Annotated in this window: 52 protein-coding genes, 6 tRNA genes and 1 other RNA gene; 36 read left to right on the top strand and 23 right to left on the bottom strand. The window is 40.6% G+C overall.

Going from position 1 to position 55,599, the window contains the following annotated elements; genetic code table 11:
• Positions 1 to 262 precede the first annotated feature (262 nt).
• A complete protein-coding gene (locus KSO91_RS07250; protein WP_238742292.1) occupies positions 263 to 1,162 on the top strand; it encodes a Dyp-type peroxidase in 900 nt (299 codons plus the stop codon).
• 42 nt (positions 1,163 to 1,204) lie between these two features.
• On the opposite strand, the gene KSO91_RS07245 is transcribed toward KSO91_RS07250, so the two are convergent.
• A complete protein-coding gene (locus tag KSO91_RS07245) occupies positions 1,205 to 2,107 on the bottom strand; it encodes a LysR family transcriptional regulator (RefSeq protein WP_238742291.1) in 903 nt (300 codons plus the stop codon).
• A gap of 138 nt (positions 2,108 to 2,245) precedes the next feature.
• Here KSO91_RS07245 and KSO91_RS07240 point away from each other — a divergent pair, with 138 nt between their 5' ends.
• The 3 genes from KSO91_RS07240 (at position 2,246) to KSO91_RS07230 (ending at position 3,753) form a co-directional block, all read left to right on the top strand.
• Positions 2,246 to 2,767 (top strand): NADPH-dependent FMN reductase, encoded by a 522-nt coding sequence (locus KSO91_RS07240; protein WP_238742290.1) that lies wholly within the window; start codon positions 2,246 to 2,248, stop codon positions 2,765 to 2,767.
• Positions 2,768 to 2,907: 140 nt separating this feature from the next.
• On the top strand, positions 2,908 to 3,303 hold the full coding sequence (locus KSO91_RS07235; RefSeq protein ID WP_238742289.1) for a VOC family protein: 396 nt from the start codon (positions 2,908 to 2,910) through the stop codon (positions 3,301 to 3,303).
• A gap of 114 nt (positions 3,304 to 3,417) precedes the next feature.
• Entirely contained in the window at positions 3,418 to 3,753 is a 336-nt protein-coding gene (locus KSO91_RS07230) for a hypothetical protein (RefSeq protein WP_238742288.1), read from the top strand.
• Between the two features lie 23 nt (positions 3,754 to 3,776).
• On the opposite strand, the gene KSO91_RS07225 is transcribed toward KSO91_RS07230, so the two are convergent.
• Complete coding sequence (locus tag KSO91_RS07225; RefSeq protein ID WP_238742287.1) at positions 3,777 to 4,856, bottom strand: MBL fold metallo-hydrolase; 1,080 nt, start codon at positions 4,854 to 4,856, stop codon at positions 3,777 to 3,779.
• Between the two features lie 664 nt (positions 4,857 to 5,520).
• Between KSO91_RS07225 and ftnA the strand changes: the two genes are divergently transcribed.
• The 3 genes from ftnA (at position 5,521) to KSO91_RS07210 (ending at position 8,357) form a co-directional block, all read left to right on the top strand.
• Positions 5,521 to 6,048 carry a non-heme ferritin gene (gene ftnA, locus KSO91_RS07220; RefSeq protein ID WP_238742286.1) on the top strand — a complete coding sequence of 176 codons (528 nt, stop codon included), beginning with the start codon at positions 5,521 to 5,523 and terminating at the stop codon, positions 6,046 to 6,048.
• Positions 6,049 to 6,266: 218 nt separating this feature from the next.
• Positions 6,267 to 6,719 carry a DUF302 domain-containing protein gene (locus KSO91_RS07215; RefSeq protein ID WP_238742285.1) on the top strand — a complete coding sequence of 151 codons (453 nt, stop codon included), beginning with the start codon at positions 6,267 to 6,269 and terminating at the stop codon, positions 6,717 to 6,719.
• Between the two features lie 294 nt (positions 6,720 to 7,013).
• Positions 7,014 to 8,357, top strand: coding sequence for a sigma-54 interaction domain-containing protein (locus KSO91_RS07210; RefSeq protein WP_238742284.1), 1,344 nt, complete (start codon positions 7,014 to 7,016; stop codon positions 8,355 to 8,357).
• A 62-nt stretch (positions 8,358 to 8,419) separates the two neighbouring features.
• Here KSO91_RS07210 and KSO91_RS07205 read toward each other — a convergent pair whose 3' ends face one another.
• Positions 8,420 to 8,719: a hypothetical protein gene (locus KSO91_RS07205; protein WP_238742283.1), complete on the bottom strand. Its 300-nt coding sequence runs from the start codon at positions 8,717 to 8,719 to the stop codon at positions 8,420 to 8,422.
• Positions 8,720 to 8,955: 236 nt separating this feature from the next.
• Here KSO91_RS07205 and hpt point away from each other — a divergent pair, with 236 nt between their 5' ends.
• Genes hpt through trmB form a run of 4 tightly spaced genes read left to right on the top strand, consistent with a single transcriptional unit; the run spans position 8,956 to position 11,845 of the window.
• A complete protein-coding gene (gene hpt / locus KSO91_RS07200) occupies positions 8,956 to 9,480 on the top strand; it encodes a hypoxanthine phosphoribosyltransferase (RefSeq protein WP_238742282.1) in 525 nt (174 codons plus the stop codon).
• A 16-nt stretch (positions 9,481 to 9,496) separates the two neighbouring features.
• On the top strand, positions 9,497 to 10,420 hold the full coding sequence (locus KSO91_RS07195) for an ABC transporter ATP-binding protein (RefSeq protein WP_238742281.1): 924 nt from the start codon (positions 9,497 to 9,499) through the stop codon (positions 10,418 to 10,420).
• On the top strand, positions 10,410 to 11,183 hold the full coding sequence (locus KSO91_RS07190) for an ABC transporter permease (protein WP_238742280.1): 774 nt from the start codon (positions 10,410 to 10,412) through the stop codon (positions 11,181 to 11,183). The genes KSO91_RS07195 and KSO91_RS07190 overlap by 11 nt, the downstream gene beginning before the upstream one ends.
• Positions 11,180 to 11,845 (top strand): tRNA (guanine(46)-N(7))-methyltransferase TrmB, encoded by a 666-nt coding sequence (trmB, locus tag KSO91_RS07185; RefSeq protein WP_238742279.1) that lies wholly within the window; start codon positions 11,180 to 11,182, stop codon positions 11,843 to 11,845. Before KSO91_RS07190 ends, trmB begins: the two co-directional genes overlap by 4 nt.
• Before the next feature lie 97 nt (positions 11,846 to 11,942).
• On the opposite strand, the gene panD is transcribed toward trmB, so the two are convergent.
• From panD to dksA, 7 genes are all read right to left on the bottom strand, one after another.
• On the bottom strand, positions 11,943 to 12,323 hold the full coding sequence (panD, locus tag KSO91_RS07180; RefSeq protein WP_238742278.1) for an aspartate 1-decarboxylase: 381 nt from the start codon (positions 12,321 to 12,323) through the stop codon (positions 11,943 to 11,945).
• 59 nt (positions 12,324 to 12,382) lie between these two features.
• Complete coding sequence (gene panC / locus KSO91_RS07175) at positions 12,383 to 13,237, bottom strand: pantoate--beta-alanine ligase (RefSeq protein ID WP_238742277.1); 855 nt, start codon at positions 13,235 to 13,237, stop codon at positions 12,383 to 12,385.
• A 17-nt stretch (positions 13,238 to 13,254) separates the two neighbouring features.
• On the bottom strand, positions 13,255 to 14,049 hold the full coding sequence (gene panB / locus KSO91_RS07170) for a 3-methyl-2-oxobutanoate hydroxymethyltransferase (RefSeq protein WP_238742276.1): 795 nt from the start codon (positions 14,047 to 14,049) through the stop codon (positions 13,255 to 13,257).
• A gap of 48 nt (positions 14,050 to 14,097) precedes the next feature.
• Entirely contained in the window at positions 14,098 to 14,580 is a 483-nt protein-coding gene (gene folK / locus KSO91_RS07165; protein ID WP_238742275.1) for a 2-amino-4-hydroxy-6-hydroxymethyldihydropteridine diphosphokinase, read from the bottom strand.
• A complete protein-coding gene (gene pcnB, locus KSO91_RS07160; RefSeq protein WP_420830944.1) occupies positions 14,573 to 15,955 on the bottom strand; it encodes a polynucleotide adenylyltransferase PcnB in 1,383 nt (460 codons plus the stop codon). The genes folK and pcnB overlap by 8 nt, the downstream gene beginning before the upstream one ends.
• Before the next feature lie 122 nt (positions 15,956 to 16,077).
• The gene (gluQRS, locus tag KSO91_RS07155) at positions 16,078 to 16,977 is read right to left on the bottom strand and encodes a tRNA glutamyl-Q(34) synthetase GluQRS (protein ID WP_238742273.1); all 900 of its coding nucleotides are present in this window, start codon (positions 16,975 to 16,977) and stop codon (positions 16,078 to 16,080) included.
• Between the two features lie 67 nt (positions 16,978 to 17,044).
• Positions 17,045 to 17,494: an RNA polymerase-binding protein DksA gene (gene dksA, locus KSO91_RS07150; RefSeq protein ID WP_238742272.1), complete on the bottom strand. Its 450-nt coding sequence runs from the start codon at positions 17,492 to 17,494 to the stop codon at positions 17,045 to 17,047.
• 377 nt (positions 17,495 to 17,871) lie between these two features.
• Here dksA and hrpB point away from each other — a divergent pair, with 377 nt between their 5' ends.
• The 6 genes from hrpB to KSO91_RS07120 all read left to right on the top strand — a co-directional run bounded on the left by hrpB (position 17,872) and on the right by KSO91_RS07120 (position 25,642).
• Positions 17,872 to 20,376 (top strand): ATP-dependent helicase HrpB, encoded by a 2,505-nt coding sequence (gene hrpB, locus KSO91_RS07145; RefSeq protein ID WP_238742271.1) that lies wholly within the window; start codon positions 17,872 to 17,874, stop codon positions 20,374 to 20,376.
• 178 nt (positions 20,377 to 20,554) lie between these two features.
• Positions 20,555 to 22,696: a penicillin-binding protein 1B gene (gene mrcB / locus KSO91_RS07140; protein ID WP_238742270.1), complete on the top strand. Its 2,142-nt coding sequence runs from the start codon at positions 20,555 to 20,557 to the stop codon at positions 22,694 to 22,696.
• A 1-nt stretch (position 22,697) separates the two neighbouring features.
• Positions 22,698 to 23,099, top strand: a complete 402-nt coding sequence (locus tag KSO91_RS07135; RefSeq protein ID WP_238742269.1) for a SufE family protein — start codon at positions 22,698 to 22,700, stop codon at positions 23,097 to 23,099.
• On the top strand, positions 23,092 to 23,832 hold the full coding sequence (locus KSO91_RS07130; RefSeq protein WP_238742268.1) for a DUF3108 domain-containing protein: 741 nt from the start codon (positions 23,092 to 23,094) through the stop codon (positions 23,830 to 23,832). Before KSO91_RS07135 ends, KSO91_RS07130 begins: the two co-directional genes overlap by 8 nt.
• 30 nt (positions 23,833 to 23,862) lie before the next feature.
• Entirely contained in the window at positions 23,863 to 24,801 is a 939-nt protein-coding gene (gene rlmF / locus KSO91_RS07125; RefSeq protein WP_238742267.1) for a 23S rRNA (adenine(1618)-N(6))-methyltransferase RlmF, read from the top strand.
• 106 nt (positions 24,802 to 24,907) lie between these two features.
• On the top strand, positions 24,908 to 25,642 hold the full coding sequence (locus tag KSO91_RS07120; protein WP_238742266.1) for a GGDEF domain-containing protein: 735 nt from the start codon (positions 24,908 to 24,910) through the stop codon (positions 25,640 to 25,642).
• 60 nt (positions 25,643 to 25,702) lie between these two features.
• Here KSO91_RS07120 and serA read toward each other — a convergent pair whose 3' ends face one another.
• From serA to KSO91_RS07095, 5 genes are all read right to left on the bottom strand, one after another.
• On the bottom strand, positions 25,703 to 26,932 hold the full coding sequence (serA, locus tag KSO91_RS07115; RefSeq protein ID WP_238742265.1) for a phosphoglycerate dehydrogenase: 1,230 nt from the start codon (positions 26,930 to 26,932) through the stop codon (positions 25,703 to 25,705).
• A gap of 187 nt (positions 26,933 to 27,119) precedes the next feature.
• On the bottom strand, positions 27,120 to 27,776 hold the full coding sequence (gene rpiA / locus KSO91_RS07110) for a ribose-5-phosphate isomerase RpiA (protein WP_238742264.1): 657 nt from the start codon (positions 27,774 to 27,776) through the stop codon (positions 27,120 to 27,122).
• A gap of 102 nt (positions 27,777 to 27,878) precedes the next feature.
• A complete protein-coding gene (locus tag KSO91_RS07105) occupies positions 27,879 to 28,496 on the bottom strand; it encodes a 5-formyltetrahydrofolate cyclo-ligase (RefSeq protein ID WP_238742263.1) in 618 nt (205 codons plus the stop codon).
• 463 nt (positions 28,497 to 28,959) lie between these two features.
• Positions 28,960 to 29,144, bottom strand: a non-coding RNA gene (gene ssrS, locus KSO91_RS07100) — 6S RNA.
• Between the two features lie 127 nt (positions 29,145 to 29,271).
• Positions 29,272 to 29,577, bottom strand: a complete 306-nt coding sequence (locus KSO91_RS07095) for a cell division protein ZapA (RefSeq protein ID WP_238742262.1) — start codon at positions 29,575 to 29,577, stop codon at positions 29,272 to 29,274.
• A gap of 221 nt (positions 29,578 to 29,798) precedes the next feature.
• On the opposite strand from KSO91_RS07095, the gene KSO91_RS07090 reads away from it, so the two are divergent.
• The 12 genes from KSO91_RS07090 to KSO91_RS07035 all read left to right on the top strand — a co-directional run bounded on the left by KSO91_RS07090 (position 29,799) and on the right by KSO91_RS07035 (position 42,918).
• On the top strand, positions 29,799 to 30,368 hold the full coding sequence (locus KSO91_RS07090) for a UPF0149 family protein (protein ID WP_238742261.1): 570 nt from the start codon (positions 29,799 to 29,801) through the stop codon (positions 30,366 to 30,368).
• Between the two features lie 22 nt (positions 30,369 to 30,390).
• Positions 30,391 to 31,695: a Xaa-Pro aminopeptidase gene (gene pepP / locus KSO91_RS07085; protein WP_238742260.1), complete on the top strand. Its 1,305-nt coding sequence runs from the start codon at positions 30,391 to 30,393 to the stop codon at positions 31,693 to 31,695.
• 18 nt (positions 31,696 to 31,713) lie between these two features.
• Positions 31,714 to 32,928: a 2-octaprenyl-6-methoxyphenyl hydroxylase gene (gene ubiH / locus KSO91_RS07080; protein ID WP_238742259.1), complete on the top strand. Its 1,215-nt coding sequence runs from the start codon at positions 31,714 to 31,716 to the stop codon at positions 32,926 to 32,928.
• A 61-nt stretch (positions 32,929 to 32,989) separates the two neighbouring features.
• Complete coding sequence (locus KSO91_RS07075) at positions 32,990 to 34,195, top strand: FAD-dependent monooxygenase (RefSeq protein ID WP_238742258.1); 1,206 nt, start codon at positions 32,990 to 32,992, stop codon at positions 34,193 to 34,195.
• 110 nt (positions 34,196 to 34,305) lie between these two features.
• Positions 34,306 to 35,508: an enoyl-ACP reductase FabV gene (fabV, locus tag KSO91_RS07070; RefSeq protein ID WP_238742257.1), complete on the top strand. Its 1,203-nt coding sequence runs from the start codon at positions 34,306 to 34,308 to the stop codon at positions 35,506 to 35,508.
• A gap of 271 nt (positions 35,509 to 35,779) precedes the next feature.
• Positions 35,780 to 35,856: transfer RNA gene (locus tag KSO91_RS07065), tRNA-Pro, on the top strand.
• Positions 35,857 to 35,910: 54 nt separating this feature from the next.
• On the top strand, positions 35,911 to 36,870 hold the full coding sequence (locus KSO91_RS07060) for a KpsF/GutQ family sugar-phosphate isomerase (protein ID WP_238742256.1): 960 nt from the start codon (positions 35,911 to 35,913) through the stop codon (positions 36,868 to 36,870).
• Positions 36,858 to 38,882 (top strand): intermembrane phospholipid transport YdbH family protein, encoded by a 2,025-nt coding sequence (locus KSO91_RS17755; protein WP_238742255.1) that lies wholly within the window; start codon positions 36,858 to 36,860, stop codon positions 38,880 to 38,882. Before KSO91_RS07060 ends, KSO91_RS17755 begins: the two co-directional genes overlap by 13 nt.
• Before the next feature lie 11 nt (positions 38,883 to 38,893).
• Entirely contained in the window at positions 38,894 to 39,070 is a 177-nt protein-coding gene (locus KSO91_RS07050) for a YnbE family lipoprotein (protein ID WP_238742293.1), read from the top strand.
• Between the two features lie 26 nt (positions 39,071 to 39,096).
• Positions 39,097 to 39,411 carry a YdbL family probable chaperone protein gene (locus tag KSO91_RS07045; protein WP_238742254.1) on the top strand — a complete coding sequence of 105 codons (315 nt, stop codon included), beginning with the start codon at positions 39,097 to 39,099 and terminating at the stop codon, positions 39,409 to 39,411.
• Positions 39,412 to 39,843: 432 nt separating this feature from the next.
• A complete protein-coding gene (gene glnS, locus KSO91_RS07040) occupies positions 39,844 to 41,505 on the top strand; it encodes a glutamine--tRNA ligase (RefSeq protein WP_238742253.1) in 1,662 nt (553 codons plus the stop codon).
• Positions 41,506 to 41,760: 255 nt separating this feature from the next.
• The gene (locus tag KSO91_RS07035; RefSeq protein WP_238742252.1) at positions 41,761 to 42,918 is read left to right on the top strand and encodes a PilT/PilU family type 4a pilus ATPase; all 1,158 of its coding nucleotides are present in this window, start codon (positions 41,761 to 41,763) and stop codon (positions 42,916 to 42,918) included.
• A gap of 300 nt (positions 42,919 to 43,218) precedes the next feature.
• On the opposite strand, the gene KSO91_RS07030 is transcribed toward KSO91_RS07035, so the two are convergent.
• The 7 genes from KSO91_RS07030 to dnaQ all read right to left on the bottom strand — a co-directional run bounded on the left by KSO91_RS07030 (position 43,219) and on the right by dnaQ (position 46,139).
• Positions 43,219 to 43,295: transfer RNA gene (locus KSO91_RS07030), tRNA-Asp, on the bottom strand.
• Between the two features lie 79 nt (positions 43,296 to 43,374).
• Positions 43,375 to 43,451, bottom strand: a tRNA-Asp gene (locus tag KSO91_RS07025).
• Between the two features lie 71 nt (positions 43,452 to 43,522).
• Positions 43,523 to 43,599 (bottom strand) — tRNA-Asp (locus KSO91_RS07020).
• A gap of 184 nt (positions 43,600 to 43,783) precedes the next feature.
• Positions 43,784 to 43,860 (bottom strand) — tRNA-Asp (locus tag KSO91_RS07015).
• Between the two features lie 64 nt (positions 43,861 to 43,924).
• A tRNA-Asp gene (locus tag KSO91_RS07010) sits at positions 43,925 to 44,001 on the bottom strand.
• A 201-nt stretch (positions 44,002 to 44,202) separates the two neighbouring features.
• The gene (locus KSO91_RS07005) at positions 44,203 to 45,420 is read right to left on the bottom strand and encodes a hypothetical protein (protein ID WP_238742251.1); all 1,218 of its coding nucleotides are present in this window, start codon (positions 45,418 to 45,420) and stop codon (positions 44,203 to 44,205) included.
• Positions 45,417 to 46,139: a DNA polymerase III subunit epsilon gene (gene dnaQ, locus KSO91_RS07000; protein WP_238742250.1), complete on the bottom strand. Its 723-nt coding sequence runs from the start codon at positions 46,137 to 46,139 to the stop codon at positions 45,417 to 45,419. The genes KSO91_RS07005 and dnaQ overlap by 4 nt, the downstream gene beginning before the upstream one ends.
• Positions 46,140 to 46,253: 114 nt before the next feature.
• On the opposite strand from dnaQ, the gene rnhA reads away from it, so the two are divergent.
• Complete coding sequence (rnhA, locus tag KSO91_RS06995) at positions 46,254 to 46,715, top strand: ribonuclease HI (protein WP_238742249.1); 462 nt, start codon at positions 46,254 to 46,256, stop codon at positions 46,713 to 46,715.
• On the opposite strand, the gene KSO91_RS06990 is transcribed toward rnhA, so the two are convergent.
• Positions 46,703 to 47,428, bottom strand: a complete 726-nt coding sequence (locus KSO91_RS06990; protein WP_238742248.1) for a class I SAM-dependent methyltransferase — start codon at positions 47,426 to 47,428, stop codon at positions 46,703 to 46,705. The two genes, rnhA and KSO91_RS06990, sit on opposite strands and share 13 nt — an antisense overlap.
• A gap of 39 nt (positions 47,429 to 47,467) precedes the next feature.
• Here KSO91_RS06990 and gloB point away from each other — a divergent pair, with 39 nt between their 5' ends.
• From gloB to KSO91_RS06960, 6 genes are all read left to right on the top strand, one after another.
• Positions 47,468 to 48,238 (top strand): hydroxyacylglutathione hydrolase, encoded by a 771-nt coding sequence (gene gloB, locus KSO91_RS06985; RefSeq protein WP_238742247.1) that lies wholly within the window; start codon positions 47,468 to 47,470, stop codon positions 48,236 to 48,238.
• 61 nt (positions 48,239 to 48,299) lie between these two features.
• Complete coding sequence (locus KSO91_RS06980; RefSeq protein WP_238742246.1) at positions 48,300 to 49,907, top strand: lytic transglycosylase; 1,608 nt, start codon at positions 48,300 to 48,302, stop codon at positions 49,905 to 49,907.
• A gap of 253 nt (positions 49,908 to 50,160) precedes the next feature.
• Positions 50,161 to 50,931 (top strand): DeoR/GlpR family DNA-binding transcription regulator, encoded by a 771-nt coding sequence (locus tag KSO91_RS06975; RefSeq protein WP_238742245.1) that lies wholly within the window; start codon positions 50,161 to 50,163, stop codon positions 50,929 to 50,931.
• A gap of 27 nt (positions 50,932 to 50,958) precedes the next feature.
• Entirely contained in the window at positions 50,959 to 52,791 is a 1,833-nt protein-coding gene (gene glmS / locus KSO91_RS06970) for a glutamine--fructose-6-phosphate transaminase (isomerizing) (protein ID WP_238742244.1), read from the top strand.
• Between the two features lie 373 nt (positions 52,792 to 53,164).
• Entirely contained in the window at positions 53,165 to 54,850 is a 1,686-nt protein-coding gene (locus KSO91_RS06965; protein WP_238742243.1) for a type I restriction-modification system subunit M, read from the top strand.
• Positions 54,840 to 55,493, top strand: a complete 654-nt coding sequence (locus tag KSO91_RS06960; RefSeq protein ID WP_238742242.1) for a restriction endonuclease subunit S — start codon at positions 54,840 to 54,842, stop codon at positions 55,491 to 55,493. The genes KSO91_RS06965 and KSO91_RS06960 overlap by 11 nt, the downstream gene beginning before the upstream one ends.
• Positions 55,494 to 55,599 lie beyond the last annotated feature (106 nt).

The following is a 55,599-nucleotide window of genomic DNA, read 5'->3' as shown; positions in this document are numbered from 1 at the left end:
AGCAAAACGATACAATACCGTTATTTACGCGGATTTCAGCGTTAAATAATCTACCAATAACCAGTTATTGCTACAATGATTCGCCTTGAACTACGCAAAACTAACGATACTGTATATTGTAAAATTTTAACTAATTGATATTTATGTCAATTGCGTTTCCATTATCCCGAGTTGAGGTTAAGTAAACTTATTTCATGATAACAATCAATGACAATAAATAATTTGAGGTTAAGATATTTAAATGAAAATTGGAGAAAGTATTATGTCATCATATCAATCTGCTATCGTTCCAGAAGCTGGACCTTTTGCGCTTTTTACTCAACTTAAAATAAAATCTGAACCTCAAAAAGTGATCCAACAATTAAAAACCATCCCGGGACTCGTAGCCGAACTTAATCATAGCCAATCAGGTGCTGGCCTCACTTCGTCCATTGCTTTTAGTAAAAGGCTTTGGGCTAAAACCAACCAGCCGATGCCTGATGAATTATCTGAGTTTATTGAACTGGGAGAAGGAAATACCATTGCGCCTGCCAGTGATGTTGATCTATTTATTCATTGTCATTCAAATCGCCATGATTTACATTTTTATTTGTTGCGTAAACTAATGGCAGAAATATCTGATTATGTTGACGTTATTGATGAAACTTATAGCTATCGTTTTATGGACGCTCGCGATATGACTGATTTTATTGACGGTACTGAAAATCCAGAAGGGGTGGCAAGGGAGCTGGTGGCTATTATTCCCGAGGGTGTTTTTGCTGGAGGCAGTTATGTGATGGCACAGCGCTTCGTCCATGATCTTCCTGCGTGGAATAAACTTTCTTTATCGGCACAAGAAAAAGTGATTGGTCGTACCAAACCTGATTCTATTGAACTTGAAAATGTACCTGCAACTTCACACGTGGGCCGTGTTGATATTAAAGAAGAAGGGAAAGGGTTGAAAATTGTACGGCATAGTTTGCCTTACGGTACAGTATCTGGTGATCACGGATTATTTTTTCTTGCCTACTGCAATACCTTACATAATATTAAAGTGATGTTGGAAAGTATGTATGGCCATAATGATGGCAAGGTGGACAGTATGCTTCGTTTTACAAAAGCCGTTACTGGCGCGTATTTTTTTGCCCCCTCGAGTGAAATGTTACAAGCAATAGAACTTTAACTAAGCAATATCTATTTTAAAGAGAGTGTTCTACTCTCTTTTTTAATCTCCCAATTCTTCTACTACAAAGTCGATAAAACTGCGTACCTTTGCCGACATATGCTTTCTACTCGGGTATACCATATAAATGCCGATTGAAGTCTTAGGCCAATCAGAGAAAAGTTCGACTAATGCCCCGGTTTTAAGTTCATCTTTTAATGCAAAGCGTGGGACTCGAAATATACCTTGCCCGGCAACACCTAAAGCAATCTCTAATGTAGAACTATTGGTAAGTACGTGGCTTTCAACATGCACCTGAATGGCGTTTCCATTATGGTCATTAAATAGCCAGATATTAGGTTGTTTTAAATTACTATAATTGATTATTTTATGTTGAGCTAACTCACTAGGGTGCTGTGGGGCGCCATGTTTGGCTAGGTAACTCGGTGATGCTAAGACTAATGCTTCGGATTGAGTAATTCTCCGGCTGATTAAGCTGGAGTCTTCTAAGTGCTCAGTGGCTCTAATTACGACATCAAATCCATCTGAGATGAGATCTACTTTTCTATCATTAAGATCTAACTCTAGTTGGATTTTTGGGTGCTTTTCAGTAAATTGACTGAGTATCGGGCTGAGATTAGACAGACCATAAGAGATAGGGCAGCTTATTTTAATTCGCCCTTGAGGTTCCCCTTGATTGCCGATAATTGCATTTTCTGCTTGCTCTGCGTCTTCGATTATTTGTTGGCATAATTGAAAATACAGTTCACCTTCTTGCGTTAAGCTGAGCGACCGAGTGGTTCTATGTAACAGACGAATACCTAATCGAGCTTCTAATTTATTTATCTCTTTACTAATGTAAGAGGTTGAATGCCCGCTAATATCTGCCGCTAGTGTAAAACTACCCGACTTTACAATATGAACAAAAATGACCATACCATCAAACAATTTGTTTTTAATCGCCATTGTGACCTCTTTTAAATCAAATTTTCTCTATGATTGCGAGTTGTTTGGAAACAATCAATCCTCAATTAGGTGATTAATAAACAAATGAGAATAATTTAAAGTGTATCCATCTACTAATTTAAAAGATAGGAAATGATTATGAAAGTACTCGCATTTGCTGCAACAAGCAGTAAGAATTCTATTAATAAGCAGTTGGCGAACTATGCTGCAAAACAAATTGAGGGCGCGCTGGTCGAGCTTATCGATCTTAATGATTATGAAATGCCTCTTTTTAGTGAAGATCGTGAAAAAGAGCTAGGCCACCCTGAACTCGCAAAAGCTTTTTATCAAAAGCTAGGAGAAGCGGATGTTATCGTTATCTCTTTTGCTGAGCATAATGGCTCTTATTCTGCAGCATACAAAAACCTTTTTGATTGGACCTCTCGCATAAATACGAAAGTATTCCAAAATAAACCGGTCATTATGTTGGCAACGTCACCGGGGCCTGGTGGAGCTGCGACTGTACTCGCCGCAGCAAAAGGGTCTGCACCTTATTTTGGCGCAGATCTAAAAGGCGCCATTTCAGTACCCAGCTTTTATGATAATTTTGATGTGGAGAATGGCCGTTTAACCAATAAAGAGTTGGTAGACAATATATTAAGTAGCATTGCTCAACTGTAATGGTTTGAGCCTGTATTACAGCGGCTTTACTCGGGTTAATACCTATCGACCGAGACGACGGGTTTATTCGCTCGTACTTTATAAATGATAAGCAATTAATTTTAGTCGCTAATCAGGTATCTATTTAAAGGATAATAATCATGATATCTCTAACTCAAGGCTCACATCATATTGGATTAAGCGTTTCAAAACTTGAGGAAAGTGCTAAATTTTTTACAACTGTACTCGGTTGGAAAGAAGTTAAACGAAATAACGATTATCCCGCAATTTTTGTGAGTGACGGGAAAATAATGATAACTCTGTGGGAAACTAAAGAAGAAGACGTTGAGTTTGATAGAAAAAGAAATGTTGGATTACACCACATTGCTTTTCAGGTTGAGAATGAAGAAACCTTACATTTAATTTACTCACAATTAAAAACTTATAATATGGAAATTGAGTTTGAACCTGAGCTATTACAGCAAGGCCCAGCTAAGCATATGATGTGCTATGAGCCAAGTGGTATTCGCGTTGAGTTTATCTGCTTAGGTCATTAAACAGACTAACTGTTCAACTGGATACCTGAAATAACCCGTATTAGCGCTACGTAGCGCTTTTTTTCGGGCTAAAATCCAGTAGCAATGCGATAAACGCTGATCTTCGTTGTTAGAATGTTTGGGTTTAGAACCATTAGACCATCAATCTTCAGCCAAGAATCGCATCATTTATTGCCATGCTTATTCTTGCTTTTTGAAGTGGATTGGGTCAAGTCTAATGACTCGGTGGTGACTGAGGGGGAAATACCGACGCAAGATTATGCTGTGATTTTTTTCTGGTCTTGTCTGAAAAGTTTAAATGCCACTAAAATGGCTGAATTTTTAACATGCATGGGTATCAAGGGCATTACACCTATTGATAAGCCGCTGCTTTCCCGACACCATCCTACTGGGATATTACCCCTTTTTACGCCACAACGAGGTGATGGTGGTATATTATTGCTCACCTAATTTCCTGTACTCTTTTGCCATGCCTATTTTTTGCCACTCAATTCAAATGACAACGTCTTTCCCAAGGGGGTTGTGATAAATGCGCTTTCGTACAGCGAAGCAGTGGCCTCCTGCAATTTTTCAACTGGTTCATCAATAGGTTCTGCGGTAAGAGGAAAGGTACCCCAATGTACTCCAAGGGAAAGTTTTGCTTGTACGTCATGGTGTATTTTTAGTGCTTCTGCAGGATTAATATGCATATCCTTCATAAACCATCGTGGTGCGTAGCCGCCAATTGGAATGATAGCTAAATCAAATGGCCCTAATCTTTCACCAATCTCTTTAAACTGTTTATCGTTATAACCTGTATCACCGGCGAACCAGAATTTGAAGTCACCGATCTGCACTGACCATGCAGCCCATAACTGCTGATATCTATCGTTCAGTCCTCTTGCCGTCCAGTGCTGTGATGGTGTTGCCGTGACGTGTGCTGCGCTTATTTTTTTCTCATCCCACCAATCAAATTCTTCGACATTTGTGACACCGAGATTTTTAAACCAGCCTTTGTATCCGAGTGGCACTAACCAGGTTGCGGTATTGCCTATCTTTTGCACCGTATATTTATCCAGATGATCATAGTGGTTGTGGGATATCAGCACAAAATCTATCTTGGGTAGTTGAGTAAGAGAAATGGCTGGTTGGGTGACGCGCTTAGGGCCAGCAAAGGCAATGGGGGACGCACGTTGTCCGAAAATTGGATCTGTCAGAATATTGATACCTTGGTATTGCACCAGTACCGTTGAATGGCCTATCCATGTAAACTGAGGGGAATCTGATGGCTTATTTAGCTGCTGAATATCGGCTTCTGTGGTTTCAACTAAGTGGCCCTGACCGTCATATTCCGCCCACTTATCTTCACCAAAATAGCGCATCTTTTGGAAGCCAAAAAAACTACTATCTTTTTTGTCGATGTAGAGATTACGGAAGCCATTATCCTCATGATGCTTAGGCCGAGAACCCCCCTTTTCGGTATAACTGCTGGAGCAGGCGGGTAGAAACATTGCAGTTACAGTAAGCAAAGCTGCTAACGTTATGAGTTTATAATACCAGGCCAATTTAAGCATTGTATGTAATCCTATGATCATCTAAATACGACTATGTGATAATTTTGACTGCGTTTTGTTGTGGGCATAACGCTTAAAATTTTGCTGTTAATGCGCTAAATAGCTCGCTATGAATCGTCTTCATTCATTTTTTTTGTTCCAATTATCAAGCGATTTTATGACGATTGCGCTCTTATGGCGTACTTCAGGCTAGAAAAATTGCCGGAGCACTTCGTACTGAGTTCTTCTATGATCTTGTCCAATATCAGACTATGCTTTTTACGATGGTGGCGGTTTGAATAAAGCGCATATGTTTGTATGTTACGTAACAGATGAAGCAACAGATCACTTTGTTTCTATTTTGCGCCATCTAAAATTTCGAAAATGGGCCACTTATCTACAATGTTGTGAGCAGGGAAATATGTGGGGGTGGTTTATTTGATCCGTTTCCACATTCACTGTAATGTGGTTTCTTATGTATTATTGAATGTTTATTGAATAGCAAAATCACACCAACTCCATTAATTAAATGCTCTATTTAGGCGTATAAAAAATGGTTGGGGACAAGGTATTGATTGCAGAAAATAATTGTTCTAATTGTAAAATCAATAACGAAGTTAACAACCATTTTAGCAAGTTTAAATGAATATAGAATTGTGGGACTTGATATTACAAGGGGATTCTAATGCTAAAATCTGCAATGATAAAACAGTTAAATCAACAAATTAATTTGGAGTTTTATTCTTCAAACCTTTATTTACAAATGAGTGCTTGGTGTGCAGAGCAAGGATTTGAAGGTGCCGCTGAGTTCATGCGTAAACATGCGATGGAAGAAATGGATCATATGACGCGTTTATTTACCTACGTCAGTGAAACTGGTGCGTTACCTATTTTAGGAACAATTGAGGCACCACCATATGAATTTGCATCTTTAGCTGATGTCTTTGAAAAGACCTACCAACATGAATGTGAAATTACTGAGCATATTAACGCATTAGCTCATCAAGCCTTTAGCACTCAAGACTATTCAACCTTTAACTTCCTTCAGTGGTATGTAGCAGAACAACACGAAGAGGAAACGCTATTTAAAAGTGTTTTAGATAAAATTAATTTGGTTGGTCACGATGGCCATGCCCTATTTTTTGTCGACAAAGATTTGTCTGCAATGGCAAAATCGACCTCTCAAAGCATAATAAAAGATAATCCAGCTTAAGTAGATCGTTGTCAGGTGCTAGACCTTAAAGGGAATCCAATGGGTGGAATAGCATTAGTTCACCCGCATGATGATCTGTCCATTATTATTGATGCCTTCACGGCCAAAGTGCTGGCTATTTTATAAAGCTAAGCTAGTAAAAATCTAATCTAACAAGAGATTGAATTAAGTATCAATACCGCTAAAGGACAGGGGTTGAGCGAATACAGGAGAGTAAAATGAAAAAAGCAATTATCGTAGTATGGTCGATTTTGTTGATTGCAATCCCAACTGTAGCAGCTGAGGGAGTGGTTGATATCCAAAGTGCCTTTACAGTAAAAGAAACCACCGATCGGATGGTCGATATATTGAATAAAAAAGGAATGACTATATTCGCTCGAATTAAACATTCCGAAAGCGCTGCCAAGGTGGGTATTAAAATACGAAACACAGAACTTATCATCTTTGGTAATCCAAAAGTGGGAAGTCCTCTGATGGCTTGTGAGCAAAGTGTTGCTATCGATCTACCTCAAAAAGCATTAATTTGGGAAGATGCTAATGACCATGTGTGGATATCTTATAATGACCCTCGATACCTAGAAAAAAAACATAATATAACGGGGTGTGAAGGGGCTATTGTGAAAATAGAAAATGCGCTGAGCAAAATGACAAAAGCAGCAGCCACTGAATAAACAGTCAAATAAATTAAGATAGATCTTGAAAGTAATAGGAATCAGGGTCTATCTTATTGTTATGAAATTCTAAAATGTATGATTTTTTATTTATCAGAAAACATCCGATTCTTTTTTAAGATGGTAATCCCCCTTTAATTTAATCTCTGTCGTCGCACATCAACACTTTTTATAATGATATAATTATGGCCTATTAAGCCGCCTGATTTACTACAATGGATCTATTGTAAAATAATAGTAAGATAGAGGCGGAATAAGCATTTTGAATACACTGTCCTTAATGATGAGCCTGTAATGAGTGAAAATAAGCAATTATTTGATAATAGTACTATTTTGGAAAGCATCTCTGATGGTGTTTTTACTATTAATGATGATTGGAAAATCAGTTCCTTTAATCGTGCAGCCGAGCAAATCACCGGGATTGATCGCAGTGATGCACTCGGGCGTTACTGCTCGGAAGTGTTTCGCTCGAGTCTTTGTGGTGAACATTGTGCATTACGGGAAACCTTGAAAACAGGCAAGCCTATTATCGATAAGGGATGTTATTTTATAAATAGTAAAGGTAAAAAAATATCAGTAACCCTGTCGACTGCCGTACTCAAAGACCAACAAGGTAATATTATCGGCGGGGCTGAAACGTTTCGCGATGTCACTGAAATTGAAGTGTTAAAAAAGCAGCTTTCTAAACAAACAAAATCTGGATCTTTAATTAGTCGCAGTCAATCGATGCAAAGTGTGATTGCCATGGTTGAAGCGGTTGCTGAAACCTCTGCAACGGTGCTTATCACAGGTGAAACGGGGACGGGCAAAGAGGTCACTGCTAAAGCATTACATCAGTTAAGTGAGCGTAACAAACAGCCCTTTATTGCGCTAAATTGTGCTGCATTACCTGAGAATTTATTAGAATCTGCCTTATTTGGCCATGTAAAAGGCGCTTTTACTGGGGCAATTGAGAATAAACTCGGCTATTTTGCTAGGGCTGCCCGTGGCACGCTGTTTTTAGATGAAATTGGTGATATCTCGCCAGCATTGCAAGTGCGCTTACTGCGAGTGTTACAAGAGCGCGAATTTGAGCCTGTGGGGAGCAATAAACCGCAAAAAACCGATGCGAGAATAATTACTGCGACCAATAAAAATTTATCAGATTTGGTGTCGCAAGGAACATTTAGAGAAGATCTTTATTATCGTTTAAACGTCATTAAAATAGTCCTTCCGCCTCTTGCTAAACGGGTTGACGACATCCCCTTTTTAGTCAAACACTTTATCGAACGTTTTAATTTGTTACATAAAAAAGCCATAAAGGGGATCAGTTCGGAAGCACTACAATACCTCCAATCCTATAGCTGGCCGGGCAATATTCGTGAATTGGAAAACAGTATAGAGCGTGCCTGTCTTTTGTCTAAAAACAGTTACATTCAACTAAGCTGCTTTCCTTTTGTTGTGGCCGAAAGTTCATCATCTGAAGTGCGCGAAAGTAATGAGCAAGTTCGCTTAGACAGTAGTCGAGAGGAGATTGAAAAACAATTGATTATTGCGGCATTAAAAAACAATCACAGCAAACTTGCCACTGCAAAGGCATTAGGTATACATAAAACAACGCTATTTCGTAAAATGAAGCGTTATCAAATAGCGTTTTAGAATTTTCACTTTAGCTTATGGCTCTCCGTGATCCTCCCCCTGATGATTATTTATTTTGCCAGTTAATGTTTAGCCAATGCTAAGATCATCTGCTTTTCTGCAAAGTGTAATCCTTTGTTATGTGCATTTTCTGTCAGTTTAGGTAATTGACTGTAAAGCACTGCTGTATGCACTGAATCGACTTTGTGTACGTCATGATAGGTACACCAAAATTGCATACTCATATTTTTGGTTGTGTGCACGCTAGCCTCTTTTGCTGCGTTCGTTGTATAGTAAACTTCATTTTTCCAGCTATTAATACCAGTTATTTTTCGCCAGGTCCCATTTTTACAGAGTAGAACTTGCCCGCGTGAGAAGATCATACTGTCCTCCTTATTTATTTGTAATCATGCTCTCTTGTATTCTAATCATTACGAGAGATTAGTAATAAACACCTACTAATAGTTATAGCTTATCCCTTTATCCTTTATAGTAAATTAATGTAAATATAATCTGTTTTCGTTTTTTATGCACAATTATATCCGCCGCTGTATATTGATTGTTTCGCTATATTCATTTAATGGTACAATTGTCGGTTCTTTAACTATCAGGAGTTTCCATGAGTCATACACTCACAATGATGATCTCTCAGGAAGAGATTGCACAGCGTGTTCAGGCGATCGCTATAGAGATTAATGAACATTATAAGAACAGTGAGGCAGTGATCCTGATCGGCTTACTACGTGGATCTGCTATTTTTTTAGCTGATTTATCACGTTTATTGACTGTTCCCGTTATTTTAGATTTTATGGCTACCTCCAGCTATGGTAAAGGGACTGATGGCGGAGAAGTAAAAATATTGAAAGAGCTTGATGAAGAGATCCATGGTAAGGATGTGCTGATTGTTGAAGATATTGTCGATACGGGCAACACGTTGAATAAAATTAAAAAGATGTTGCTGTTGCGCGATCCCAAATCCTTGGCTATCTGCACCTTACTTAATAAACCCGCGCGGCGTCAGGCTGAGGTTGTGATTGATTGGCAAGGTTTTTCTATTGAAGATAAGTTTGTTGTCGGTTATGGCATGGATTACGCGCAACTTTACCGTAATCTCCCTTATGTCGGCATCGTTAATTTTGATTAATAAGGCTAAAAGCAATATGTATGCAATTGATCTACATAATATCAGGAAGGTTTATAAAGGTGGTGTTGAAGCGTTAAAAGGGATCTCTTTACAAGTACAAGAGGGCGATTTCTATGCCTTACTGGGGCCTAATGGCGCCGGGAAATCGACGACCATTGGTATTATTTCATCCCTAGTGAATAAAAGTGCAGGGCAAGTCAGCGTATTTGGTTATGACTTGGATACACAACTTGAGTTAGCAAAAAGTCAAATCGGTTTGGTGCCGCAGGAGTTTAACTTCAATCAATTTGAAGCACCGCTGCAGATACTCGTCAATCAAGCTGGCTATTATGGTGTTAAAAGAAAAGAGGCTTTTATACGCGCCGAAAAGTACCTTAAACAGCTCGACCTTTGGGATAAAAGAGCGGAACCTTCTCGGGAATTATCGGGTGGGATGAAACGTCGTTTAATGATTGCGCGTGCGCTAATGCATGAACCTAGGCTGTTGATACTCGATGAGCCTACTGCGGGTGTCGATATTGAAATGCGTCGTTCTATGTGGAAATTTCTGCAAAAGCTCAATGCACAGGGGGTGACCATTATTTTAACGACCCATTACCTTGAAGAAGCAGAAATGTTATGTCGTAATATTGGCATCATTGATAAAGGTAATTTGGTTGAAAACACCAGCATGAAAAAGTTATTAGCACGACTTGATAGTGAAATTTTCATTCTCGATATTGATCCGCCTGCGCAGTTACCTAGCAGTGATCGTTTTAAAATTACTCAGCTGGATGAACGTACCTTGGAAGTTGAGGTAAACAAACGACAGTCATTGAATACTGTTTTTGCAGAATTAAGCGCACAAGCTATTCGGGTTAATAGTTTACGAAATAAAGCCAATCGTTTAGAAGAACTCTTTATTGAACTCGTAGAAAAAGGCAATATACATGATAAATAGTGCATACCTGATAGCGTTAAAAAGTATCTGGATTAAAGAGATTAGTCGTTTCTTACGTATTTGGATACAAACACTCGTTCCACCAGTGATAACAATGAGTCTGTATTTTGTTATCTTTGGTAATTTAATTGGTTCGCGTATCGGTGAAATGAGTGGTTTCAGCTATATGTCATTTATTGTGCCCGGTCTAATTATGATGTCGGTGATAACTAACTCTTATTCTAATGTTGCCTCCTCGTTTTTTAGCGCTAAATTTCAACGTAATGTTGAAGAGTTACTGGTCGCGCCGGTGCCCAACTACATTATTATTTGGGGTTATGTTGGCGGCGGTGTCGTACGTGGATTAATGGTGGGTTTTATGGTCACCTGTGTATCGCTTTTTTTTGTTGATTTACAGATATTTAACCTATTTGTGTTGGTACTAAGCGTTATCTGTACTGCTATTTTATTTTCCATCGGCGGTTTATTAAATGCTATTTTTGCGCGTACGTTTGACGATATTAGTATTATTCCAACCTTTGTATTAACGCCGTTAACTTACCTTGGTGGGGTTTTTTATTCGATTAGCCTATTGCCTGACTTTTGGCAAGGCGTCTCACATTTTAATCCCGTATTCTATATGATCAATGCCTTCCGTTATGGGTTTTTAGGGATTGCTGATGTGTCATTAGTTTGGTCTTTTACTGTTATTGGTCTCTTTATTGTGCTGCTTTATGGTCTCGTTTTGCTACTACTGAGAAAAGGCGTGGGGATCCGCACATGAATGAATTAGCAGGTAACTCAAGAGTTATCAGTTCTAACCAAGATGGTTTACATAAGCAGTTGGATGAAGTGGTCTTGAAACATTTAAAGCATCCTTTTCGTAAGCCATACCAACAACATACGTTAGATGCCTTTAAAGCCTGTGAAAAGTGGGTTGAGCAGCAAGACAAGCCAATTATTTTTGATTCCTGTTGTGGTGTGGGAGAGAGTACCTATCATCTTGCTAAAAAGCATCCAGAGGCGATTGTACTTGGTTTGGATAAGTCAGCGGATCGTTTAGCGAAACATCCACAATCTGTTGCTGATAATTACCGCTTATTGCAGGTTAATCTGAATGATTTTTGGCGTCTGGCCGTGGATGCGAATTGGACGCTAGCACACCATTATCTGCTTTATCCTAACCCTTGGCCGAAAGCTGCTCACCTGCAACGGCGTTGGCATGGAAGTGCCGTATTTCCGGCTATTATACAGCTTGGCGGAGAGCTTGAACTACGTAGCAACTGGTTCACCTATATTCATGAATTTGCGCGCGCCTTAGCGCTTGCAGGACAAACTTGTGAACTCACTGAGTTTCAAAGTGCAACGGCGATTACCCCCTTTGAGCGGAAATATTGGGCAAGTGGACAAAGCTCGCTTCGGTTAACGTCGAGCCTGAGGCCATAAATAGAACATTTAATTAATGGGCTTAGTATTACAAGCAAAAAAAAATCCGCTACAGCATGACTGTTAGCGGATTTTTTGTTTTTTCACTCGGTGGCGATTAAGCAACCTGTACTGGCACGTCTTTGCTGGTGCGCACAATATTATTTTGCGCATCTAAATACACTAAACGTGGCTTGTGATTTTCTATTTCTGAGGCATTTAAGCTTGCGTAGGTACAGATAATAACGCTATCACCCACGGCGGCCATGCGAGCGGCGGCGCCATTAACGGAAATGATTTTTGAACCGCGTTCACCTACAATCGCATAGGTTGAAAACCGCACGCCATTGTTGATATTGTAAATCTCAATTTTTTCGTATTCCAGAATACCGGCTTGCTCTAAAAAATTTTGATCAATAGAGCATGAACCTTCATAATTTAATTCAGCATGTGTCACGCGAGCTTGGTGAAGTTTGCTGGTAAGCATTGTTTTTTGCATACAAAAACCTTTATTTTCTAGTGATGAGCCGAGCAAGTTGCGACTATAAAGTAAAATACTTAATGGCGCAAATTTACTGTTTTATTATCAATTAAACGTGTGCCACCTAAAAAAGCGGCCATTAAAATAACTACTTGTTTTGTATTGCTACTGACATTTTGTAATGTACTGCTATCAACGATATTAATCGCATCAGTCCTAAAACCGTGACTATCAAGTTCGCGGCTTGCCTGTTCAGTTAATATTGCATAATCCGTTTGTTGATTGTCTAGTGCTGTCGCTATTTTGTTCATCAGCTGAGCTAAAAAAGGGGCTTTTTCTTTTTCTGCTAGGGTAAGCTTGCCGTTACGTGAACTCATTGCTAAACCACTTTTTTCACGTACTGTTGGCACTGAAATAATCTCAACGGGAATCGCTAAGTCAGCAACCATCTGCTTTACTATTAGCAACTGTTGAAAATCTTTTTCGCCAAAGCAAGCATAATCTGGCTGAACTAAATTAAAAAGCTTATTCACTATGGTACTCATACCACGAAAGTGGCCAGGACGCAGTGCACCTTCCAAGCTATCGGATAACCCCGGTACTTCTACATAACTCTGTTTTTCCAAGCCATTTGGATAAATGACGTCAGCACTAGGGATAAATACAATATCAACCCCTTGCTGTTCGAGTAATTGCGTATCAGCTGCGACTGTTTTAGGGTAATTTTGCAAGTCTTCGCTATTATTAAATTGCATTGGATTGACAAAAATACTGACCACTACAGTCTGCGCTTTTTTCTTTGCTTGATCCACAAGCTGCAAGTGTCCTTTATGCAAATTGCCCATGGTGGGGACAAATGCTATCGCTGATTTTTGTTGTTTTAATTCGCTGATCTTTGCTCGTAATAACTCAGGATCGTTAATAATGTACATTTTGTTCTTCTTACCTGTTAGTAAAAGCTGTGTTCGGACGATGGAAATGAACCGTTTTCCACTTGTTCTTTATAAAGTGCCACTGCGCTACGAATATCGCCCGTCTCGATTAAGAAATTTTTAGAGAATTTAGGGCAGAAACCAGCGGAGATACCAAAGGCATCATGCATGACTAAAATTTGCCCATCTGTTTCACTGCCGGCGCCAATACCAATCACAGGAATTTGCAGTGCTTTGCTGACACGCGCGGCGAGTGGTACGGGTACACATTCGAGCACCAATAACTGGATCCCCGATTTCTCTAACATTAAGGCATCTCTAATAAGCAGATCGGCTTGATCATCTTCCCGTCCTTGTACTTTATAACCACCAAATACATTAACCGATTGGGGAGTTAAACCCAGATGACCACAAACGGGAATACCACGTTCAACGAGTCCTTTAACTGATTCAGCTAGCCAAGCACCGCCTTCTAATTTGACCATATTAGCACCAGCACGCATTAAAATGGCTGCATTTTGGTAGCTTTGCTGAGGAGTCGCGTAACTCATAAAAGGCAGATCCGAAATGATAAGCGCATTGCTTGCCGAGCGAGCTACTGATTGAGTGTGGTACTGGATATCGTCAACGGTTACCGGGAGTGTCGAGTCATGCCCTTGCAAGACCATGCCCAGAGAGTCACCAATTAATAAAACTTGGATTCCTGCTTGGTCAAAAATAGCCGCGAAACTTGCATCGTATGCAGTAATACAGGTTATTTTTTCATTCTCTTGTTTCATTTTAGCCAAGCGAGAAACGCTAATTTTAGTCATGAATACTCCTAAATCAAAAAGATAGATGCTTGTAATGATTGCTTTGAATCATTCACTGATAATGATCAAGCCATTTCTATCACATTGTGCAGTTAATTGCGATAGTACGGTCCCATCAGGCAGCACAAGATTTTCAGCGATCTCAAATAGAGGATAAAGTACAAATTCCCGTACTTTCATTCCATAATGGGGGATAGTTAAGCGTGTATTATTAATTTTCTGATTGCCGTACAAGATAATATCAAGATCTAATGTGCGCGGACCCCAGCGGGTCGCTTTGCGTACTCGCCCTTGGTTGAACTCTATTTTTTGTAGCTCATCTAATAGTGCGAGTGCCGATAGTTGTGTATCCAACTCTACCACTGTATTCACATAATCGGGTTGATCCTGAGGCCCCATCGGTGTGCTGGCGTACAAAGATGCGCACTTTGTTAGCTGGGTGTTAGGCAGTCTTTTAAGCGCCTCTATGGCCATGGTGGCTTGTTGAGCTGGATCCGCTTGATTACTGCCAATCCCAATATAGCTAATCATCTTTTTTAAGCTCTTTTGTTTTACGTTTAGGTCGCGATGATTTATGTTTCTTATATGCAACAGCATTATCAGGTTTATGTTCGGCAGCTTTATTGGTGGTTTTGTAACTGTGGTTATGCTGTGGTAATTGATTATGTTTTTGGTACTCTTGCCACCAATCCGTTAAGTCGGCAAGTTCTTGGCTTTGTTCAACCTTGGCGCGTAACGATAAAAAATCAAAGGCAGCGCGGAATTTTATATGTTGGTGAACACGCTGCGCTCGTTTTCCACCAAAACGCGGTAAGCGGAGCTGTAATATCCAGATATCGCGAATCGACGCGGTAAAACGTTTCGGAATGGCAATTGTCTTCACTTGAATATTCAGTACTTCATTCATTGCCAGTAGAAAAGCATCATGATATTCCATGCCACTTTCAAAACTCATCTCTTGCGCACGCTGTTCAAGAGGATACCACAACATAATCGCGTAGATATAAGCTGGCGTAACCCGTTTACCCTCTGCAATACGGCTATCTGTATCACGCAGAGACTGTTCAATAATTGCATTGGCTTTATCGTCTTCTCCATCTTTAGATAGGATGGGGAATAACACTTGCAGTAGTTTATACTCTTTTAACAAACGGTAAGTTGCTAGGCCTTGCCCTGAAAGGAGTAACTTATTCACCTCATCAAAATGGCGGGCGGCAGGAATATCTTGCAAGAGCGGGGCAAGGCGACGAATCGGCTCTGCACATCGTTCACTAATGAAAAGATTTAACTTAGCGGAAAAACGAATGGCACGAATCATACGCACCGGATCTTCGCGATAACGCACATCAGGTTCACCGATTAAGGTTAATTTTCGTTCGGCGAGATCTTTCATTCCACCACAAAAATCATAAATAGAGAAATCAGCAATATCATAATAGAGCGCATTAACCGTGAAATCGCGGCGTTCAGCATCTTCTTCCAATGAGCCATAAACATTGTCACGCAGCAACATACCTTGTTGCGATTGTTTTACTTTTTGTATGTCTTGCTCGGCGTTGTCATCGTGATGGCCTCGGAATGTGGCCACTTCGATCACTTCCCGCCCAAATAAAATATGCGCTAAGCGAAAGCGACGACCAATTAAACGGCAATTACGAAACAGTGCTTTAACCTCTTCAGGAGTCGCATTGGTGGTGATATCAAAATCTTTAGGTTTAATACCCAGTAACAAATCGCGAACAGCACCGCCTACGAGTAACGCTCTAAATCCTGCGTTATGTAAGCGATACAGTACCTTTAAGGCATTTTCATCAATATCTTTACGAGAGATAGGGTGCTGATCACGTGGTATTTTATAAATATCCAATGTCGCTGCTGGTGCTTTTTTGTTTCGCTTAGTAAACACTTTTTCAACGAATTTTTTTAATCGTTTAATAACCCTATCCTCTGTGGTTGGTGCTGGTAATCAAGCTTGAAAAATTCAAGCGCTTATTTTAGGTGCATGACTCGTTAAAAACAAATTAATTTTCAAATCTGAATTTCGCGTTGTCTCGGGATCTTATCTAAAGACCAGTTTTTAGTTGCCCATTGTAAAATAGTAGCGCAACTGCGAGTGTCAACATCGTTATTAATTTTATGACCGAGAAAATCCAACGCTTTGATTAATGTTGGAATTGGATTGTCTTTATCAATTGCTAACGCATGGTTTTGTTTGGATAACTTCTGCCCGGGAGAGGTAACCGCAACAGGCAGATGAACATAGTGTGGCGGTTGGATGTTTAATAATTGATACAGTGAAATTTGTTTGCCAGTCGTGTCTAATAGATCGGCTCCACGTACCACTTCGGTTATTCCCTGTTCAATATCATCAACGACCACCGCCAGATTATAGGCGTATAAACCGTCTTTGCGTTTGATAATAAAGTCATCTTTGGCTTCAAGGTTATTTAAAAAAACAGTTCCTTGAAGTCGATCTGAAAAATGGTCAACCACTTTGGCTTTTTTCTGTAAATTAATGCGCAGCGCATTCCCTGCTAAATGAAGTTGTTTATCGTGACAACAGTTCAAGGAAACACCACCGCGTTGCTTAATTATTTTGCGAGTGCAGGCGCAGGCATAAGTTAGCCCCTGTGCGTCGAGCCATGCTAGTGTATTTTCATAAGCTGCGTTTCTTTGGCTTTGATAGCTAACTTCTCCATCCCATTTAAGGCCATACGCTTTTAGGGTTTGTAGGATATCTTGTGCGGCGCCCGAGACTTCTCGGGGTGGGTCAATATCATCGATACGGACTTGCCAAAATCCTTGTGAGGATTTCGCTTGCAGATAACTGCCTAAAGCCGCTATTAATGAACCAAAATGCAGCTGTCCTGAAGGCGACGGTGCGAAGCGACCGCGATAAGCTGGTATTGGCAAGCGTGCAGAAGACAATGTTTAAAACTCCCTAAACAAAAACGGTTAGCGCTAGGCTAACCGTCATTTTCAAGAAAAAGATAGATTAACCAATAATCTGTTTTTCTTTAATCTCAGCTAATGTTTTACAATCAATACAGAGATCAGCCGTTGGGCGCGCCTCTAAACGGCGAATACCAATTTCGACACCACAAGATTCACAGAAGCCAAAATCGTCCTCTTCTATTTTCTTTAATGTCTTAGTTATTTTTTTAATTAAGCGGCGTTCACGATCACGGGCGCGTAACTCTAAGCTAAACTCCTCTTCTTGTGTTGCTCTGTCAATCGGATCTGGGAAATTAGCTGCTTCATCTTTCATATGATCAACTGTACGGTCAACTTCTTCACGTAACTGTGTACGCCATGCCCCAAGGATTTGCGTAAAATGTTCACGCTGTGCTTGATCCATATACTCATCGCCGTTGCTTTCTTGATACGGCTCCACTCCAGCAATGGCTAAAATACCCAATGTTTTTTTAGTTTTGTTGGCTTGCATAGAACTTTCCTTTAATTGATGCATGATTGACTGCGCGAATTTTCTTGCATCAATACAGTGACAAAATGATGTTAAACCTTCGTATAAACCAAGCTTAAGGAGGTCGGCTTATTTTCGGCGGCTATCTATAGCAAGGAAATGCGGAACAGTCAAATTGGATTTTTTAATTTATGATATTATCGTCATTTTTTAACAATAATAACAACGAACCTTAATTAGCTATAAGTAAAACAATGCAGTGATAGCAATCTTGCTACATGGCAGGGAAATTTGGGTTAGGTTATTAAAACGTGCTACCTCATATTTTGCGCCTTGAAGTAACATCGGTATAGTATGCTAGATTCACCATCCGCAATCCTACTTAGGCGATTTTATACGTGTTACCCATCGATGATTTTATTCCCCAGATTCAGCAAATACTCAGTCAATCCGCTGCATTAGTGCTACAAGCGGAGCCGGGGGCTGGTAAATCAACTGCAGTACCATTGAGCCTTCTCGATGCACCTTTTTTAAAGGGTAAGAAGATCCTTTTACTCGAGCCAAGGCGTGTTGCCGCTAAATCTATCGCTTTTTATCTGGCTAAGTTGCTTGGTGAAAAAGTGGGTCAACGTATTGGTTATCAAATTCGTAATGATCGCCAAATTTCCAAGGAAACGCGGTTAGAAATCGTTACTGAAGGCGTTTTAACCCGTCGTTTGCAAAATGATCCGGAATTACGGGGTATTGGACTCATCATTTTTGATGAGTTTCATGAACGATCAATTCATGCTGATTTGGCATTAATGCTGACACTGGAAGTGCAAGAGGCTTATCGAGAAGATCTAAAGTTACTGGTCATGTCGGCGACTATCGATACAGAGCTAATCGCCAATTATCTTCACAATGCCCCCGTATTAAAGTGTCCAGGACGAACTTTTTCGGTTGAAATTGGGTATATAAGTAAGCCCGCTGCTTATTTAGATCAGCAAGTGATAAGTGCGCTAAATATGGCATTAAGCGAGAGCAGTACAGGAGATATACTGCTCTTTCTACCTGGGCAGGGCGAGATCAGAAGGTGTATGCGCTTAGCGCAACTTCAATATGGCTCAAGTTTGACTCTGCTGCCGCTATATGGTGCTTTACCACTAGCACAGCAAGAGTTGGTATTAAGTAAAAAAACAGACAGTAAACGCAGGGTGATTTTTTCCACCAATATTGCGGAAACAAGTTTAACCATCGAAGGGATCGCTACGGTTATCGATTGTGGTTTAGAAAAACATTTAAATTTCGATGTTAAAAGTGGCTTGTCGAGATTGGAAACTGTTTCCATCTGCAAAGCGTCGGCTACTCAGAGAACGGGGCGAGCAGGGCGTTTACAGCGTGGCCGTTGTATTCGTTTATGGAGCGAAGCTAAACACAATGGACTCAATGATTTCCAAGCCGAAGAGATAACCAGCACCGATCTAAGCAGTTTAGTTTTGGAGTTGGCTGCTTGGGGGATAACCACATTCGAAGAGGCTAACTGGTTAACCCCACCACCTAAACATCACTTTCAGACGGCTTCTCAGCTTAATTTCGCATTAGGTCTGCTGGATGCCAATAACAACATCACGGAGCAGGGTAATAAGGCATTAAAATTAGGCGTAGAGCCGAGACTTGCGAGTATGTTGGTCAATTGTAAGTCGCTACTGCACCGGAGAATATCGTGTATCTTGGCGGCATTGCTCAGTGAGCGCGATATTCTTCGCAATGCTGATAGCTCTGATATTGTCGAGCGCGTTATTGTGTTTAACGATTATTTACTCGATAGAAAATCAGCACACAGCAATCAGCGAGTCAATCTAGGTGCATTAGAGCAAGTGGTCACTTTAGCAAAATCTTTTGCAACAACGCTTGGCTTGACCACATTAAGCGAGCCTCTCAGTTTATCTGAATTACAAGATAACGTCGGATGTTTATTGCTTAGGGCCTACCCAGATCGATTGGCCAAAATACGCGGCGCCCAAAGTAACCGATATTTACTGGCCAATGGGCGAGGAGTCACACTCAGAGAAATGGATTCTGTTCAGGGGCAGTCTTGGCTGGTTGTCTCGGATTGCGACGGGAAAAATAGAGATGGCAATATTTACAGCTGCGCGGCCATTTCAATAGATCAGATTAAAACTATATTGGCAGGGCAGTTAGAGACGAACAGTTATTACGCGTTGGATAATCAAAAAGAAAAAGTAATGGGTAGGCAGAAATTAACCTACCGTGCTTTAGTGCTAGAAGAGCAGTTACTAAGCGCTATCCCGCAAAAGGAGTTTAGCAAATGCGCCGCAGATATCATTAAGCAAGAGGGGTTGACCTTTATTAATTGGACGAGCAGATGTGCGTCATGGCTGGCGAGAGCTAAATGGTTAGGGTCTGTGTTAGATGATTTTCCGCAGATAAGTGAAACCTACCTTATTAATGAATTAGATAACTGGTTACTGCCTTATATTAGCAATACAAAAACCATAAAACAGCTCAGAAAACTCAATATTATTGATTTATTGATGGCCACGTTAACTTGGCAGGAAAAGCAGATATTAGAATGTCAGGCTCCAGAGTTTTATCTAGCACCGAGCGGGAAATCAATTACCATTCGTTATGATCAAGATCAGGGACCCACGGTGGCGATTGTTTTGCAGGAGATGTTTGGCCAATTAGATTCCCCGCGGTTGGCTGATAATAAAATTCCGATACGCTTTGAACTGCTTTCACCTGCCCGGCGGCCCATTCAAACGACCAGTGATTTAGCTAACTTCTGGCGCACCTCTTATTTTGAGGTCGCCAAAGAGATGCGTGGGCGATATCCAAAGCATCGTTGGCCGGATACGCCATTACTAGAGTCGCCAGGGCGCTCTATTAAAAGGAAGTAATAAATCCGTTGAATGTAGTATTTTTTATGTAAAGAATATTCTGTGGATTGGCAAATTGTGCAATATGCTTGTTACAATCAGCCCATATTATTCGATTTATTGTTGGCGAGCTAATTACCTTCAAGGTGATAGCTGTAAGGCACGACAAAATAGCAAAATTAAAACAGTTGGGAAGTTGATGTCTAAAAAAAGTTCTGATGTTGTTGCAAACAAAAAAAACAGCAATAAAAATTTAAAAATAAAAACGCTGAAGCAGCGTTTTTTAAGTTTTTTATGGTCCTTGTTATGGAAAGGAAGCGTGGCTTTTTGTGCTTTTCTATTTATTGCTGGCATCTATTTTGATCAGAAAATAGAACGTAAATTAGATGGCCCCACATGGGCATTGCCCGCTCAAGTCTATGGGCGACCGCTACTGTTGCAAAGGGGGGAACTATCACAAGCACAATTAGTTGGTGAGTTGAAATTATTAAATTACCGCCCTGTTGAGTCGGTGCAAAGTAGCGGTCAATTTTCGGTTAATCAGCAGCAGGTTATTATTTATCGTCGCGCGTTTGATTTTCCAGACCGGCCTGAAAGTGCATTAAAAATCAGGGTTGATTTTTCACAGGGCAAAATAGCTTCAATAACAGATGAAAGGCGACAAAATAGAGACTCTATTCGCCTCGATCCTTTACTTTTAGCACGGCTTGATTCAGATAAAATAGAAGATCGCGTATTTGTCCCTTTTGAGAAGATCCCCAATCTATTTGTTAATACTTTACTGGTGATGGAAGATAAGAATTATTATCACCACCAAGGGATCTCTCCTTTGGCTATTTTGCGCGCTTTTATTGTTAATTTTCAAGTCGGTAGAAGAGTGCAAGGCGGGAGTACCTTAACTCAGCAGCTGGCTAAAAATCTCTTCCTGACCCCTGATCGTAGTTTATGGCGAAAATTTCAAGAAGCCTATATTGCTGTTTTAATGGATTATAAATACAGTAAAGATGTATTGTTAGAAGCTTACCTTAATGAAGTTTATCTGGCACAAAATGGTGATTCAGCTATTTACGGCATCGGGCTTGCTAGTGATTATTATTTTGCGCGGCCGATTAATGAATTGCGTATTGAGCAGATTGCCTTGCTGGTGGCGATAATTAAAGGCCCTTCTTATTACAATCCCCGCAGGAATCCTGAACGTGCATTATCTCGTCGCGATTTAGTGTTGCGCAAGATGGTTGAAAACAATCTTATCAGTACGGCCGATTATAAATATGCGGTCGCAGACTCACTCAACTTAAGTAAAAAACGGGCATTAAATGAACGTGCTAACCCCGCTTTCATGAGTTTGTTATATCGCGAGTTGGCAGCGCAAGTACCTCGTTCGGTACGTAATAGTAACGGCTTACATATTTTTACTTCAATTGCGCCTCTCGCACAAAAACATGCTGAGTTTGCCGTGCAAAAAGGGGTCGCTCAGGTAAGCAAAGATAAGCAGGACGACTTACAAGCGGCTATGGTTATCAGTGATAGGCAGTATGCTGAAGTGCGTGCCGTTGTTTCTGGGCGAGAAGTTAAGTTTAGTGGTTTTAACCGTGCTTTAGATGCTAATCGTCCGATTGGTTCATTGGTTAAACCGGCTGTCTACTTGACCGCATTAGATGCTGGATATGGTCTAGATTACCACCTAAATGATAAAGCTATTATTCTTAAAAATGGCACCGGTCAACGCTGGCAGCCTAAGAATTATGATAGAAAATTTCGTGGGCAAGTGACCTTAGAAGAGGCATTAATCCATTCGCTGAATGTACCCACAGTCAATTTAGGGATGCAGGTAGGGCTTAATAATGTTATTAGCAGTCTACACAAAATGGGGATACAAGAAAAAATAAAAGCTTACCCATCGCTGGTATTGGGTAGTATCTCTCTTTCACCTTTACAGGTTGCGCAAATGTATCAGCCGATCACGATGAATGGGGGGTATCAGCCACTCACTTTAATTCGTTCTATTATGTCCAATGAGGGTGAACTTTTATATCAAAGAGGGGATAGATCTGAGCAAGTATTTTCACCCCAAGCGGTGAAAGAGTTAACCAATACCTTACATAAAGTAACCAGTGAGGGGACCGCCAGAAGTTTACGCTGGCGCAATCCAGGGCAGTCTTTTGCAGGCAAAACGGGCACCACTAATAATTTAAACGATAGCTGGTTTGTCGGCTTTGATCGTGACGAAGTGGTGACGACTTGGGTGGGCAAGGATAATAATACAAGCGCAGCGTTAACAGGGAGTAGTGGGGCGTTAGTGCTCTTCTCCTATTACATGAAACAGAAAATAGGAAAATAAAGTGAGTGAGTCATTGATAGACATAGAGCAGTTATTGAGTGATTTCCAGGAAAGTAAAAGTTGGGATAAACAGTATCGCCTAATTATTCAGTTGGGTAAAAAATTACCGGCACTGACGCAAAATGACAAAATCGAGTGTAATCTGGTTAATGGCTGTGAAAGCGATGCTTGGTTGGTTCTGCACAAAGAGGGAGATATTTATCATTTGCAAATGGACAGTGATAGCCGTGTAGTAAAAGGGCTAATGATGATTATACTTATTATTTTCCAAGGGAAAAACACACTACAAATTAGAGCGATTGATATCAATTCTATTTTTGTTCAACTAGGTTTATTTAACCATCTCAGTCCTTCGCGTGTAAATGGTTTACACGCCATTGTTAATAAAATCAAAAATGTTTAAATTCTGGCAAGTAGTTCGATTTTTATCACTGGCTTTGTTCTTTTTAGTCGTAACCCCTGCTTCTCTATTGGCCAAGCCGCCGCTGGATTTCGTACCGAGTGTGCAGCGCTATGTCTATGATATCGCCTATAAGAACATAGCGGTTGGTAAAGTTATCAGAGAATTACATTATCAAAAAGCCGATAGGATCACTGTCAATACACGAGCGGATCTCGCCTTTCTTTTTTATCATTTTGGTGGGAATCAATTGACCGATATTTATTGGGATGAGACTTCCCAGTCGTTTCTGAGCAAAAAGTTTGTGCGTAAGAGCATCGGTTTTTCAGGCGGAAGTCTGCAGGCTGAATTTTTTGACGGGGGACATCAGACACGTATCAGAGGTGATGGCGAAGATCAGGAATTTGTCAATAAAGAACAGCCAATAATCGATTTTAATGTGCTTGGATTACAAATGTCAGAGGGGTTAAAGTCGGGAAGAACCGATTTTGAGTTTTATATGCAAACCGAGGATTCCGTTGCCCATTATTTTTTTAAAGTAATGGGCAAAGACGTTATTCAGACAAAATTTGGGCAACTTCATACTTACCGAATAGAACAAACAGGTAAAGATGACCGTCAGCTTATTGTCTGGTTTGCACCTGAAATTAATTTTCAGATAGTGAAGTTCCAGTATAAACGCAAGCTCTTAGATCTTAGTGGTGTAATTAGTGCACGATCAATGATCAATTTATGAGTGTTAAGCACTCACGTTGTTAGGATAAAAATGAAAAATAACAATACAGTGAAAGCAAACTTATTGCACCCAAGAAATTTACATTCTGGTCGCTATGATTTTAAACAGCTATGCGCGGCATCTGCGCAATTAGCCCCCTTTGTGATTAACAATCCCAGTGGTCAGCTAACAATTGACTTTGCTAACCCAGCTGCCGTATTAGCACTTAATCAAGCATTATTAAAGTGCTTCTATAATATCTCTTTTTGGCAAATACCAGCAGGCTATTTGTGCCCACCTATTCCTGGGCGTGCTGATTATATTCATTACTTAGCCGATTTATTAGCACAAAGTGCTAACGGTATTGTACCAACAGGAAAAAAAGTAAAAGTACTTGATATTGGCACAGGCGCCAACTGTATTTATCCTATTATTGGCAGCCAATGTTACGCTTGGTCTTTTGTGGCAACGGACATCGATCCCGTGTCGATTAAGACGGCGCAGTTGATTGTGAAATCAAATCGTCATTTAACGCCTTTTATTAAATTAGTATTACAAAAAAATACGAACGCTATTTTTGCTGGAGTAATAAAAAAACAAGATAAATTTGCCTTAACACTGTGTAATCCTCCTTTCCATGCATCAATGGAGCAAGCAGCTGCAGGCAATGCGCGCAAAGTGAACAATCTAGGCAAAGGGAAAATAATCGCCAATCCCACACTTAATTTTGGCGGACAAGAGAATGAGTTGTGCTGTGCGGGGGGGGAAATCGCTTTTTTAAAAAGGATGGTGTTAGAAAGTCAAGATTATGGGCAGCAAGTTTGCTGGTTCACGAGTCTTGTTTCTAAAGCTGAAAATATCCCCGTGCTAAAAAAATTATTAACCGAGATAGGGGTTAAGCGGATAAAAGTAATTAACATGTCACAGGGACAAAAGGTCAGCCGTTTGCTAGCATGGTGTTTTTTACTCGAAGATGATTTGACTTTTTAATCCAAATAATGAGCTACTCTTATTGATATATAAGCAAATCACTTCAACATGTATCTGAAGTCGTTTGCGTATAAATGCCGCTTTAGTATTGATGATCGAGATAATAATGGACAGACCTAAACGCCAACGTAAAAAAAAATTAGTGTTCGATATCGTGTTAATCTTATTATTAAATGCCTTTTTTTGGATCTTTTTAAGAGAACGAGATCTCCTTGAACAGCTGAATCTATTTGTTCGTAACCATCCACATTACCATCTTGAACAGGCAATCCCGTTAGTCTTTACTGCCCTGCTGAGCTTGCTGTATTTTGTTATACGTCGTTGGCGAGAGGGGATGTCGCTTGCTAATTCTGCTGCACAACGTATTTCAACAGACGCGTTGACTAAGTTATATAATCGTCGCGCGTTAGAATCTAAATTATCAATCGAATGGGAACGTTTTATTCGTTATAAAGCGCCTTTTTGCTTGATGATGCTTGATATTGATGATTTTAAAGTAATCAATACACAGCTGGGAAATCAAGAAGGCGACCGAATTATTATCAATATCGCTGAAATACTGCTCAATAATACGCGTAAAACAGATTTTTGTGCGCGTTGGGGTGGGACTGAATTTTTAATACTTTGCCCTGTGAGCGAGCTGCAGGCTATCAGCGTTTTAGCTGAGCGGTTGCGAGGAGATATCTATCGTCTCTTAAAAGGGGGCGTCGAGCTGAGTGTCAGTTTGGGAGTCGCTCAGGCAGATCCGAAAAAATCACTGGAAGGACTAATTAAATCTACCGATCTAGCGCTTCACAAAGCGAAAAAAACCGGTGGTAATTGTGTGCTAAGCAGTGAATAGCTATGCGCATCTAATAAAAAGCCCAAACAATAAATCTGTTCGGGCTTTTCGCTATTAAGGTTAGTTAAGTAGACGAGCACGGATTGTGCCGCTAATCTCTTTAAGCTTCGTTAACGCCATATCTGCATCTTCACTGTTTACATCAATCACAACATAACCGATATTTGCATTAGTTTGTAGATATTGTGCGGCAATATTTATATTGTTTTCAGCAAATGCCAAGTTGATTTTGGTTAAAATCCCCGGCTGATTTTGATGAATATGTAATAAACGACTTGCGCCATGGTGTAAGGGCAAAGAAACTTCTGGGAAATTCATAGAGGAGAGTGTTGAACCATTATCAGAGTATTTCACTAATTTACCTGCTACTTCATAGCCGATATTCTCTTGCGCTTCCTGTGTACTGCCACCAACATGCGGCGTTAGAATCACGTTATCAAATTGGCGAAGTGGTGATTCAAACTCTTCTTTATTTGATTTTGGCTCCGTAGGGTAGACATCAATTGCTGCACCTGAAAGCTTTTTGCTGGTAAGAGCATCACATAAAGCTGGAATATCAACGACAGTCCCACGTGCTGCATTCATGAAAATAGCACCATCTTTCATTTGAGCAAATTCTCTTGCAGCGATCATATTTTTGGTTGAATCTAGCTCGGGTACATGCAAACTAATCACATCAGATTGAGCAAGCAGTTGCTCCAGTGGTGCAACCTGTGTTGCATTACCTAAGCTTAACTTATTTTCGATATCGTAATACGAAACGTTAAAGCCCAAGTTCTCAGCAAGAATACCAAACTGTGTACCAATATGACCGTAACCGATAATGCCTAATTTTTTACCACGCGCCTCATATGAAGCGGTTGCTGATTTATCCCACTCACCACGATGTGCTTTGGCATTTCTCTCTGGTACGCCACGTAAGAGTAGGAGTGCTTGACCTAGTACCAGCTCTGCGACACTACGTGTATTGGAAAAAGGTGCATTAAAGACGACTATTCCTTTTTTCTGTGCCGCCTGTAGATCAACTTGGTTTGTACCAATACAGAAGCAACCAATACCGATAAGTTTATCTGCGGCTGCTAACACTTTCGCAGTTAGATTGGTGCGTGAGCGGATACCGATAAAATGAGCATCTTTGATTTTCTCCATTAACTCTTCGTCGTTTAACGAAGTTTTAATGTTTTCAATATTGTTGTAACCCGCTTCAGTGAAAGTCGCTACTGCACTTTGGTGTAATCCTTCTAGCAGAAGAATCTTGATTTTATCTTTACTGAGTGAACACTTAGTCATTCTATTTCCTTGGGCTTAATAAATAAGGTAAATGGATAAATAATTGTAAATTTTTGTGATCTTAAAATAGCAAAAACTGCAATAGATGTGAATATTTGTCGCTGCAATCAGACATGAAAACATCAATTAATTTTTTACATTCTAATGATTTAATGAATAACTTTGTTAATCTGCCACGATAAACGTATTATTTAATTGTTTTCACGCCATCTTGCGAACCGATTAAAACAATATCAGCAGCTCGGTTTGCAAACAGGCCGTTAGTAACCACGCCGACAATGGCATTAATTTGGGCTTCAAGTTTAAGTGGCTCGGCAATTTTTAAATTATGTACATCCAGAAGAACATTGCCATTATCAGTAATAACACCTTGGCGGTAAACTGGATCACCACCCAATTTAACCAGTTCACGGGCCACATAACTGCGTGCCATGGGAATCACTTCCACAGGTAATGGGAAGTCCCCTAAAATGTCAACATTTTTGCTGTTGTCGATAATACAGATAAATTTATTTGCTACAGCGGAAACGATTTTTTCGCGGGTAAGTGCTGCGCCGCCACCTTTTATCATATGCTTATAGGGATTGATCTCGTCGGCTCCATCAACATAAATGCTTAGTGTCGAGACTTCATTAAGATCAAACACATCGATGCCATAGCTTTTTAATTTGGCCGTTGAAGCATCTGAGCTGGACACTGCACCTTTAATCTCATTTTTCATTGTCGCTAGTGCATCAATAAAGTGATTTACAGTCGAGCCTGTACCCACGCCTACAATTGAATCTTTCTCTACATATTGTAAGGCTGCGTAAGCCGCGGCTTTTTTCATCTCATCTTGTGTCATCGTCTGTCTCTCCTATTTGCTAAAGCATCGGGTGCGAAAAAGTGTGGAGATTATAACCTGTTAAAAGCAGTTATCCATGAGATATTTACTAATTTTTATTGGCTAAAATACCCATTGGTAATGGTGGTTAGGGGTTATTATTTCAGGCAGTGGTACATCCCACTCTTCAATTGGGAGGTTATTCACCAGTTGGCAATCATGTGCTAAACCGATTGGGTAGGGACCCGTTTTCTCTTTATACCAAGGTGCCAGCATACGATCGTAATAGCCACCCCCCATGCCGATACGGTTTCCCTGTTGATCAAAAGCAACAAGGGGAGTAAAAATTAAGTCTAATGCTTTAATTGGGCTGCTATGAAGTTGCTCTAACTTCGGCTCATAAATGCCATATCTATTTAGCACCATTTCAGAATCTATTGTGTATTGTAAAAACAACAAATGTCCTTGGCTGAAGGGGTGTACGACGGGCAGATAAACTTGCTTTTTATTTGCCCAGCACCAATGGATAAATTCAAAGGTGTCTATCTCCCCATCATGAGCGAGTGAGAGTGCTATCTTTTGTGCTGCTAATATTTTAGGGTGTTTAATCAATCGTTGTACTAATTTGGCGGCGTCTTGCTTTTGCTGCAAGCCTGATAAATTACGCCTGACTGAGCGAACTTGACTGCGTATTTGCGAACGAAGTGGGTCCTTTGTGTGCTTCTCAGTTGAATCTTTCATAAGGTTCTTTAGCAACTCGTTAAAAATAGTCACTAAATAATACCACTGTTTTTATAAGAGAGAGGAAAATTTTATATTGCTATTGATTGTGGATGAGAAACACGAAGGTCTTTAGATGTCAGTTTCTTTTTTTTTGAAGAAGTAACCCAAGATATTGTTATTGGCGGTGAGTTAGTAACCCGAAGGTTGATAGATGCCGGTTTCTTTTTTTTTGAAGAAGTAACCCAAGATATTGTTATTGGTGATGAGTTGGTAACCGAAGGTCGATAGATGCCGGTTTCATATTTTGTGTTTGAAGAAGTAACCCAAGATAGTGTTATTGGTGATGAGTTAGTAACCCGAAGGTCGATAGATGCCGGTTTCATATTTTGTGTTTGAAGAAGTAACTCAAGATAGTGTTATTGGCGGTGAGTTAGTAACCCGAAGGTTGATAGATGCCGGTTTCATATTTTATGTTTGAAAAAGTAACCCAAGGATATCGCTATTGACTGTAGACCTTGAACCCGAAGGTCAAAGTCGGTTTCTTAGTGTTTGCCGTAGGCTTCTCGATACGAGCCGAGCTTGCACAATAGCATTCAAGCCAAGTTACCAGGATAAAGCTTATCGGCTCAGGGACGTAGTCAAGATGAGCGGATATCCGAGGGTTAAAAATACTTTAACCCAGTTTTTTGAATTTGCAAAGCGGTTTTTCAGTGAATTTTTTATCTTGTTTTACTATTGATTTATTTTTTTATATTCTGTGATTAATCGTTTCATAAATAAAGACAAGAGTTGATTATGGCGTTTTTTTCTCATCAGTTTGTAAAACAGCCTCAATTGATTCCTGCAGAATGTGGATCCGTTTACTGAGCTGCTCTGTCTGTTTTGTGTTTTTAGCTTTTTCTGCATTAAGCTCGTGGCAGAAATTTAATGCAGCCATTACAATAAGCTGCTCATTACGTAAAGCTCGGCTGGAGGTTTTAATTTTTTTTAATTTCTCATTAAATTGTTCAACTGTATTTTGTAGCGTCAGTTCCTCACCCTCTGGGCAGGCAATTTTATAAGGTTGTCCTAAAATTGAGATCTCAACATTTGCCATCATTAACCTACGTAGTAAGAGTGGAATAATCGCTAGCTTAAAGGTTAGCGCGCTCAAAAATAAAAATCAATTAAGGACTATAGCTATCTCGCTATCAACTTTCAAGTACTTACTGGTAGCACTATCTACAGGATGCTAGAATGTTTTATCGTTTAGTGAATTGAAGTCTCTTTTTCAACTCGCTGGGGATAGTCAATTAACCGCTAATAAAAAGAGTTATACAAATGAGTAAAGAGCCATTACCAAGTTTCACAAAAATCACGCAGACACTTGAAGCTGCTGAGTTATATACCAATGCATCGGAAACACACGGCATATTATCAGGGTTTGTTTGTGGAGGCATTGAGCTTGATTCACAAAGTTGGCAGTCACATTTTAATAATGTGGTAAATGATGGTATGGGGTTACCTATTAATGCAAAAAAATTGATTGATTCTATTTATAGGCAAGTCGTTCATCAATTTACCGATGATGGTTTGGGGTTTCAGCTACTACTGCCAGATGATAATGTCCCACTTGATGAGCGTGCAGAAGCAATGGCACAATGGACACAAGGGTTTCTAGTCGGATTTGGTATGGTGCAGCAGGCATTGAACCAAGCCCCTGATGAAATTCAAGAATTAATACGTGATATTCGTGATATCTCGCAAGTATCACTTGATTTTGAACAAGAAGATGAAGAGTCTGAAATTGCGTTTGTCGAAATCGTTGAGTATTTACGTGCCGGAGCCATGATCTGCTTTAATACTTTTTCTCGCAAACCGCCAATGACTATTTCAAAAACAATTCATTAAGTTAATAACAAAAAGAGGTTTTATGAGTGTATTTCAATCTCGTCGCGCGCAATTTTTGGCGCAGATGGATGATAATAGTTTAGCTGTTTTCCCTGCTGGCTCAGAAAAAATCCGTAGCAATGATACGGAGTATCCTTTTCGACAAAACAGCGATTTTTACTACTTAACGGGATTTAATGAACCCGATGCTTGTTTACTGCTAATCAATAAAAAGGGTAATCAACAAGCGCTGTTATTTAATCGTAAAAAAGATAAAAGTGCGGAAATTTGGCACGGTTATCGATTAGGGCAGAGCGCTGCTGTGAGTGAACTCGGCTTCGATGCGGCTTATCAGATTGAAGAATTACAAAAACACTTGCCGCAATTACTCGACGGCTTAAGCACGCTTTATTTTCCTATCTTCCAAGATCCCGCTCTGGATAAAATGCTCTCAAATGTTATTAATGAGTTACGCGCAGGTAGACGCAAAGGTCAAACAACGCCAAGCCGATATATCGATAATTTATCCATATTGCATGAGATGCGTTTAATTAAATCAGAAGAGGAAATTGTATTATTATCCGAAGCCGCTGAAATTTCAGCCGCCGGGCATATTCGCGCGATGCAAGAATGTCATGCGGGCATGTGGGAATACCAATTACAAGCGGAATTGGAGCATGAATTTGCTCAACAGGGCGCCCGTCATACAGCTTATAACTCTATTGTGGCAGGTGGCGAAAATGGCTGTATTCTCCATTACACGGAAAATAGAGGAAAATTACGCGATGGTGATTTGGTGCTGATTGATGCGGGTGCTGAATATCAAGGATACGCGGGTGATATTTCCCGTACTTTCCCTGTCAATGGTGTTTTCTCCGCAGCACAAGCAAAGTTATATCAACTCGTATTGGACACTCAAATCAGTGCGATCAGTCAGGTCAAACCGGGCGTGGCATTAATCGATATTAATAAAAATGCGATTAAGCAGCTGGTGGATGGATTGCTTGAATTAGGTATTTTGCAGGGGGAGCGTGAGCAGTTGATAAAAGATGAAGCCTACAAAGATTTCTATATGCACGGAATTGGCCATTATCTGGGATTAGATGTACATGATGTGGGGGATAGTGGCACACCTGAACATCCGCGGTTATTACAAGCTGGTATGGTGGTGACCATTGAGCCTGGTTTGTATATCAGTGCTTCAGCCAATGTAGAGGATCGTTGGAAAAAGATAGGGATCCGTATTGAAGATGATGTGTTAGTGACTGAATTTGGTGCTGAAGTCTTGAGTGCTGATGTACCTAAAAGCATTAACGAGATCGAAGCGTTAATGAGATCAAGTCGTTAATGGGAAATACAAAAAATCATGCCTAAACAGACAGATTTTGATCTGATTATTATCGGAGCAGGTATGTCCGGTAGCCTACTCGCTTATGCTCTGTTAGCTTTATCTCCGAGTTTAAAGCTTGCGTTGCTTGATGATAATCCCGAAGGATTAAAAAAAGGTATTCATCCTGGTTTTGATGCGCGCTGTATTGCATTAAACGCGGGCAGTTGTGCACTATTGGATGAATTGGGGTTGTGGAGTGTATTACAAGACAAGGCACAAGCAATTGATGATATCCATATCTCTGATCGTGGCCATTGGGGGGCGCTAGAATTACCGCGTAGCCCTCTTTTCGTGGATAATAAACCACAAGCGTTTGGTGTCGTCATTGCGCTGCAGGATATCGGCTTAGTCCTGAATAAGCGCTTATCACAATACAAGCAACTGACGCGGCTATACAACTGTGAGTTAACCGCGATAGAGAAACAAGCGGAGCAAGTTGTTTGCCAGTTAGCAGATGGACAAACTTTAACGGCGCGATTATGCGTTGGCGCGGACGGTATAAAAAGTGTCACACGTGAATTATTAGCTATTCCATCACAATTATCTGATTATGGCTGCAGCGCAATTATCGCCAATGTGCGCTGCGCTCAAGCACATCACAATAAAGCCTTTGAACGCTTTACTCAATTTGGTCCCATTGCCCTGCTGCCGTTAAGCGATAATCGTTATTCCTTGGTATGGTCTGTCGACAATAAGGATGCAGGCCGTTTAGCCGCGCTTGATGAAGGAAAATTTTTAGCCGCATTGCAGCAAGCCTTTGGTTATCGTGCCGGCATTTTTAATGAAGTAGGTAAACGTGAAGTTTACCCCTTAAGCCTGATGAAAACCGATAAACCAGTTACCCATCGTGGGCTCTGCTTGGGTAATGCCGCACACGCTTTACATCCGGTCATGGGGCAAGGTTTTAATTTGGGGTTGCGCGATCTTTATGTGTTGGCTATGTTAATTAGCCAAGTCGAAGATAAACAGGAAATTGGTGATTTTAAACTGCTCAATGAATATTGGTTAGCCCGCCGCTCTGATCACCATAATAGTCTTAATTTAACCGACTCAATCGTACGGGTTTTTAGTAATACAAGTTGGCCTGTGGTGGTCGGGCGAAATGTCGCTTTACAAGCGATGCGCCACCTGCCGAGTTTATCTGTGCCTATTGTTAAGCAAGCCAAAGGGCAATTTAATCTGTTTCCTTAACGGCAACTGTTATTTTGTAAAAATATTTAGCACGCCTATTTAAAGAGGATATTAGAAGATAATGCAATCATATGATTTAACTATTATTGGCGGGGGAATGGTCGGTTTAACATTAGCCGCCAGTTTGGCTGATAGTCCATTATCCATTGCGTTGATTGAAAACAGCGATCCCGCTGAACTGACACACAAGCCCGCCAGTCGAATGAGCGCAATAAGTTATGCAAGTCGCGCTATTTTTGAACGTTTAAATATTTGGCAACATCTTGATAGTGATCGCATTACCCCTTATAGCAGTATGCAGGTTTGGGAAAAGGACAGTTTTGGGAAAATCAATTTTAGTGCACAGCAGGTTGACTGCACTGAGCTGGGATATATTATCGAAAATGTGCAGATCCAAGCTGTATTATTACAAGCGGTTCAGAAGCAACACAACGTGACTTTCTATGCCCCTGATCAATTAAGCCAAATCGCGGTTGGCGAAGGCGAAGCCTGGATTACTTTAAAAAGTACTAAAATGCTAACCTCTAAGCTGGTGGTCGGTGCGGACGGTGCCAATTCAGCGCTACGCAATCAGGTTGATATTCCTTTAACACAGTGGGATTACAACCATCACGCTGTAGTTGCGACTGTTACAACTGAACTGGCCCATGATAATTGTGCCAGACAAATATTTACCCCAGATGGCCCATTAGCCTTTTTACCCCTGTTTGAAAAAAATCTCAGCTCAATTGTTTGGTCTGTCTCCCCAGACAAAGCCGAGCAGTTAAAAAAACTATCTAAACTTGAATTTGAGAGGCAATTAACGCGCACCTTTGATAACCGTCTAGGTCACTGTGAATTGCACAGTGAACGTCACAGTTTTCCTTTGAAAATGCGTTATGCGCGAGATTTTGCGAAACATCGTATCGCTTTAATCGGTGATGCCGCACATACGATTCATCCACTCGCAGGGCAGGGGGTCAACCTTGGTTTACTTGATGCGCTTAGCTTAAGCCAAACCATCTTAGAAAATATACAAGCAGATAAAGACATTGGTTTATATACGAATTTGCGTTTTTTTGAACGCTGGAGAAAAACCGAAGCAATGCAGATGATCGCCTCGATGGAGTTGTTAAAGCAGTTATTCCAAGGTGCTAATCCGTTGCAAAAAGGAGTTCGTGATCTCGCTTTATTATTTACAGATAAAGTCAATCCGCTTAAAAAACAGTTTATCAAGCAGGCGATGGGGTTAACTGGTGAGTTGCCAAAACTGCTGCATAAACGTTAACTCGCCCTCACCTCATTTTGAGCAGCTAGAAAAACAGTGTATATTACGGCCCAATAGCAAAATATATTCGACTAACTGATTTGAAATTAATCAAAAAAAGAGCTTACATTATGATAATTAAACCAAAAACTCGTGGCTTTATTTGTACAACCACTCATCCAGTGGGCTGTGAAAAGAACATTCAAGCACAAATTGAATATACTAAAAAACAGGGCAAAATAAAAAATGGCCCCAAACGTGTATTAGTGATTGGCTCTTCTGCAGGTTACGGTATGTCTTCGCGTATCGCTGCGGCATACGGATCCGATGCGGCAACGATTGGCGTGTTTTTTGAAAAACCAGCGACAGATCGTAAACCTGGATCTGCAGGTTGGTACAACAGCGCTGCATTTGAGAAACAAGTAAAGGCAGATGGTTTATACGCAAAAAGCATCAATGCAGATGCTTTTTCACATGAAACTAAAGCCAAAGTCATTGAGTTAATTAAAGAAGATCTTGGTCAAATTGATGCGATTATCTACTCTGTCGCTGCGCCTGTTCGTAAACTGCCTGATACGGGTGAAGTTATTCGCTCAAGCCTGAAACCGATTGGGCAAACTTATGTCTCTACTGCAATTGATACCAATAAAGATTGTATTATTGAAGCCTCTGTTGAGCCTGCAACTGCAGATGAAGTTGCCGATACAGTTACGGTAATGGGCGGACAAGATTGGGAGTTGTGGTTAAGTGCGTTAGGCGAAGCTGGCGTATTAGCGCAAGGTGTTAAAACCGTTGCTTACTCTTATATCGGCACTGAGTTAACTTGGCCAATATACTGGGATGGCGCATTAGGTCAGGCAAAAATCGATCTGGATCGTGCATCAACGGCTATTCAAGCACAACTTGCCCCACTCAATGGTGAAGCTTATGTTTCTGTACAAAAAAGTGTGGTAACACAAGCCAGCGCTGCGATTCCTGTTATGCCCCTGTATATCTCTATGGTATTTAAAATAATGAAAGAGAAAGGCCTTCATGAGAGCTGTATGGCGCAGATTTACCGTCTCTTTACCACGCAGTTATATAAAGAAGATGGCAGCGTCGCGACGACTGATGAAGCGCGACGTCTACGTTTAGATGATTGGGAATTACGTGATGATGTGCAACAAGCTTGTAAAGATCTGTGGCCGACAATTACCACTGAAAACCTATTTGCGTTAACCGATTACAAAGAATATAAAGAAGAGTTTTTACAACTGTTCGGATTTGCTATTGAAGGCATCGATTACGAAGCCGATGTTGATACTTTAGTTGAATTTGATTGTCTTGTTGTTTAATCACTGACCGTTGTATTCTGTAAAATACCCACTTAAGTGGGTATTTTTTTACTGATTGGAAAAAGAAGGGCAATACGCAGAATATGAAAATGTGTTCTGACGGTGGCTGGGGCGTAAGGTACAGGTTGGTTATAAAGTGAGCCCAAAAACGAATGCTCAATCCATAATGGACAAGTATTAAACGATTAAACAGCAAAAAAGTAAATTTTTTCTGTTTTTGATTAATTTTATGTTGCATATCAGTCATAAATTATTAGACTGACACAATAATCGGTATGTAGCGCAGCTTGGTAGCGCACTGCTCTGGGGGAGCAGGGGTCGAAGGTTCAAATCCTTTCATACCGACCACCTTTCTTTTTACCTCTATAAAGCTAATTTTCCCTCTCGTTTTAAGGAACTTTTATGACCCCGTTTTCATTATCTTCTGAGCAATTAATCAAAGAAGTACGCACGGTGTTTGAAGTGCAAAGTGCAGCTATCGTTTCTCACAGTAAACAACTTGGTGATGAGTACCTGCAAGCCTTAGCGTTAATGAAAAACTGCACTGGGCGGGTGATTGTCTGCGGAATGGGGAAATCGGGGCACATAGGTAGAAAAATATCAGCATCACTCGCTTCACTCGGCACGCCCTCTTTTTTTATGCATCCGGGCGAAGCTTTCCATGGCGATTTAGGCATGATCACCAAAGATGATCTGCTGCTGCTCATCTCTTACAGTGGTGAAACCGATGAACTCTTAAAAATCATCCCATCAATTCAGCACTTTGGTAATAAAATAATCTCCATAACCGGTGGACGAAACTCTACGCTGGCACAACACTCAGATGTCGTTTTAGATGCCAGTGTCGAAAAAGAAACCTGCCCAAATAATTTAGCGCCGACCACGTCGACAACTTTAGCCTTAGTCATCGGTGATGCGCTCGCTTCAACGCTAACCCGAGATAATAACTTTAGTCCGATGGATTTTGCGCGCTTCCATCCAGGCGGAAGTTTAGGTAAGCGTTTACTCACTTTTGTGAAAAATGAGATGCGCAGTAATAATCTACCCTTAGTACAGCTGGAGACATCATTAACGGATGCATTAATGGTGATGACCGAAACGCGTACTGGGCTAGCTTTGGTGATGAAAAATGACGAACTTCAAGGTGTTATCACCGACGGTGACGTACGCCGATTTTTGATTTCTGGGAAAAGTATTAATGCTTGTTCTGCCAGTGAACTTATGAATGGATCTCCTTGTTTTATTACGCCTAATGCACGCTTAGCGGAAGCAGAAGAGATTATGCGTGAAAAACATATTAAGTGGTTAATTGTCAGTGAAGATGGCAAAAAATTGGATGGCATTATTGAGTGGGTAAAGTAAACCTACTCGGCAAATTAAACCGCTATCTGGTTATCTTAGCGAGCTGTTTAATGCTGCTGAACAGCGTCACTGTTGCAGCAGCCCAATTGCCAGACAAATCTTTACTGGCTTGGCTTCCTGTTTTAACTTCCAATATCAAATTGCTGCAACCCAACCTAAATTGCCCACAAAACCAGATTACCAATATTCAAGTTAATAAAAAAGAAAACCAGGTTAAAGTTGATATTGCAGCGATAAATTGGGATTTTAATTGCGGAAAAGTGCAAACACTCGAAAATCCGGTTGAAAACAACTTATCTTCAGTTATAAAAAATAAACAGATCGGCTCACAATTTAATGCGTTATTTGATTTTTCGCCTCGTCTTCCAGACACCACCATTACTATAAAATCACTTACCCTGACTTCTGCTTTTATTAAAAATAAATTTATATCTAGTTTATTAATAAAGAAAACCCAGCAAGCACTTATGTTTACACTGAAAAGTGAGGGGGTTAACGCCAAGCTTACTATAAAGCTGTCAGATAAATCATTTATGCTAGAAAGTGCCTTCTCTTTGGCAAAAATAGCACATCTTATCGATCTGCCTATTGAATTGAAAAATAATACTGCGGAGGATCTTTCTTTGCATTATGCCAGCGACTTAAATGCGTGGTGGAAAGGTGTTTTTAGTATAAATTGGCAAGGTGTCTTAGGCGACTTAACAGAGCAAGGTAAGATGAGCGCTGAGGGAGAGATTGATCTATTAAAAAATCAGCTAAAGTTAAATCAGTTGGCGGGTGATTTACAAAATATCACTTATAAAATATCTGCACAGCAACATTGGAAAACGAATAGTGTCAGACTTAAATTAGTTCAACCTGCGATAATTAACTTAGCAACAATGGAAATAAGTTCGTTGCCCTTAACGTTGCATATTGGCAATAGTGCGTTACAAACAAAGGTTTTGCGAGGTAAGGCACAACGTATTCGCGTAGATACACAAAAACTGCCGGCGGTTCTGTTAACTGTGACGGCGAAAGGGAGGCCTCTAGCGTTTTCGCTTGACTGGCGTTTATCTTCTTTAGAGCAAATACTAACAGGCTCCATTGTATCTGCAGGTAAAATAATAAAATTGACGATCCCGAGTTCACCTCTATCGGCACAAACCTTAGTCAGTTCCTTACAGTCTTACCTACCAATACTGGAGCCTCTGCAGGTAGAGGCTGGTAATATTAATCTGCAATTGGCTGTGTTATATGATTCAAGCAATAATAGCGGTCAATTAAAAAGCACTTTGATTATAGATAAGCTCGCAGGTGAATATAATAATGTGCTATTTGATGGTATTACGGGAAATAGTGAACTGGACTATCGGTTTGAAAAAGGTCGAATAACGATCAATCAAGATCAGCAACAGTTGAAAATAGAAAATTTATTTATAGGGATACCTATTCAGGCACTTCAGTTTGATGGTCGGCTTAATGCTTTTAAACCAGTGATTGATCATCTCAAAGCGCGATTATTAGACGGACGAATTGACGTCGATGATTTGAAATTAACACCACCGAGCCAAACAGTTATTAATATATCAGCGATCAGTTTAAGTGAAGTGATTCGATATAGTGCATACCCTGAAATACAAAGTAGTGCGATTATGGATGGTGCTTTGCCTCTTTATCTTAGTGATCAGGGTGCTAGTATTAAAGCCGGAGTGGTTTTTGCTCGCCCCCCTGGTGGGTATATTAAAGTACCAGAGAATACGGTTATTGAAGCGATGGGTAAAGGAAATCCAGCGCTTGCCTATACATTACAACTACTTTCTAATTTCCAGTTTGATACTTTGCAAGGAGATATCGGTTATACTCCAGAAGGTGACGCTAATTTAAAAATAAAAATAAAAGGAATAAGTCCCAATATTAGTGGGATCCATCCGATTAATTTTAACTATTCACATCAAGAAAATATTTTGAAATTACTTAAAAGTCTACGCTTTGATGAACAATTATTAGAGCAGATAAAGGAGAGGTATTAGTGATTAATAAAATGAGTATATTATTGGCGTTATGTTTTATGGTCGCGGCATGTACACCCCGAATAGAGCTTGCTGTACCCAATGAGCCTATTACAATTAATTTAAATGTTAAAATTGATCATGAAATTAGAGTGAAAATCGATAAAGAGTTAGATGACCTCTTTGATCAAGATAGTGGCCTCTTTTAATTCATAATGGAAACCTAGGAGACAACATGAAAAAAATATTTTTAATCTTTACCCTTATGCTCAGTTTTTCTGCTTTTGCATTAGATTTATCGGATGCTAAAGACCAAGGGGTCGTTGGTGAACAAACTAATGGTTTGTTAGGCGTAGTTGAAGCGTCGCCAGCAGTCGCTGAATTAGTCAAAGATATTAACAGCAAGCGCTTAGTCCAATATAAGCAGATTGCGGAAAAAAATGGTATGACATTAGAGCAAGTCTCTATTTTGGCGGGTGCCAAAACGATTCAAAAAACCCCTGCTGGACAATATATCCAAAATGCAGCGGGACAGTGGGTTGTCAAATAACGTATAAGTAACCTCAATTCTGGATAAGCTAAACGATACAGTACCGTTATTTACGCGTATTTCTGCGTTAAATCATCGCAGCAATAACCAGTTATTGCTGCGATGATTCGCCTTGAACTACGCAAAACTAACAGCACTGTATAATATGTTTTTTAACTTTTTGATATTTAATCTAATTTCGCTTCCATTATCCAGAACTGAGGTTAAGTAGCAAAATAAGGCTTTTCTATTGATTGCGGTAATAGGGGGGGCTATTTTGCTTGATAAGTAACCATATTATAGCTTTACTTGCAGCACGAAGACGTGCTGCAATAAATCCTCTTCGAACAACACACTCCCTTTGCTGTTTTCATGTTATTTAGCTTGAGCTTCTGCTGATAATATACGATGATTGTTCCTATTTTTTAGATTTATATAATTCAGAGGTAAGCAATGACTCAGGTGGAAACAGGCCCAAGCAATTTTATTCGTAATATTATTGATAATGATCTTCAGACGGGTAAACATCAGACGATACAGACACGCTTTCCTCCCGAGCCAAATGGCTATTTGCATATCGGTCATGCTAAATCTATCTGTTTGAATTTTGGCATTGCTGAAGATTACCCTAATGCACTTTGTAATTTGCGTTTTGATGATACCAATCCAGTCAAAGAAGATGCAAACTACGTTGCAGCCATTGAAGCAGATGTGCGCTGGTTAGGTTTTCAATGGGCGGGTGATATTCACTATTCTTCTGATTATTTTGAACAGCTTTATGCTTATGCGATTGAGTTAATTGAGCAGGATAAAGCTTACGTTTGTGAACTTAATGCAGAGCAAACACGAGAATACCGCGGCACATTAACCTCGCCCGGTAAAGATAGCCCATTCCGTAACCGACCAATCCAAGAAAGTTTAGATCTATTCACTCGCATGCGAGCGGGGGAGTTTGCCGAAGGCTCTATGATGTTACGCGCAAAAATTGATATGGCTTCAGCGAATATGAAGATGCGCGATCCGGTTATTTATCGTATTCGTTTTGCTCACCACCATCAGACAGGCGACAAGTGGTGTATTTATCCTATGTATGACTTCACGCATTGTATTTCTGATGCGCTTGAAGGTATTACCCATAGTTTGTGTACCCTTGAATTTGAAGATCACCGTCCGCTTTACGATTGGGTACTGGCTAACATTAGTGTTGCGTGTAAACCGCGTCAAATCGAGTTCTCACGTCTCAATTTACAATACACATTAACCTCTAAACGTAAGTTAAATGCGCTGGTGAATGATAATCTTGTGTCGGGGTGGAATGATCCCCGTATGCCGACCATCTCAGGTATGCGTCGTCGTGGTTATCCAGCAGCTGCAATACGTGAGTTCTGTAAACGTATTGGCGTGACCAAGCAAGAAAACACGGTCGAACTTGCTTCTCTTGAAGCTTGTGTGCGTGAAAACCTTGAAAGCAATGCGCCACGTGCGATGGCGGTGATCGACCCGGTTAAAGTTATTATCACTAACTATGAAAATGCCAAAACTGAACAGCTAATCGCACCTGCGCATCCTAAAGATGAAAGCATGGGCACTAGAAGCGTACCTTTTTCAGCAGAACTGTTTATTGATAGAGCCGATTTCAGAGAAGAGGCTAATAAAAAATATAAACGTTTAGTACTTGGTAAAGAGGTTCGTTTACGTAATGCCTATGTGATAAAAGCCGAAACTGTGATTAAAGATGAAGCGGGTACTATCACCGAAATTCATTGCTCATACGACCCCGAAACATTAGGTAAAAATCCAAGTGATGGTCGTAAGGTAAAGGGTGTTATTCATTGGGTTGATGCAAAAACCAATAAACCGGCTGAATTTAGAATTTATGAACGCTTATTTTTAGTTGAAAATCCAGCTGCTGTAGAGAATATTCACGAGGTGTTGAATTCTGACTCCCTTATCGTAAAACAAGGTGTTGTAGAAATAAGCCTTGCAGATAACCAGGTTGAAAAAGCGTATCAATTTGAGCGAGAAGGTTATTTTTGTGCCGATAGCAAAGACTCAACTGCACAACACTTGGTTTTTAACCGTACTGTTGCATTGCGTGATTCTTGGGGCGAGTAAACAGATCTATCTTGTCTTGTGTTTTAAAAGTGGTCAATGTTTGATTGACCACTGACCCCCCAGCTAAAAATACAAATCTCCATTTTATAAATGTGGCTTGCGTCAATTTATTTGCGCAAATCACCTAATCGATTCCATGCTATTCTTAGACTCATTCCATTAATTAAATAAATAGAGAATTGTTGGATTTGGCATTATTTATCACTGACTCTCGCCGTTAATAAAATGCGTAGATGTTTAATTTAGGAGTAAAAAATGGAATTTGAAGAGATGCTCAACATTTTGTCGAGCAAAGATGGCTCTGATCTATATTTATCAACCGGGGCTGCACCTTCAGCTAAATTTCAAGGCGTTTTGAAACCACTTTCCGAAACCCTGTTGCAGCCTGGTGAAGTGGCGCTGATTGCTGATGCCATTATGGATAGCGAGCAAAAAACAGTATTCGAGCAGGAGCTGGAGATGAATCTGGCTATTTCTATTTCAAATGTGGGACGTTTCCGAGTCAATATTTTTAAACAGCGTAATGAAGTGTCGCTTGTTGCCCGAAATATAAAAATAGAAATACCGAAATTTTCCGAGCTAAGGCTGCCGGAAATACTAAAAGATGTGATTATGGCTAAGCGCGGTTTAGTGCTTTTTATTGGTGCGACGGGTTCGGGTAAATCGACATCACTTGCGGCGTTAATTGATCACCGTAATGAAAATGCATCAGGACATATTATTACTATTGAAGATCCCGTTGAATTTGTTCATAAACATAAAAAAAGTATTATTAACCAACGTGAAGTGGGTGTTGATACGCGCAGCTTTCATGCGGCGTTAAAAAACACCCTCCGTCAAGCTCCTGATGTTATTTTGATTGGTGAAATTCGTGATAGAGAAACCATGGAGCATGCGTTAGCATTTGCTGAAACTGGACACTTAGCCATTTCAACATTACATGCAAATAATGCCAACCAAGCATTAGACCGTATTATTAACTTCTTTCCCGAAGAGCGCCGCCCGCAATTGCTGAGTGATTTAGGTAATAACTTAAAATCGTTTATTTCACAACGCTTGATTCCAACGGTTGATGGTAAGCGTTGCGCCGCCATTGAAGTGATGATGGGTACGCTAACTGTGCGTGACATGATCAAACGTGGTGAGTTTGGTTTACTCAAAGACGTGATGGAAAAATCTAAACAATTAGGGATGCAGACCTTTGATTGTGCATTATTTGATTTGGCAGTCGAAGGACGGATTAGCGAAGAGGAAGCGATAAAAAACTCGGATTCTCCAACTAATCTTACGCTTAAATTTAAATTGCATCATGGTGGTATTATGGAGCAAGCAGAAGTAAACGAGCGCAAAAATGGAGGGTTAAGTTTAGAGCCGATGGAAGATTCGTTTTCTGATGATTTAACCTTTTCTTAAGCAGATTATCTTTTATAAAAATAAAAGTGCTATTTAGTGCTTTTATTTTAACTTTATTACCCATATAAAAATTCAATATGGCGCCATTCCCCACGTCTCCAGAGAGATTAGTGTAAGTTCACCTATCATACTAGAAAAAACCAAGAACAGCTTGTGTAACTGATTTAAGAGCATAGAGAGGGGATATAGTCATTCAATAATAATTTCTTTTATATATGCAAATAAATTATTGTAGTATAAAAATTTTTGTTGATAAATGGAGGCTTTTTACTGAAGTAACTGCTGATATATAAAGGAAATTGGCGGAGTGGACGGGACTCGAACCCGCGACCCCCGGCGTGACAGGCCGGTATTCTAACCAACTGAACTACCACTCCGCGAAAATCTCTTATTTTTCTATAACTCACATTATAGATTGACTGTTGTACATCTCGTTCATTCATATAAATATGAAGTTGGCGGAGTGGACGGGACTCGAACCCGCGACCCCCGGCGTGACAGGCCGGTATTCTAACCAACTGAACTACCACTCCACGAGTGTGCTACAGCTTTCTTCACTTTATGTGTTGGTTACACATAAATTTTCTTGATACGTAAATACTGTTGGCGGAGTGGACGGGACTCGAACCCGCGACCCCCGGCGTGACAGGCCGGTATTCTAACCAACTGAACTACCACTCCACGAGTGTATTACAGTATCAATCATCACTATTTATTCGAGCAAAAATTCGAACTCGGCGTGACAGGCCGACTGTGTTAAGCCAAAGCCTAACCAACTGAGCTACTACTCCACGAGTGTATTACAGTTCAAGCTTTTTGATAATTATTCGTTAAAGCTAAACAAATTAATGTTTAACAATAATGTTGGCGGAGTGGACGGGACTCGAACCCGCGACCCCCGGCGTGACAGGCCGGTATTCTAACCAACTGAACTACCACTCCACGTGATAATTATCAGATTCAACATTTGTGCTAACTAACGCCTATTCATACTTGCGTATGATATTGGCGGAGTGGACGGGACTCGAACCCGCGACCCCCGGCGTGACAGGCCGGTATTCTAACCAACTGAACTACCACTCCAATTAGCATCAATCCGTAGTGCATTGCACTGCGTTTGTTGAGGCGCCGATAATACGTAGTTGCATTTGCTGAGTCAATAAGCAAAAAGAAAAAAACAGCAATATTAGCCGTTAACTTTCACAAATGCCTACTTTCTATGCAAATAACTTGGAAATGCAAGATTTTATAATTTTAAGTCGTTTAAATACGTTGTGTAATTGCCTACTTATTACCCTCTTTAATATCGATTGGTGTAGGGGATAGTTCATCGAGTTTTAATTCTGATAGCAATAAGTCGCCGTTTCTTTTCCTTTTACGGCGAACGAGCAAAATAATCGCTAAGAGAATAAAGAAACAGATAGCGCTAACTGTGCCTATAAACCAGATTTTTTTCCATATTGGTAGGGCGATAGTCTCAATTTTAGGCTCACTGGCTATCACTTCATGCATAATAAAGAGTGGCAGTAACTCAAATTGCTGTTTGGGCAGTTGTAATTCAATCTCTCTTCCTGACAGTGTGGTCGCAAAGGCTTTACCAGACAGGGAGAACACACCATAAGCCAGTGTTTTATTAGTAGTGAACTTATTCTCTATGGATAGATTGCCTGCGCTGTGCGCGATTAACTGCTCAATGACTTTATTATTGCTATCTTTAATCACGCCATCAATAGTTACCGAGTCTGGCATGATTTCATCGCTATCTATCTTAAACTCAAACACCATTTCCTTGCTACCATCTTCAATTGTATGCAGTTGATAGCTTATCGGGGTAGGAAAAACAACCACGTCTTTATTAATATTACGGATAAAAATATCATTCTTAGTGCGAATATTGAGTAAGTAACGTCCAGGGGGGAGATCAATATAAACATGTGCGGTTAATTTGCCATCGAATGGTAGGGCGTCATAACCTTTGCCATCGTCTTGGTATAGGGTCAGTTGCTTGTCCGCTCCTTTTATTAATCGCACTGATAATTTCGCATTGTCCAAATAAGCTTGTTCGGTCATTAATTGATTATCGTAATAAAGCGAAGCATTGGTGGTGATATATTCTTGTGAGTACAATTTTAAGGGCAATCTATCGGTTTTTAATTCGACATTGCTGATTAATTTAATGCGGTTATCACCATCTAATTGCGCGACCGCTTGCCAAGGGCCAGCCATCGGTTTATCAATGGTAATAATGTCTGCTGTTTTACTGCTTACCCAGCCGACCGTATCGGGGTGTCTTTCTGCATAAAGTTTGCTGCCGTCAGGACGGACAAGTACCACAAGTTGTGATCCACTGGCGTGATTGAGAATAAAAGTGACTTGCTCTGTGTAGGGATCAATTCGAACTCGGTTATCTAACAAAGGAATATCATTTTGTGCATAAATAGTATGCGCTAAAGAGGCCGATGTAATAATACAAAGTAAAAAGCACGAAATTATTTCCCTCATTGTTGTCGCCACAGGCAACTCCCCGATTTTTCAACAATATCGAGACGCTTTTGATGCGTTTCATTTTCTGCATTCGTTGCGCGAATGATCGTTAATGGCGAGTGTGATTGGCGAAGTTGTCGTCCCATACTGTTTTCCCCCTTTTCTGAGCTAGAAAGATTGAGTTTAGCTTGTCCTCCAGTCATTAACAGATAAACATCTGCTAATATCTCAGCATCGAGTAATGCGCCATGCAGTATGCGGTGCTTGTTATCAATGCCATAACGATCAGATAGCACATCGAGATTATTACGTTTTCCTGGGAATAGCTTTTTCGCCATCACTAAGGTATCGGTAACTGTGGATATTTCTTCAGTATTTTGTGTCTTTTTATTTAAAAAACGAAACTCTTGATCCATAAAACCGACATCAAAGGGCGCATTATGGATAACCAGATCTGCACCTTTAATGAATTCTATAAATTCATCGGCTATCTCACTAAAGGCGGGTTTATCTTGTAAAAATTGGTCGGTTAAACCATGCACCGTGACCGCTTCAGGATCAACTTCTCGATCCGGGTTGATATAAACATGGTAGTGGCGTCCAGTTAATCGTCTATTAATGATTTCAACACAGCCAATTTCAATAATCCGATGACCGAGATAAACCGCACCATCTCTGTTCATCCCGGTGGTTTCCGTATCTAATACGACTTGCCGAATTACTTTGCTTGTGTTCATCTTAATCTCTATTTATAGTTCGTGAAGAATTCAGTTTAGCAAACCTAAACCCATGCGCCTAGATCCGAAGTAAGATGGGCATATAAATACAAAATTAATTAATTTGGTCTCATAATGAAAAAAATCCAACTTTTTACAGACGGCTCTTGTCTTGGGAATCCAGGCCCTGGGGGTTATGGCGCGGTGCTAATCTATAACAACCATCGTCGAGAATTAGCTGATGGGTATTTGCGAACAACCAATAATCGAATGGAGATGTTGGCTTGTATCAAAGGGTTAGAAACCTTAACGGAAACCTGTGAAATCGATCTGACTACCGATAGCCAATATGTTCGTCAAGGGATCACGCAGTGGATCCATAATTGGAAGAAACGCGGTTGGAAGACAGCGGCCAAAGCGCCCGTTAAAAATGTAGATTTATGGAAAGCATTGGATGCTGCGCAAGAAAAGCATAAAATCACTTGGCATTGGGTGAAAGGGCACTCTGGGCATCCCGAAAATGAACGCTGCGATGACTTGGCGCGACAAGCTGCAGAATCGAAGCCAACCCAAGCGGATACCGGTTATGATGGATAATGCTGTCGGGCGACGACGCCTTGTCCTGTTAGTCGTTGCTTTTTAAATTGAAAAGGTGATTTGATTGGCGTGATCGGCGAGCTGTGTTTTTTAGCTACAATAATATAAGCGCTGCAAAAATAAGGGGCATAACGTTGCCCTATCTTTTCAACATAGGATGAAAATAAGCTATTAAATTCACAAGACATAAAATCAAAATGTTGTTTATGTTGGATTTCAAAGCCCAATAAATGTAACCAGTCGAGTATTCTATTGAGCAAAAATAGGCGTGCTGTCTTTGAATCTTTGGATTTCAAGATAGATCGTAATCCAAAAATACTAATGGGGTTGTATCCGCTGATAATCAAAGTACCATCGAGTGTTAAAACACGCTCAACTTCTCGTAATAGTTGGTGAGGATCGCTTGAAAAATCTAATTCATGGGCCAAAATGCAAAGGTCTATGGAAGAGTCTTGTAAGGGCAATTGCTGAATATTAGCCAGCAAATCAATCTTTTTACCACTGCCTGCACAGTTGATCTGATGACGAATTTTGCTGTGTGAAGTATCTAGCTGGCAGCTTAGCTTCCCCAGCTTTAATAGGTGATAGCCGAAGCACAGAGGGAGGTGCTGGTTGACTCTTAGTTGGGTTTGTTTATGCAGTATTTTGCCATTAGGCAATTGTTGCCAATCTTCAATTGGAGTTAGAATACGCGTCGTTTTTGCTGTCTTCATTTTTAGACAAACTCCAAATTAAATAGGTGCAAATCAATTATGGTTCATATTTTAACAATCAAGTCATTTTCTGATAACTATATTTGGCTTATTAAAGATAGTCAAAGCAACCATTGCATAGTTGTAGATCCGGGCGATGCAGACCCGGTTTTACAGGTATTATCTGCACAACAGCTAATACTCGATGCGATAATCTTAACCCACCATCATTATGATCATGTTAATGGCGTTGAGCCATTATTAGCTCATGCAACACAGGAGATAGCTGTGTACAGCAAAAATAAGCTATTTGCGCAGAGTGTATTGGTTAACGAAGGGCAAGTGTTAAGCTTTTTTGACGGACGTTATTCATTGAATGTAATGGAACTACCCGGGCATACCTTGGATCATCTGGCTTATTACAATGAGTCCGAAATTTTTTGTGGTGATACGCTTTTCTCTGGTGGCTGTGGTCGTGTTTTTGAAGGTTCACCTGAACAGATGTTTAAAGCATTGTCTCGATTGGCGTTATTAGCGGATGATACGCAAGTGTATTGCGCACATGAATACACACAGAATAACCTTATTTTTGCATTTCATCTTGAACCTAAAAATGAACCGCTATTAAAATATATCCAACAGGTTAGCAAAAAACGCCAGCAAGGCTTAGCAACTATCCCTACAACTATGGGCTTAGAAAAAATGATTAATCCTTTTTTACGTTGCCACCACTCGTCTCTTGTTAATGCGCTACAAAAACAGTTAGCCATGCAATTAAGTTCGCCATTAGCTTGTTTTACTGCGCTACGTCAGTATAAAGATCTCTTCTAATGAATGTTATGGTTTTTTAGGCTAGAATGCGCCACTTACTTACTGGTAAGTGGCCCTTTTTATGAAACTATTTTTATCGTTATTGTTATTGTTATTGTTAAGTGCTTGTCAAACAACAACAAATACTGAAGTTGTTGAAGAAGTTAATGCGTCGATTATCGAGCCAACAGAAAATGAGATACTGCCTGATGAAGAGCTTCAAGAGAGCGATGAGGGGCTGGCTATTTTGGTCGAAGAGAGCGTTACGATTGAAGATCTCCCCCCTTTTGTGGGTTATGATAATCTATGGTTAAAGCTAGCCGAAGGCTTCGAGTTTGAAGTGCCAGAAAATGCACGTATTGCTAAGCAACGCGCATACTATTTAAGCCATCCTAATTATTTAAAACAAGTTTCAAAACGTGCACAGCCATTTTTATATCTGATTATTGAGCAGATAGAGGCAAAAAAGTTACCGCTTGAATTAGCGTTACTACCTGTCGTCGAGAGTACCTTTGACCCCTTCGCTTATTCACAAAGTAGTGCTTCAGGATTGTGGCAATTTATGCCCGTAACCGGACAACGATTTGGTCTAAAGCAAGACTGGTGGTATGACGGCCGGCGTGATATTTACGCTTCCACTGATGCTGCGCTTCGCTACATGGAAATATTGCAGAAATATTTAGGGGATGATTGGCTGCATGCTTTTGCCGCTTATAACTCCGGTGAAGGCCGAGTGCGCAATGCGCAGCGAAAAAATATAAAGAACAATAAACCCACTGATTACTGGAATCTATCCCTGCCCAAAGAAACACAAGACTATGTGCCTAAACTATTAGCTCTAGTGGATATTTTACGCAACCACGAAAAATATGGTGTTGAGCTTCCATTTATTGCCAATAAACAAGTGCTCAGTTATGTTGATACGGGGTCGCAACTTGATCTTGCTTATGCGGCCACATTAGCAGAATTAACTGTTGCTGAAATTCAGTTACTAAATCCCGCTTTTAATCACTGGGCCACTTCACCAGAGGGCCCGCACAAGTTACTCGTACCGACTCGTATTGCGGCTCAGTTTACGCATAAATTAAGTGCTAGTGATAAAAACCAACGTATTCGCTGGGCACGTTACAAAGTGCGAACCGGTGACAGTTTAAGTGTGATCGCTAAGAAAAATGGCACCACAACCAATGTGTTAAAACAGATCAATGATATTGATGGCTCCTTGATCAAAATTGGTCAGCCGCTCTTAATTCCAATCGCTAGTAAGTCTCAGCAAGGTGAGCTATACAGTCAAGCACAGCGCTTTGAGCGTTCTCAAGCGGAAGATGCAAAAAGTAAACGTCAGATTCAACATACGATCGTCGAAGGTGACACGCTTTGGGATATCAGTCGCCGTTATAAGGTGACAGCGAAAGATATTGCAAAATGGAACCGCATGACGACCAAACAGACGCTGCGCTTAGGGCAACAGTTAACAATTTGGAGAACAGTAAATACGCAGCGCAAAAAACAAGTCGTTCGCAGCGTTATTTATAAAGTAAGGCGCGGAGATTCTCTGGGCGAGATCGCATCACAATTTAATGTCAGTGCGACAGATTTGATACGTTGGAATCAACTTCATAAACAAAAATATATTCAACCTGGGCAGAAACTAAAAGTATATATTGATGTGCGTAAGTCACGCACCTAAGCTTTATAACTAAATAGAGCTAACATAATAAACAGAGATCACTGTCGCCAGCATTATTGCTCGCTGCTGGCTACCATCGCAATCTTGAATAGCACAAGTCGCAACAAACGCTATCGCATTATCGTTATGCATTTATGCTTTAAAACAAATGCGCCTCATCCGTAAATTAGGCTGAATAGAACAACAAAAGTTTTGCTTTTGTTTCGATCATTGCCTACACTTAGGTTTCGATCGAAACATAAGTGAAGCATTCATGCAAAAACGAAACAGCCAGCAACGTCGCCATACTATACTCAGCTTATTAAATGAGTTGGGAGAAGTGAGTGTTGATCAACTGGCGAGTCGTTTTGAAACCTCGGAAGTCACTATTCGCAAAGATTTAACCGCATTGGAAAAAAATGGCCTCTTGCTGCGTCGTTATGGGGGAGCTATTTGTGTGCCTCAGGAGTTAATACAAACACCATCTGACAATATCTCTCGTAATAAGCAAAATATTGCTAAAGCCGCCGCGCAACTGATCCGCGATCATAACCGCATCATTATCGATAGCGGCAGCACTACGTCCGGCATTATTCGCGAGTTGAATGATAAAAATGGCATACTGGTGATGACCAACTCACTGCAATTGGCCAATGCTATCCATGAATTAGAGAATGAGCCGACCTTATTAATGACAGGGGGGACTTGGGATCCGCACTCGGAATCTTTTCAAGGGCTGGTAGCCGAACAAGTGTTACGTTCCTATGATTTTGATCAACTGTTTATCGGTGCGGATGGTATTGATTTGGAACGTGGTACCACAACCTTTAATGAATTGACAGGATTAAGCAGAGTGATGGCCGAGGTGTCACGTGAGGTGATCGTGATGGTGGATGCCGATAAATTTGGACGACGAATCCCTAATTTAGAACTGCCTTGGCAGCAAATATCGGTACTGATAAGTGATGACAGATTATCTGCGCATGACGCAGAGAAAATAACTAATCAAGGTGTTCAGGTTATGCTGATCCCTTATTCAAATTAATATTTATTTAACTATTTAGGAGTTGCTATGTGTGGAATCGTTGGCGCTGTTGCGCAAAGAGATGTGGCTGAAATTTTAGTCGAAGGGTTACGCCGTTTAGAATATCGTGGTTATGATTCAGCGGGTATTTCTGTTGTTGACAGTGATAAGAAGCTAACACGTGTGCGCCGTTTAGGCAAGGTTAACGAATTAGCTGGAGCTGTTGCTCAGCAGAAAGTGATCGGCGGAACGGGCATTGCGCATACACGCTGGGCCACCCACGGCGAACCTTCTGAAGTCAATGCTCACCCGCATGTTTCAGGTGATATTTCTGTTGTTCATAACGGTATTATTGAAAACCATGTTGCGCTACGGGCAATGCTGCAAGCACGCGGTTATCAGTTTGTATCACAAACCGATACCGAAGTTATTGCGCATTTAGTTGAATGGGAACGTCGTACTTCAACAAACTTAGTAGAAGCACTGCAAAAAACAGCACTTCAACTCGAAGGTGCTTACGGCACGGTTGTGCTGGATCGTCGTGATCCTGAGCGTATTGTGGTAGCTCGTTCAGGTAGCCCGATTGTGATTGGTTTAGGCATTGGTGAAAACTTCCTCGCATCGGATCAACTGGCACTATTAAGTGTAACCCGCCGTTTTATGTATCTTGAAGAGGGAGATGTTGCTGAAATTACTCGTCGTGATGTCAATATCTTTGACGCTGCGGGTGCACCGGTTGAACGTGAAGTGATTGAATCAACAGTTGAACATGATGCCGGTGATAAAGGTAAATATCGTCATTTTATGCAAAAAGAAATTTTTGAACAGCCAGCCGCTTTGATTAGTGTAATGGAAGGGCGTATTAGCAAAGACAGAGTGCTGGTTGAAGGCATTGGTAATGGTGCAAAAGAGATTTTAAGTAAAGTTGAACATGTGCAAATTATTGCTTGTGGTACGTCATACAATTCCGGTATGGCTGCGCGTTACTGGTTTGAAGCCTTGGCGGGTGTAAGTTGTGATGTAGAGATTGCATCAGAGTTCCGTTACCGTGATTTTGTAGTGCGTCCAAATAGTTTATTACTGACCCTGTCACAATCTGGTGAAACGGCTGACACACTCGCAGCACTGCGTTTAGCGAAGCAAAAAGGGTATATGTCAGCAATGACTATTTGTAATGTGTCTGGCTCATCATTGGTACGTGAATCAGACCTTGCCTTTATGACACGCGCGGGGACTGAAATAGGTGTCGCATCAACCAAAGCATTTACTACGCAATTGGCCGCGATGTTAATGATGGTAACAGCCTTGGGTAAAGAAAAAGGGGTAATTGACAGTGCTAAAGAAGCGAAAATTGTTCAAGCATTACATTCACTTCCAGCACAAATTGAAAAAGCCTTGGCTTTTGATAAACCCATTAAAGAACTTGCTACCGATTTCGCTGATAAACATCACACCTTGTTTTTAGGACGTGGGGAGTTTTACCCGATCGCAATGGAAGCCGCGCTGAAAGTAAAAGAGATCTCTTATATTCATGCAGAAGCTTATGCCGCCGGTGAATTAAAACATGGTCCATTAGCCTTGATTGATGCCGATATGCCCGTCGTCGTTGTTGCACCCACTAATGATTTACTGGAAAAACTTAAATCAAATATCGAAGAAGTGCGTGCACGTGATGGGCAGCTTTATGTTTTTGCTGATGAAACAGCCGGTTTTGAGGCTTGTGACGGTATGAAAATTATTACCTTACCGCACGTAGATGAAATAATTGCACCAATCTTCTACACCGTGCCAATGCAATTATTGGCTTACCATATCGCCTTAATTAAGGGCACCGATGTGGATCAACCACGCAACCTAGCAAAAGCGGTTACGGTAGAATAACGGCAAAAGTGAACGCTAGTGTAGAAGCGTAATAAAACATACTAAATGGCGGTAATATTTTTATATTATCGCTATTTTTTATCCCTTTCTCCTTCCTCTCCTCGTTCCCTCGCAGCGCATCTCCTCGTTCCCACGCTCCGCGTGGTAATGCCTATTGTTATTGCTAACACATAATGGGCAATATTTACTAAACCAGTCGATTTCTCCTCGTTCCCACGCTCCGCGTGGTAATGCCTATTGTTATTGCTAACACACAATGGGCAATATTTACTAAACCAGTCGATTTAAAACTGAAACACTTGTGAAGAGTTCGGTATCATTGACATCATTAAAGCGTAAAATCTCTTTTTCACAATGGCTTAGGTAAATAATAATGGCAAAATCACCCGCTAAAAAAACAACAACAAAAAAATCACAGGTTGGTTTCGAAGAAGCATTATGGGACAGCGCCAATAAGCTACGTGGCAGTGTTGAATCCTCTGAATATAAACACATTGTATTAAGTCTTATCTTCTTGAAATTTATCAGTGATAAATTTGAAGTGCGCAAAGCTGAAATTGAAGCGGAGCATGGCGTTGAATATATCGATATGGTGGACTTTTACACTATGGAAAATGTGTTTTATCTACCAGAAGAAGCACGTTGGTCGTTTATTCAAGTCAATGCCAAGCAAGATGATGTCGCAGTTAAAATCGACAGTGCGCTGCACAGTGTTGAAAAGAGTAATAAGTCTCTTGCAGGCGCATTGCCGGATAACTATTTTTCTCGTTTGGGGCTCGATACCAGTAAGCTTTCTGCATTAATCGATACCATCAATAATATTGACACTATCGCTAAGAAAGATGAGAAAAGCGAAGAAGATCTGGTTGGGCGTGTGTATGAATATTTCTTGGGTAAGTTTGCTGCGACAGAGGGCAAAGGCGGTGGCGAGTTCTACACGCCAAAGTCCATTGTTAACCTGATTGCCGATATGATTGAGCCGTACAAGGGGAAAATATACGATCCCTGTTGCGGAAGCGGCGGTATGTTTGTGCAATCGGTGAAGTTTATTAACAGCCATCACGGTAGCCAGAAAAATATCTCTATTTATGGGCAGGAATATACCAATACTACCTATAAACTAGCGAAAATGAACCTAGCGATCCGTGGTATTAACGGTAACTTAGGCGATGTGGCTGGCGATAGTTTCTTTAAAGATCAGCATCCTGATTTAAAAGCTGATTACATTATGGCGAACCCGCCTTTCAACCAAAAGCAATGGCGCGCAGATAACGAATTAGTTGATGATCCGCGTTGGGCGGGCTATCCCACACCGCCAACGGGTAATGCCAACTACGCGTGGATCATGCATATGATCTCCAAGCTTAGCGAACATGGCAGCGCCGGTTTTGTGTTGGCGAATGGTTCAATGTCCTCTAATACCAGTGGCGAGGGCGATATTCGCCAGAAGATCATCGAGAACGATTTAGTTGATTGTATGATCGCTTTGCCGGGACAGCTTTTCTACACCACACAAATTCCCGTGTGTTTATGGTTTATCAGTAAAGACAAGAAGAGCGCCTGCGGCGGAGAAAATAGCCATGAAAAAGGCATGCTTAAGCGCCGCGATCGTCAAGGTGAAACCCTATTTATTGATGCCCGAGAAATGGGCTCGATGGTTAACCGTACGCTTAAAGAATTAACCCACGATGATATCGCAGAAATTACCGCAACCTATCATGTTTGGCGTGGTGAAGATGTTGTAAACAACGCGCATCCTCGTTCCCACGCTCCGCGTGGTAATGCAGAGGAGCTGAACAATGCAGACGAAGCTACAACCTCCACCTACCAAGACATCGCCGGCTACTGCAAATCCGCTACACTCGCCGATATCAAAGCCAACGATTATGTATTAACGCCCGGTCGTTATGTTGGTGCAGCAGAAATTGAAGATGATGGCATTCTTTTTGAAACCAAGATGAGCGAGTTAAGCCAAACCCTGTATAGCCAAATGAGCCAAGCCGAAGTATTGGACCAAGCGATTCGCAAAAATTTGGAGGCGTTGGGGTATGGGGAGTGATAAATTATGTGATATTGCTGATGTTATTGATTCGCTTCATAAAACCCCACAATACGCTACCTCTGGTAAGTCAATGGTAAGAGTTACGGATGTTAAATATGGAAATATTAACCTTGGTAAAACTTTTAAAGTAGATGAAGTGGTTTTTGATGAATTCTCAAAGCGTTATCGTCCAAGAAAAGGCGATATAATAATAACAAGGGTTGGAAGTTATGGCATAACGGCTTTAGTTGAAGATACTAATTTTTGTTTAGGGCAAAACACATCTGCAATTGTTCCTAAAATTAATCCTAGATATTTATATTTAGCAATAAACTCTTCTTTTGTTAAAAACCAAATAGAGAGTTTGGTTGGTGGTTCAACACAAAAAACCTTAAGCCTAAAAGTTATCAATAGTTTGGATATCCCACGATTTTCTGTGAAAGTTGAAGATGAAATAGCAAATATTGGTGCAGCAATAGATGATAAAATCGAACTCAACCGCCAAACCAACCAAACCCTTGAACAAATGGCGCAGGCGTTGTTTAAAAGCTGGTTTGTGGAGTTTGATCCGGTCTTTGACAATCTATTAGCCTTGGCTAACTATCAACAGGAAAACCTACCTGCGGATTTCCCCGAGCAACGTGAGCTTACGGCAGCGTAGCTCAACTTCCATTTTTTGTTCTGATTTAATACGGGTAACTCATCCATCAGGACTTAATTATGTCAAATCCAGAGCAACTTAGTAGCGTTATTACTGCATTTGAGCA

Source organism: Psychromonas antarctica, from assembly GCF_022267535.1.
GTDB lineage: Bacteria > Pseudomonadota > Gammaproteobacteria > Enterobacterales > Psychromonadaceae > Psychromonas > Psychromonas antarctica.
Note: the sequence above shows the minus strand (reverse complement) of the source record. Positions and strands in the feature narration are given on the sequence as shown.

Bases quoted from the DNA above. Each gene is read 5' to 3' on its own strand.
- KSO91_RS07250 (WP_238742292.1), top strand. From the start codon at position 263: ATGTCATCATATCAATCTGCTATCGTTCCAGAAGCTGGACCTTTTGCG.
- KSO91_RS07245 (WP_238742291.1), bottom strand. From the start codon at position 2,107: ATGGCGATTAAAAACAAATTGTTTGATGGTATGGTCATTTTTGTTCAT.
- KSO91_RS07240 (WP_238742290.1), top strand. From the start codon at position 2,246: ATGAAAGTACTCGCATTTGCTGCAACAAGCAGTAAGAATTCTATTAAT.
- KSO91_RS07235 (WP_238742289.1), top strand. From the start codon at position 2,908: ATGATATCTCTAACTCAAGGCTCACATCATATTGGATTAAGCGTTTCA.
- KSO91_RS07230 (WP_238742288.1), top strand. From the start codon at position 3,418: ATGTTTGGGTTTAGAACCATTAGACCATCAATCTTCAGCCAAGAATCG.
- KSO91_RS07225 (WP_238742287.1), bottom strand. From the start codon at position 4,856: ATGCTTAAATTGGCCTGGTATTATAAACTCATAACGTTAGCAGCTTTG.
- ftnA (WP_238742286.1), top strand. From the start codon at position 5,521: ATGCTAAAATCTGCAATGATAAAACAGTTAAATCAACAAATTAATTTG.
- KSO91_RS07215 (WP_238742285.1), top strand. From the start codon at position 6,267: ATGAAAAAAGCAATTATCGTAGTATGGTCGATTTTGTTGATTGCAATC.
- KSO91_RS07210 (WP_238742284.1), top strand. From the start codon at position 7,014: ATGAGTGAAAATAAGCAATTATTTGATAATAGTACTATTTTGGAAAGC.
- KSO91_RS07205 (WP_238742283.1), bottom strand. From the start codon at position 8,719: ATGATCTTCTCACGCGGGCAAGTTCTACTCTGTAAAAATGGGACCTGG.
- hpt (WP_238742282.1), top strand. From the start codon at position 8,956: ATGAGTCATACACTCACAATGATGATCTCTCAGGAAGAGATTGCACAG.
- KSO91_RS07195 (WP_238742281.1), top strand. From the start codon at position 9,497: ATGTATGCAATTGATCTACATAATATCAGGAAGGTTTATAAAGGTGGT.
- KSO91_RS07190 (WP_238742280.1), top strand. From the start codon at position 10,410: ATGATAAATAGTGCATACCTGATAGCGTTAAAAAGTATCTGGATTAAA.
- trmB (WP_238742279.1), top strand. From the start codon at position 11,180: ATGAATGAATTAGCAGGTAACTCAAGAGTTATCAGTTCTAACCAAGAT.
- panD (WP_238742278.1), bottom strand. From the start codon at position 12,323: ATGCAAAAAACAATGCTTACCAGCAAACTTCACCAAGCTCGCGTGACA.
- panC (WP_238742277.1), bottom strand. From the start codon at position 13,237: ATGTACATTATTAACGATCCTGAGTTATTACGAGCAAAGATCAGCGAA.
- panB (WP_238742276.1), bottom strand. From the start codon at position 14,049: ATGACTAAAATTAGCGTTTCTCGCTTGGCTAAAATGAAACAAGAGAAT.
- folK (WP_238742275.1), bottom strand. From the start codon at position 14,580: ATGATTAGCTATATTGGGATTGGCAGTAATCAAGCGGATCCAGCTCAA.
- dksA (WP_238742272.1), bottom strand. From the start codon at position 17,494: ATGCAAGCCAACAAAACTAAAAAAACATTGGGTATTTTAGCCATTGCT.
- mrcB (WP_238742270.1), top strand. From the start codon at position 20,555: ATGTCTAAAAAAAGTTCTGATGTTGTTGCAAACAAAAAAAACAGCAAT.
- KSO91_RS07130 (WP_238742268.1), top strand. From the start codon at position 23,092: ATGTTTAAATTCTGGCAAGTAGTTCGATTTTTATCACTGGCTTTGTTC.
- rlmF (WP_238742267.1), top strand. From the start codon at position 23,863: ATGAAAAATAACAATACAGTGAAAGCAAACTTATTGCACCCAAGAAAT.
- KSO91_RS07120 (WP_238742266.1), top strand. From the start codon at position 24,908: ATGGACAGACCTAAACGCCAACGTAAAAAAAAATTAGTGTTCGATATC.
- serA (WP_238742265.1), bottom strand. From the start codon at position 26,932: ATGACTAAGTGTTCACTCAGTAAAGATAAAATCAAGATTCTTCTGCTA.
- rpiA (WP_238742264.1), bottom strand. From the start codon at position 27,776: ATGACACAAGATGAGATGAAAAAAGCCGCGGCTTACGCAGCCTTACAA.
- KSO91_RS07105 (WP_238742263.1), bottom strand. From the start codon at position 28,496: ATGAAAGATTCAACTGAGAAGCACACAAAGGACCCACTTCGTTCGCAA.
- KSO91_RS07095 (WP_238742262.1), bottom strand. From the start codon at position 29,577: ATGATGGCAAATGTTGAGATCTCAATTTTAGGACAACCTTATAAAATT.
- KSO91_RS07090 (WP_238742261.1), top strand. From the start codon at position 29,799: ATGAGTAAAGAGCCATTACCAAGTTTCACAAAAATCACGCAGACACTT.
- pepP (WP_238742260.1), top strand. From the start codon at position 30,391: ATGAGTGTATTTCAATCTCGTCGCGCGCAATTTTTGGCGCAGATGGAT.
- ubiH (WP_238742259.1), top strand. From the start codon at position 31,714: ATGCCTAAACAGACAGATTTTGATCTGATTATTATCGGAGCAGGTATG.
- KSO91_RS07075 (WP_238742258.1), top strand. From the start codon at position 32,990: ATGCAATCATATGATTTAACTATTATTGGCGGGGGAATGGTCGGTTTA.
- fabV (WP_238742257.1), top strand. From the start codon at position 34,306: ATGATAATTAAACCAAAAACTCGTGGCTTTATTTGTACAACCACTCAT.
- KSO91_RS07060 (WP_238742256.1), top strand. From the start codon at position 35,911: ATGACCCCGTTTTCATTATCTTCTGAGCAATTAATCAAAGAAGTACGC.
- KSO91_RS07050 (WP_238742293.1), top strand. From the start codon at position 38,894: ATGAGTATATTATTGGCGTTATGTTTTATGGTCGCGGCATGTACACCC.
- KSO91_RS07045 (WP_238742254.1), top strand. From the start codon at position 39,097: ATGAAAAAAATATTTTTAATCTTTACCCTTATGCTCAGTTTTTCTGCT.
- glnS (WP_238742253.1), top strand. From the start codon at position 39,844: ATGACTCAGGTGGAAACAGGCCCAAGCAATTTTATTCGTAATATTATT.
- KSO91_RS07035 (WP_238742252.1), top strand. From the start codon at position 41,761: ATGGAATTTGAAGAGATGCTCAACATTTTGTCGAGCAAAGATGGCTCT.
- KSO91_RS07005 (WP_238742251.1), bottom strand. From the start codon at position 45,420: ATGAGGGAAATAATTTCGTGCTTTTTACTTTGTATTATTACATCGGCC.
- dnaQ (WP_238742250.1), bottom strand. From the start codon at position 46,139: ATGAACACAAGCAAAGTAATTCGGCAAGTCGTATTAGATACGGAAACC.
- rnhA (WP_238742249.1), top strand. From the start codon at position 46,254: ATGAAAAAAATCCAACTTTTTACAGACGGCTCTTGTCTTGGGAATCCA.
- KSO91_RS06990 (WP_238742248.1), bottom strand. From the start codon at position 47,428: ATGAAGACAGCAAAAACGACGCGTATTCTAACTCCAATTGAAGATTGG.
- gloB (WP_238742247.1), top strand. From the start codon at position 47,468: ATGGTTCATATTTTAACAATCAAGTCATTTTCTGATAACTATATTTGG.
- KSO91_RS06980 (WP_238742246.1), top strand. From the start codon at position 48,300: ATGAAACTATTTTTATCGTTATTGTTATTGTTATTGTTAAGTGCTTGT.
- KSO91_RS06975 (WP_238742245.1), top strand. From the start codon at position 50,161: ATGCAAAAACGAAACAGCCAGCAACGTCGCCATACTATACTCAGCTTA.
- glmS (WP_238742244.1), top strand. From the start codon at position 50,959: ATGTGTGGAATCGTTGGCGCTGTTGCGCAAAGAGATGTGGCTGAAATT.
- KSO91_RS06965 (WP_238742243.1), top strand. From the start codon at position 53,165: ATGGCAAAATCACCCGCTAAAAAAACAACAACAAAAAAATCACAGGTT.
- KSO91_RS06960 (WP_238742242.1), top strand. From the start codon at position 54,840: ATGGGGAGTGATAAATTATGTGATATTGCTGATGTTATTGATTCGCTT.